The sequence below is a fragment of the Psychrosphaera sp. 1_MG-2023 genome (assembly GCF_030548245.1).
Lineage (GTDB): Bacteria > Pseudomonadota > Gammaproteobacteria > Enterobacterales > Alteromonadaceae > Psychrosphaera > Psychrosphaera algicola.
Window position 1 is genome coordinate 115,344 of sequence record NZ_JAUORW010000011.1, and the last position, 56,343, is coordinate 171,686.

Here is a 56,343-nt window from a genome sequence, read left to right on the forward strand (position 1 = left end):
TACTCATCGCCACAATGGCACTGACTAAACAGGCGGCTGCATAGAACCAATCAGGGCTTAATACTTGTAATCCAAAATAAATTAAAGTTGGCACCGTGCCGGCTGCCAACCAAGTACCAATTAAAGACCCAACAGCCAATAAGATAAAAATAGCGCCCATAGATAATGAAATACCATTAATCATGGCTTTTTCTATTTCTTTCCAGCTATAGCCATTTTTCAACCCTACTAGCCCAGCGACAAATGTAGCGATAATTAGGACAATTTGATTCGGACCATAAGAGCTATCACCACCAAATAAAACCACCGCTGACGCCAGCATCAATACCAACAAGGTAAGCGGTATCATTGCATCTAATAAACTTGCTTGTTTATGATTATGACTCATTTCTTAATACCTACTATTGGCCAATTTTGACGATGCCGATTAAATTCAAAAATACAAATAACACGGCAATTGGGGTAAACCATTTTAACGTAATAAACCAAACACTAAACAATTTGGCACTCATGTTCATTTCTTCAAAAACCGCCTCTTTTTTCATTATCCAAGCCACAAATATCGCGGTGGCTAATCCACCTAGAGGTAGCAATACGTCTGCGGTTAGATGATCAATTAGATCAAAATAGTTAGTGACATGTTTGCCAACAAAATTAAAGTCAAGTTTTGCCCACTCCGCGCCAGTAAACGAAAATACCGTTAACATACTGAAAAGCCATAGCGTTATTACAGCAAAAGCTGCAGCTTTAGCACGGGAGTACTCCATTTTTTCAACTAACCAAGCGACCGCAGATTCAACCATCGCAATTGCCGACGTAAATGCGGCAAACCCAAGCATAATGAAAAATAGTGTTCCAAAGACAGTACCGCCCCACATTTGACCAAAGGCGATTGGTAAACTTACAAATACTAAGCCAGGACCTTGGCTTGCTTCTAACCCATTACCAAACACTATTGGGTATATCGCAAGTCCGGCAATTAATGCAATAAGTGTATCTGCGATGGCGATAGCAACTACCGATTGTGCGATCGACGTTTTTTGAGGAAGATATGCGCCATAAATCATCATTGCACCAGACGCTAAACTTAACGTGAAGAATGCATGACCTAATGCGATCAAAACACCAGAATAAGTCAATTTTGAAAAATCAGGGGTAAACATAAAGTCGATAGTACGAGTAAAGTCGCCATTAAATGCTGCATATCCGGCGATAATGAGCAACAACACTAACATTGCAGGCATCGCGATAGAAACAGCCTTTTCAAGACCCATTTTTAAGCCTTTACCAACAATAATGCCAGTAAGCACTAGAACAAACGTCGTCCAGATAATTAACTTTATTGGATCCTGTAACAGGTTATTGAAAATTGACTCAATCTCCGCAGGAGACGCGTCAACAAACGCGCCAGAACCAGCTTCAAAGATATAAGAGACAGCCCATCCTGCAATGACAGAATAGAAAGATAAAATAAGGAAACCGGCAATAACGCCAAGCCAGCCAACAATACTCCAATTAATATTTGCACCGGCTTCAATTGCCAATGCTTTAACTGAATTACCTGGACTCTGACGCCCGCGTCGACCAATTAATACCTCAGCCATCATGACTGGAATACCAATGCCCAAAATACATAACAAGTAAACGAGAACAAAGGCCCCGCCCCCGTTTTCGCCCATAATATAAGGAAACTTCCAAATATTACCTAAACCTACTGCAGAACCAGTTGCCGCTAAAATAAATGCCAAGCGGCTAGACCATTGACCGTGATCAACATGTACAGATGACATGCATCCCCCTTACAGACGTAATGTTATTATTATTGTTTTATTAAAATAAAAAGCAGCACTAGGCTGCTTTCTTTTTAACTTTTATAGTTATTTTGTTACTTTAGCAAATTGGCCCGACGCTATTAGATCCGCCAATATACGTGCGGTTTCTTCTAAAAACGGGTCCAATTCATCTAATTTTTCTGGAGTGTCATCATCTAGTGATAAAACTTTATCGAACCCTAAGCGAGTTAGTCGTTCGTTAAGTCGAACTAAATCTTTAGTTTTACCTTTTTCTTTTTCCGCTAAACGAACTGCTTCATTAAGTGACACATATTTTTTAGTTTTCAGTTCTTGATATTCGGCAATATCTTTATCTAAGTAGACAAACTCAGGTTCATGAGCAATTCGATTTAAATGTCTTTGCGATAGAACTTTAACTTGATTGCTTATTTCTCTAGACGTTTTATACGTCACTGGACGAATATTATCCCATGGCAACGCATTTTCAGCTTGGCTCTCGCCCCACTCCGCGGGTTCAACTGCTGATGGGAATAATATGTCAGGAATAACACCTTTATGCTGTGTACTGCCGCCATTTATACGATAAAACTTAGCGACGGTAAATTGTACAGAGCCTAATTTTTTCTCCAATAAATCAAAACGGCGTGTCAAGCCGCGATGTTCTTGAACAGTTCCTTTACCAAAGGTTTGTTCACCAACAACTAATGCTCGTCCATAGTCTTGTAAAGCTGCAGAGAATATCTCAGAAGCTGACGCACTGTATCTATCCACTAACACCGTAAGCGGACCGTCATAATACGTTATGCCATCATAATCACCGCGTACATCTACATTACCAACACCATTACGGATCTGAACAACAGGCCCTTTATCAATAAATAGGCCGGTTAACAATGACGCTTCCGTTAATGACCCACCACCGTTTCCGCGAAGGTCAACAACGATGCCATCAACATTTTGGTCTTTGAGCTTTTTAATTTCGTTTTTAACGTCATTTGACAAGTTGTTATAAAAACTTGGAATGGTGATCACGCCAACTTTAGAGTCTAGTTCACCAATTTGAGATTCAAACACACTCGAATCAGCAGCTCGGTCTTCCAACCTCACTTTATCGCGAATGATTTTAACCTCTTTGTTATTTGAGGCCGTATTTTCGCCACGAACGATTTGAAGTCTAACCTCAGTACCCTTTTTACCCTTGATAAGTTCAACAACTTCATCTAGTCGCCAACCCACAATATCAACATAATCATCATCACCTTGAGCGACACCTACGATTTTGTCTTCCGGTTTCAGTTGCTCGGTTTTATCAGCCGGGCCTCCTGGGACTAAACTCAGAATTACGGTAAATTCATCAACTGGTTTTAGAACGGCACCTATTCCCTCTAACTCAAGATTCATTTCCATTTGGAATCGATCTGCTCGTCGAGGTGATAAATAAGAAGTATGAGCTTCAATGCTTCGAGCATATGAGTTCATAATCAATTGAAATGCGTCTTCATTTTGCGTCTGTGAAAAACGACGCATGGTATTTACGTAACGCTTTGTCAAAGTTTCTTTGATTTGCTTTTCGTCTTTACCCGCTAACTTCAAATTTAACGCATCATATTTTACTTTCTGACGCCAAAATTCGTTAAGCTCTGCTTCTGTTTTTGCCCAAGGCGTATCTTCGCGGTCATAGTAAAAGTCGTCTTTAGATGTAAAATCCATTTTATTATCGAGTAATTTAATGGCTTTTTCTAAACGACTAATTCGTCGACGAATTGACTCTTCATAAAATTCAAATGCAAATGACAAATCTGCCATTTTCATTGCATCATCGAACTTAGTTACATGAGAGGCAAACGCATCTATATCTGACTGTAGAAAAACACTTTTGTTGTAATCGACAGTTTTAACAAACATTTCCCACATTTTTGCAGAAAGTTCATCATTTAGCTCAATCTTTTTATAGTGGTAACGAGAAAAACCGTTTACCACTCGTTGTATAGATTTTTTGTGCTGAGACTCTTGCTGCAAGTCTGGCGCTTCAAACTTAGTTACGTCAGACGATGCAAAAGTAAAACAAGAGGCAACTAAAGTTGCCGCTACAGAAATAGAAAATAGACGTTGGGCTAAATGCATAAAAACTCCTATGCTTGGAAAATATTTTCCTTGTTGACTTTCATCACAATTCCCGATGCCAATTGCACCGAAACTTCATCTTTAGATGTTTCAACAATTGTCGCAGAAAGTGGTGAAGCCCCTAATTTGACCAATACGGTTTTACCATCACTAAAATCATCGTTTGCTACCAATGGTTTAGCTTCGGCCTTAGGTTTCGAGGTCGCTTGATTTGATTTTGGTTTTCTTTTTGGAGGATTACCAACAGATTTTGCAGGTTTTTTGTAAGTATTCTTGTCTTTGGGTGCCGCAGCCTTGCGTTTTTCTTTGAATTTCGCTTTGCTTTCAGCTAGTTGCGCTTTCGCGTGTTCAACGTGTTCTTCAGTCAACGCTTCAAAGTCCGCACCGTCAACATCAACACGTTGGCCACCTTTAACAACCGCTTCTAGATAACGCCAGCTATTTGTGTAACGTCTTAGGGCATGTCTGATCTGTGTTTTAGAAACAGGATCGGCTTCTTCTAAGCGTTCAGCGATGTCACTAAAAATACCAATTTTAAGAGGTTTTGCTTCCCCTTTTAAACTAAAACTATTTGGAAATTTATTCGCCAAAAATTCGATAACTTTATTTAAATCTGTTTTTTCTTGAGATTGCATCAATCGTACTCTATTTCATCTAATGTTTGGCCTACAAAATCAGCTAACCAACTTTCTAGTTCGTCAATTTCGTTTTCAATTACAAAATCTTGTCCTGCAACTGCGGCCCATAATTCGTCAAACAGCTCAGTCGCTGCTTCAAAGCTAATGTCTTCAGGCAAAAGATTATAAGCCTGAAATATTAAGGAATTTATACGTTCAGTAACTTCTTCCTCTTCACCATCCCAATCACCGACTATTTCAATACCGATTAAAAAGTCGCGAACATCTATGAGTTCTTTCATCTAGCTTACGCCCAGATTTCTTCAATAAATGTAACTAATGATTCGAGTCCAACCTGATCATCTTTATCAAACCGAGACTCAATGGGACTGTCTATATCTAAAACAGCAACTACTACATCATTAACAACAATTGGCACCACAACTTCTGAACGGCTTGCTGCATCACATGCGATATGTCCGTCAAAGTCATGCACATCTTCAACCAACATTGACTGTTGCGTTGAAACTGCCGTTCCACAAACGCCACGGCCAAACGGTATTCTTACACACGCTGCACGACCTTGAAATGGTCCTAAAACCAACTCTTGACGACTTTTGTCTACAGAATCGCCCACAACGTAGAATCCTGCCCAATTGATATCAGCTAATCGTTCAAATAGTACAGCACTTATGTTCGCTAAATTTGCAATTAAATTAGGCTCTGAGTCACACAAGGCTTTGATTTGACTATTTAACTCGCTGTAAAATTCCGCTTTGTTCAATTCACACCTATATTTTTATCGTTATCTTACTCTGTTTCAACCCGCTAAGTTACTCTGAAACGCGCAAAATTTAAAGAATAAGCTGAAAATAATGTCGCTTTAAAAGGCCAACTGAGTAAAAAAACCGCGGTTGTAACGTACAAATCAGTTCTAAGCTTGAAAAAAACACGTTAGTCGTCATTTTTGGCCAATTTAATAAAATCAGTCCGATATTCATCTATCACTTCTAGTAGTGTATCTTTTTGCCTTTTAGTCATACTTTCGAGCAAATCTAAAGACCAATCTTGATATAAGTTTTTATTATGCTCCTGAGCAATAATTAAAGCCTCTGAACGATATGACGATAGCTCGGTAAAAAGTACGGTTAGTTGACTTTCACTTACGGTCAAGTTTTGAGGTTGAACGCCCAACCGGAATAACGACAACCAGCGTTTCTGTGATTCGATTCTCATCAACAACGTATCATTTAGTTCTTTTGTTAGTTGATCACGTCGTTGTTTCTGTGCGGGTGTTAATTTACCTAAAATGTCCTCGATTGCATCAAATCGATCACTATCATTTAGCTTTTCGGTTAATGTCTTTGCGTTTTCTAAACGTTCACTATGTGTTTCTTGCTGATACGCTTCAATATTAGTTAAAAGTTGCTGTTTTTGATCAGTTGAAAGTTGGTTCAGCAATACTACTACTTTTTCGGCCGCTACGCTTTTTATCCGTTCACCACTGGCCACTATTTTGTCGACAAGGCTCAACAAATCGTCGGTGTTATTTTCGGAAATAGCGATGGTTAAATCGTCTAGTATCACTACATATTTAGGTAATTCTTGAGTTCGGTGCCATTTAAAAAGGCTGGCTAATTCAGCTTTAAAGCTTTCTTCTTGGGGATCTGTTAGCTCAACAAAATCGTCAACCTTCCAAGCGATTAACCAATCCGCATAGTTATAAATGATTGTTGTACGACAACCCGATGTGAATAAAAGAACAAGAGTGACAACTAGAATTTGTCTGATCTGGTTTGGTTTAAATAAAGTTAGCCGCATTATTGTATGACCCAATGTTTAAAAGGCGAATCACCTAGTTGTAATCTCGTAATAGAGACGATGGTCAAAGCATCGTATGGAAAGCTTTAGATCCTCAATGATTACGTTATTGATGATGAAGATTGGGATTACAGACCAACTGAATTTAAATTTACGTGATTTAATTGATAATGCAATAATTATAAAATTGCAGAATAGGCCTGATTAATACGTGGCAAACACTTGCCTGTTTATGGGCAAAATATGTTTATATTCCAATATATTACGGTTACATATTGGAAGCTTACTGCTCAATATGTAATCCATATTTAGAATATTAAGTGGTAAATAATATGTAGTGCTACGCCGACACCGTAACAAAATAGAGATAGTAAAAACATCGTGAAGTAAACCTCGATAAAATTACCAAATAATTTGACTGAGCGAGTCGGATTTATTCTGGATTTAATTTCTTCTCGGTTGTATTGGGTAAACACTGTCAGTAATTTTTTCATTATTCGAAGTGAAGTAAACACACTTGCAGCAATAAAAATACTCGTTATGGCGGGCCATTCAAGGGCATCAGCAACGAACAAACATAAAAATGTCGTCGCACTTACTGTCAAGAAAATTAACAGTTGCAGAGGTGATCCGTTTTCGTAACGCGCTTCATCAAGATTATCTAGAGACACAGCAGTAACCTATTTTAAAATTTGTTTAATTATTTAAACCCAACGAAAATAATACCCAATTGATATTATTACGTTTTTCAAATTACAGCGACAACTAATTTTCATTTCGATTTAAATAAACTGCCATGTAATTATTAAATTCAGATTTAATTTATATCTTTGTTATTCTAATTAAACAAGTTTAATGCCACTATTTCTTTAACTTTAAAATAACAGCTTAATCGTCTAATTACCTTTGGTGCATTCTACTATTTTATAAGAACAAGGTTCTAACTTTTTCTCGATAACTTCGACTTACTCTAATTTCATGCCCATTCGAAATTTGGATTACGTATTCACCACTGCTCAACGTAAGTACTTTTTTCACAGATGTGTTATTGACGAGTACCGAACGATGAACACGAACAAATAATTTCGGGTCAAGCTCTTCTTCCAGCTGTTTCATTGTTTTTCGGAGAATGTGTGTTTCCCCATCAGTACAATGAACGCACATATAGTCGCCTGCCGCATCTACCCATATGACTTCAGAGACAGGTAACCGAGTGGTTTCACCAACATCTTTTACCGAAATATAATTATTATATTCTTTAACTTCAATCTCTTCACCGTCCGCCAAATTTTTAATAATTGTTTCTGTGTCTGTACCAGTAAGTTGCGACATCATATCAATTAATTTATTTTGCTGGTGACTGAACATATCATTGTCTATTTGCGATCGGATCTTATTGATACATTCTAGAAGTCGAGCATCGTCCACAGGCTTTAACAAGTAGTCAATCGCGTGGACTTCAAATGCTTTGAGGGCAAATTGATCGTAAGCGGTAACGAACACAATCATTGGCATTACAATGTTGCGTTGTTGTAATTGATGGATAACATCAAAACCAGTTAGACCAGGCATCTGAATATCTAAAAAAACCAATTTAGGTTGTAATTCAACAATGACATCAATCGCTTCCGCACCATTGGAACATTGCGCTAAAAGCTCAATTTCTTCAAATTCTTTTAAGCGAATTGCTAACCCTTTTCTCGCCAAAGGCTCGTCATCTACAATGATTGTTTTAATTAGATTTTCCATTGATTATTTTGTCACGCTATTAAATTCTAACGGTAGCCTTATATTAACTTTTAGTCCATTTGGTTCATTATTAGAAATCGCAAATGAATAATCGTCATATAAAGTCTGAAGTCTTTCTTTAGTATTTGCCAATCCAACGCCCACACCTTTTGAACTTAATCCCGACTGTTCAGGGTTTAAACCTGGTCCATCATCGCCAACTTCAAGGAGTAAATCGTGGCCAAACGTCTTAGCAACTATTTTGATTTTACCGCCATTTGTGTTGGCAGCAATAGCATATTTTATGGCATTTTCAATTAATGGCTGCAATAACAAGCTAGGCACTAATGCTTTTTCAGCTTCTTCCGATATGACCCATTCCACTTCTAGCCGTTCTTCAAAGCGGATCCGTTCGATTTCCAAATACAAGGAAAGCGCTTTAATCTCTTGTTTAAGCTCAACTTTCTTTATTGGATCTGTGTGTAGAGAATAACGTAAAAAATCACTTAGTTTTGTTACCATGCCGTTTGCTGTTTTATTTTCTTCACACAAAACGAGCGTTGATATGGCGTTTAATGTATTGAACAAAAAGTGTGGATTAAGCTGGTAACGTAACATTTTAAGCTGCGCTTCATTGGCCATGTTTGCCGCTTTTAAAGCTTTTTGTTTTTCTTTTTGTAACATTTGATAATACTTAATACCAAAATACAAACCACTCCAGCACAGTACGATATAGAAACTGCCTAGTGTGTTGGTAAAATAGTAAATCCAATCGTCAGGTTTCCAGCCAAATTTGTAAAATTGCCAGTATGAAAAGTTTTGGAAAACGCCCCATGCAGTACCAACTAGATAAGACGCTCCTATAATCGTCATTATCAACTTCCACGGTTGCATATCCCATACTTTTTGGTAAAGGTAACGTAGTGGTAAAGTTAACATCGCTCCAACATAGGCATTTGATAATATGATAAAGACATAACTATCACGCATATCATTCATAAATGAGCCAATGTAATGGACTAAGGCAAAACCAATCCAACCACCAATATGGAGCACCCAAAAGAATTGGCGTCTGTCTTCTACTAATCGATCAAAATTCAAAATACGGCTCGCTTCGAACAAAGGTTCGACTAAAACTACTTACTTTCATTATAAATGTATTATGTAATGGCACATCACCAATCGACTCGTAAGATATGCCATTTAACGCAGTTTTAAATGTATCGTTAGTATTTAATATGAAATTTTCTAAATATGTGGCATAAAATCCAGGCTGGTCCAATTAACAAAAATTGAAGGTCTTTGAAAAACGACGGTTTCTTTCCTTCAATCTCGTGTCCAACAAACTGTAAAATCCAAGCTATCACAAATATGCCAACGGAAAGCGTAAGTATCCCCATCTCAAAGCTTTGAGTCCACCAGCGTACAAACGCAAAACAAAAGATTATAAATAAACTCATGCCAATGCCGACAGAAATAGACAATCTAAAATAGAATGCAGCCACAAAAACTGAAATTAATGTTGCTACGTTGATCCAATCCGAACCAGTGTCAAACGGCAAAGGAACCGTCCATAACATACCAATTACCGACAAAAAGATTGCTGGCACACATAAGTAATGTATTAGCTTGTTGGTTTTATTCTGGTGGCTAACTCGGTATTCTTTTAGCCAATCTCTAATTGTCTTCATGGTTTGCCCTACCCTAAAATTTTTTAGTCACTTTATCTGGATCGTCTGACCAGTTCAACTAAGGAATTCCAACTTAGTCAATTAGCGCTACTACAACTCTACGCCACCTAACACCGGAGTCGGTTTACGGTCATCATCTAAAGCGACAAATTTAAACGAACCAGATATTGCACGATGCTTTTCATCTTCATACATTTTTTCAATTAGTACGTTAACTTCTACAACTAAACTTGTGCGACCAATATTAGCGATACTCGCAACCAGTTCAACAATACTCCCAGCTGGGATAGGTTCTTTGAAATCAACTCGATCCGAAGAAATAGTTACCAGAGGTTTACGGCAAAAACGTGTGGCACAAATAAACGCAACTTCATCCATCCAAGCCAATGCTTCACCACCAAATAGCGTATTGTGATGATTTGTTCGACCAGGAAAGACCGTTTTCGTTGTGAAGGTTGTGGCGTAGTTGATTCTTGCCTGTACTTTTTCTGATACTTCCATAAATAACTCACTTGTTTGCAATAATTATCTTATTATAAACTGATCTGATGCGGAAACCTGCCATTCTTTTCCCGCCTAGTTAACTAATTTGGACGTTATTTTATGACCGCAGTACATTATCACATCGCCATCGAAGACCCGAACCAACATCTATTTGCCATTAAAATTGATATCACACCACAGAACTCTGATGATATAAAAATTTCACTACCGAATTGGATCCCGGGAAGCTACATGATCCGTGACTTTGCAAAACATATTCTTGATTTCGACGTCTCCGATGCGCATGGTAAGTTAACGCACTTAGCTGATTCGAAAAGCGGTTATGTTATTAAGCATAACAACCAGCCTTTTTCGATTAGCTATCATGTCTATGCTTTTGACTTAAGTGTGAGAAAAGCTTATTTAGATCAGGAATTTGGGTTTATAAATCCAGCGAGTTCTTTATTTCAAATTGACCAAATGGCTGACCAGCCTTGTTTGGTGACATTATTGCCACCACCAATTGAATTAACTCTTTGCAAAGACTGGTTACCAGCAACAGGTTTGACATCTACATCTAATAAATCCCCTTTTAGTTATGGTGATTTTTCGGCCGACAGTTACTTACTATTAACAGACTATCCAATCATGTATGGCGACTTGGATATCGCAGAGTTTGCCATAGACAATGTGCCTCATTATCTTGTAACCGTAGGACGTCATTTTGGCGAACTGAACCGTGTTGTTAAAGATTTAAAACCACTTTGTGAATACCACGCAGAAACCTTTGGCGGATTGCCAAAAGATTTGGATCAATATCTGTTTATGACTATGGTCACCGATACTGGTTTTGGCGGTTTAGAGCATCTTAATTCAACTGCTTTGGTTTGCAGTCGTTTCGATATTCCAAACGCAGAACAACCGATTAATGAAGATTACACAACCTTTCTGAGCCTTTGTAGCCATGAATATTTGCACACCTGGAATGTGAAAAAATTAAAGCCTAAGGAGTTTACGCCATATAAATTAAACCAAGAGGTTTATACTGAGCAACTCTGGTTTTACGAAGGCATGACAAGTTACTTTGACGATTTAAGTTTGGTGCAAACGGGAACAATTCCGCAACAACAATATCTCGATTTATTGGCAAAAACGTTTACCCGTATTGAAAAAGGCCTTGGCCAATTGCGTCAATCTGTTACAGAGAGCAGTTACCATACTTGGACAAAGTTTTACCAGCAGGATCACACGGCACCGGATCAAATTGTCAGCTATTACCAAAAAGGCGCTGCTATCGCTTGTTTAGTTGACCTTGTGCTTATCCAGCAATCTCAAGGTAAACAGTCATTACGAACGCTAATGTTAGAAGCGTGGCAGTTGTTTGGAAAAAATGGGATAGGTACAACGCAACATGATTTAGAACACCTATTTTTAACTTTCTTAGGTGAGCAACATAAAGATTGGTTAACAGAATTGTTGTATGGAAAATCCAAAGTTGAGTTAGCTCCCTTATTCCTTCGTGCAGGTATTGAAGTCAATAAATTTACGCAAACAGATACTACACAAACCCATGGCAATGCAATAACAGAACACAAGGTACAAAATTGGTTAGGCGCTGTAACCTCAGATAAATCAGGAAACCTAGTTGTTAAGCAGCTATTCGCTAATTCACCCGCAGAAAAAGCGGGGGTCGCTGTAGGTGATGAACTGTTGGCTATTGATAACATCAGGCTAACGGCAAAAAATTTGCAACTCGTGATTAACTCAGTAGTGACGCCAACCTCTACAATTCATTATTTTAGAAAGGACCAACTATTGAGCAGAGAACTGCAACTTGAGTCGTCTCCAGCATTTTTAGTACAACTTAAAGTAAAAGACCAAGCTAAACTCGACCTTTGGTTAAAACCATAGTTCATTTTAATCAGCCATAAAAAAACGTTACGGCATTAGATGCAGTAACGTTTTTTTGTGTATTCGATTGAGGCCGTTTACGCTATTTCAAAAGTAACTGTGGGTCGAGTCGCCGAGTAAACCAATTTAAACGCCAATCTAGGTGAGCACCGGTTACCCGACCCGTAGCGCCAATTTCTGCAATTTTTTCACCCTGTTCAACAACAGTTCCAACCGCAACATCAATTTTGCTTAAATGAATATACGTTGATGTAATCCCCATGCCGTGATCTATTATTAACGTCCCACCTGAATAATATAAATCAGGTTCAGCTAAAACCACTGTTCCACTCCACGGCGCGACAACAGGACTCCCTGTAGGTGCAGCGATATCAAGTCCAAAATGTGGTCGTTTTGGCACCCCATTAAAAACTCGCTGAGAACCATACACACCACTTATTCGGCCTTTAGCCGGTTGAATGACATCTTCGATAAAATCCAGTCGGTATGTCATTTTAGCGCGAGCAGCTTTAACTAATCCGGCTTCCTGACTAATACGAGATAACACTTCTTTTGGAGGGCTTACATATTTACTCGCGACGCCATTCACCTTATCTATATCGTACTCTCTGGATTCGATGGACAAATTTTGATTAAACAAAGTGCCATCAGCAAATTCCAGCGACAAAATATCAACAGGTTCAGCGTCTCGACCAAACCCAAAAACCACTAAGCGTTTATCATTGTATAAAGGCAAATCAACAGAACCAAGTTTGGCCTTCACTAATTCTTTGTCAGTGATGGCATAAACTAAGCCGCCTTGGATCAGGTTGCCAGTGAGTTTTACCTGTGGTTCAACTGCATTAACATTTAAGTTAACCAGGCAGATAAGACTAAGTATCCATACAATTACACTACGCACTTGCAATCGCTCCTTTTGCGACACCTTCATAGGCGACGACACGATATTCATTGTTTGGGTTTTCAGATTTTAACTTTTCTGCTAAATATTGGGCTATAAGCTCAACAGTACTGTCAATTGGCATCACATAAATACGATTGCTTTCCAGTGCAATTTCAAATTTGCCCTGAGAAGATTCATATTTAAAGGCTCGTTGCGATGCCGTTGCCGTGATCAATTCAAGCTCATTTGCGTTAACTTCATCTTCGGATGTGGCAACATAAATGTCTTCCCAGCGTGACGAATATAATTTCTCTAATCGTGGACTTTTCATGCCATTTTCAAAAATTTGTATTTTTGAACGGTGACCATGAGCGATACGTTGGCAGTTCCCGTCATGCTTCTTTAATCCATGGGTATAGTGATAATAAAATCCACTGATATCTTCAGGGCGCAGTGACAGTTCTACTTTTTTAACATTATCCGGCAATTGCGGTTTTATCACCGAGGCTAAATGCGTGATCACATCATCCATTGTTATATCACTGGAGTCGATAAAACAGTAAGCATCTTGGGGGCTAGAAATTGCTATACGTTGGCCAACGTCGTCGATAAATTCAACACGAATGTAATCAGTGTTTTCTACGTGTTCAATTTTTGACCCAGAAAATTCTGAAGGTATAACCAATTTATGGTCAACAGTATCGTCAATAATGCGCTTTACTTGTTTTTTTACCTTGCCAAAATCAAGCACCATATTTTGCTCGTCTAGTTCGCCATGTAGCGTAAGGTCTACTATCCAACTTTCACCTACCATGCCTCTTTTGGTACATAAGTAAGAAAAATCAATTACAGTTAGATCGTTTACAAACAGTTGCATTATTGTCTCTCGTCTTTCAAGTTGACGGTATTATACGGATTTCAGGCATTTCTCGCATTATTTGTTTTAAACCTTGGCAGATTTTTTTGTTTATTCCATAGTGTAGGTGCCATTTAAGGAAATTAATGAATGAAAAAAATATTCACTGCCAGCAATAATATTGAACTCGAGCCATATAAAGCGATGCTTTCAGAGGCTAATATAAAGTTTTTAGTTAAAAACGAATTTGCTATGGCTACCGTCGGGGAAATCCCAGTAAATGAAAGTTGGCCACAAATTTGGGCCATCGAAAATCAATTTGCTGATAATGCGCGACAATTATGTGTCGAACTAGAAAAAACAATTTTAGCCGATAAAGATGATTGGCAATGCCAGGAGTGTGGAGAAAACAATGGCGGCAATTTTGAATTTTGTTGGCAATGCGGTGACTAACATACGCCCAACCTAACGTCGATAAATTGTAAATTGGGATAAAGGGCACCGCTTCTTTTTGTTTGCTCAGTAAAGATTACCAGCTGCCTGTATTTGCCATAGAAAGCCAAGGTTCCTTTGGAGGTAAATACCCATCTTTTTGGATAAGTTCAATTGATATGCCATCGGGAGAACGAACAAATGCCATGTGTCCGCAACGTGGTGGACGGTTAATCGTGACGCCTAAATCCATTAAATGTTGACATAAAGCGTATATGTCATCGACACGAAATGCCAAATGCCCAAAGTTACGTCCACCAGTATACGCTTCTGGATCCCAATTATAGGTAAGCTCTATAGTTGGCTTTTTGGTGGCCATTGCCTCTTCGAGTTGATCCGGGGCGGCTAAAAATACAAGCGTGAAACGGCCTTTTTCATTGTCAGTTCTTGATACTTCTTTTAACCCCAGTCCGTCACAATAAAATTGCATTGATTGCTCTAAATTTTGGACTCTCACCATCGTATGTACGTATTCCATTCATTGAACCCTATTTTCAATTGTTAATTACTGCGTATAATGCGCGCCACTTTATCGAATGGCAAGTAAGGCGTTATGCGGATCATACTCGCACCTATGGAAGGTGTTATCGATCATATTATGCGGGACCTACTCACACAATTGGGTGGCATTGATTTGTGCATGACTGAATTTGTTCGCATCGTTGACCAAAAGTTGCCAGACCGCGTGTTTTACCGCCTCAGTCCAGAACTCTACGAGCAGGGTAAAACGCCAAGCGGCACGTCTGTACGTATCCAGTTATTAGGCCAGGATCCCGATTGGTTAGCTGAAAATGCCGCAGTAGCGACACGATTAGGAAGTCCGGGCATCGACCTTAATTTTGGTTGCCCTGCTAAACTTGTCAATAAAAATAAAGGCGGCGCTATTTTACTTCGAGAACCTGAAACACTTTACAAAATAATGAAGTCTGTACGCGAAGCCGTACCAGCCCATTTGCCTACTACTGCCAAAATGAGACTTGGATTTGAAGACAAAACGTTAGCCATCGAAAATGCTCAAGCATTAGCGGAAGGCGGGGCTACAGAAATTGCTGTACATGCCAGAACTAAAACAGAGGGCTATAAACCACCAGCCTATTGGCCTTGGATTGCAAAGATTAAACAATCTGTCGAATGCAATGTCATCGCTAATGGCGAGATTTGGGATCCAGTAAATGCGAAACAATGTTTAAAAGAGTCAACCTGTAACGACTTAATGTTAGGACGTGGTGCCCTTGCAACACCAAATTTGGCCAGTTGGATAAAAGGTACTCAAGAGAAAATGCCGTGGTCAGAATTAATGACCTTTCTCATTAGATACTCCAATTACCAGGTTGAAGGCGACAAAGGCTTATATTATTCAAATCGAATTAAACAATGGTTGGTTTATATTCGTCTACAATATCCTCAAGCGCAAAGCTTGTTTCAGTCGGTTCGAACCATTCGGAAAACTCCGGATATGATTAATGCGCTTAAAGCCGCGCAAATAGTCAGCCAAACGGCGAAATAACAACGGTTACAACCGGCCCTGATAAAACAACGCGCTAATGGGAAATAGGCAAGCCAGCAAACTCCCAATTAAGTAAGCCACCTTTTACATTTGCAACTTTCTCGAAACCATTTTGCTTTAACATATTTACCGCAAGCGCAGAACGCTTTCCAGACCGACATAACGCCACTACAGGGGTTGATTTATCCAATGTTTGATATTTATCCTTTAGCTCCGCTAATGGAATAACAATCGCCCCTTCAACCCTTTGCATAGTTACTTCGTCTAACTCTCTCACATCCACTAACTGTATGTTCTCCATCGAGCAAACAACCCATTGCGGCGACACTTCATAAATTCCCGCATACGTTAATGTCAAAGGCGCCCAAGTGGGCAAATTTAGATCCGTATCTGTTTTTCCACTTTTTAAATTGGCAGGTAGAGCAATATCAATATATTTAGGATGGGGCAGCGTCATATTTTGCATATAACCCACAAAGTCTGATTCACTCGCCAAACCACCGATCCGAGGGTTGTGATTTTTTTCTTCCAGAACAGAAGTCGATGTTCGACCGGAGTAATCATGTGCAGGGTATAACGTATAATCATCTGGCAAGGTAAAAATTTGTTTTTTGATCGATGCAAAGAGTCGGCTTGCACTGCCCTGTTGGAAATCACATCGACCACAACCACGAATTAACAAGGTATCGCCAGTAAAAGCTAATTTAGCACTATGGCACACATAAGTTAAGCAACCATCAGTATGCCCAGGTGTTGCCCTTACCTCCAATGTAATGTCTCCAACGGTAATGACATCACCTTGCGTAAAATGAAGATCGGTATTTTCGGCTTGAATCACCGCTGCCGAGCCAATTTGACAACCAAAACGTTGCTTTAACAGCCAACTCGCTGTGACATGGTCAGCATGACAATGGGTATCTATTGAATATTGCAGTGTTAACCCCAATTCTTCTATTAAGGCACTATCTCGATTAGTTTGTTCAAATACTGGATCAATAATAATGGCTTTTTTACTACTTAAGTCGCCTAACAAATATGTATAAGTACTTGATTGAACATCAAACAACTGTCTAAAAATCATCATATTACTCCGTTGTCATTTAGAAATAACACCTAAAATTGGCGAATCTACTCAATATTATGTCGCTATAATATACCGTAGCGTTACATAGTCCATAATGAACTAAATTATATCTTAATTGAAGTTTGTTGAATGATTGGATAACCTCAGCAACAAGTCTGAGTTAAAAACGTAATTCAGGTATAGATTAATCTCCAAAGGACACTTCCAGTATGTTTAAGTTAAAACCTTCATCGTTATTAATTTGTGGTGCTATGGCACTTTCATTAAGTGCCTGCACAGGTGCTAAAAACGATACATCAAATTCAACAGAACAAACTGTTACCGCCTCTGATGCTAAGTTGTATGTCGCAAATGCGGAAAAACGAATTAAAGAAAACAGCGAATACGTGGGTAAGGCATTATGGATTTCACAAACCTTCATTACAGAAGACAGCCAATACATTGCTTCAAAAGCAAATGAAGAATACAAATTGATGCAAATTGATTTGGCGAATGGCGCCGCAAAATTTAAAGATTTAGACTTAGATATCGATACCAAGCGCAAACTTGATTTATTGAGACTCGGTTTAACGCTCCCTGCGCCAGCCTCTAAACCTGAATTAGCCTCAGAACTTGCCGGTATCGAAAGTGAGCTTGGTGCCATGTATGGTTCGGGTCAAACACCTGACGGAGAAAAATTTAACTTGGTCGAGCTTAGTCAAATGTTAGCGACCTCTGATGATCCGCAACAAATGTTAGAAGGCTGGATTAACTGGCGCAAAGTATCTCCACAGATGAAACCAAAATATGAACGCCTCGTTGAAATCGCAAACTTAGGGGCAAAAGATTTGGGATTTGACGATGTTGGTTCTATGTGGCGCAGCAACTATGATATGTCACCAGAAGAGTTTGAGCAGGAAATGGACCGTGTTTGGTTGCAAGTAAAACCATTATACGATTCGCTGCATTGTCATGTTAGGGCAAAATTAAACGAAAAATACGGTGATGACGTCGTCCCGGCGCAGGGACCAATTCCAGCGCATATGATGGGTAATATGTGGGCGCAAACTTGGGGTAACTTATACGACGCTATAGGTCCTAAGAGCAACGCCAGCGTTGACGTGACTAAACAATTAAAAGAACATAATTACGACGCGATTAAAATGGTCGAACAAGCTGAAGGTTTTTTCACTTCTTTAGGGTTTGAGCCACTACCAGAATCATTCTGGGAAAAATCCATGTTCAACCAACCAACTGACCATGATGCCGTTTGTCATGCGAGTGCCTGGGACATAACCCCTACAGATTACCGCATAAAGATGTGTATCCAAACTACGGGTGAAGAATTTAATGTTATTCATCATGAATTGGGTCATAACTTTTATCAACGTGCCTACAACTTAAAACAACCGGTTTTATATCGAAACAGCGCTAATGACGGATTCCATGAAGCAATTGGTGATACTGTTGCTTTATCAATTACGCCAAAATATCTAAAAGAAATTGATTTAATCGACGAAGAGCCTGACGCATCTGGTGATTTACCATTTTTGATCCGTATGGCCATGGACAAAGTCGCTTTCTTACCATTTGGGTTAATGGTCGACAAATGGCGCTGGCAAGTATTTTCAGGTGAGTTATCTCCTGAGCAATACAATGATGGTTGGTGGAAACTGCGCGAACAATACCAAGGTATTGTCGCACCAGTAGCGCGCGCGGCGACCGATTTTGATCCGGGTTCTAAATACCATATTCCGGCCAATACGCCTTATTCACGCTATTTCCTAGCGCATATTTTACAATTCCAATTCCATCGTGAATTGTGTGAAATCGCAGGTGAAACAGGACCACTTCACCGTTGTTCAATTTACGGCAGCAAAGAAGCAGGTGCTAAGTTAAACGCAATGTTAGAAATGGGAACGAGTAAAACCTGGCAAGAAGCGCTAGAAGCCATGACTGGTAGCGGAAAAATGGATGCCACTGCGGTTCTTGATTACTTCAAACCCGTTCAAGAATGGTTAGATAAGCAAAACATGCACCGCCAATGTGGTTGGTAATGACAAACTAAAAGTCAATCGTTAGAACCCAAAAACGCCCCGTATGTTATCCATATACGGGGCGTTTTTATTAGTCTCTTCTGTTGCTAATGTGTCGCGACGTTAGCGTTTACTGAGCATTAACGCTTAATAAAAAACGATTACTTGACGCCAAGTTCGCGTAAGCGCTCTTGTAAATATTCTCTAGCGGTATAACGCTCAGACAAGACAACATCTGGTCTCGGGTGCAAAAATAACGGTAATGAAATCCGAGAACGAGAACGGTCTTCGCCCTCTGGATTAATCACTCGGTGGATTGTACTTGGAAAATAGCCACCAGAAGCTTCTTGTAACATATCTCCGATATTAACAATAATACAGCCAAAATCACCAGGAACGTCAAACCAACTGCCATCTTTGAGTTGTACTTGCAATCCACCTGCATTGGCCGCCGGCAAGATAGTTAATAAATTAATGTCACCGTGAGCCGCCGCACGAATCGCTCCAACCTCTTCATCACCTGTAATTGGTGGATAATGCAATACACGCAACAAGGTCTGTTCACTTTTTTCAATCATTGACGACAAAGGCGCTGAATATTTGGCAGCAACATCAGCCGGAGAATGTTCCTGCACCCAATTTAATAGGGTTTCTGCAACGTCATTTGCTTGACTAAAGTAATCTTGAGCTTGTTGCTTTAACCCTTCAGGAGCTTGGCCCCATGGATAAAAATGAAAATATTCTTTAATGTCTTTAACTTTAAAGCCTTTTGCCGTTTCAGAAACAGACGTTGGGAAAAAGCCATCTTGGGTCTCAACATTAAACTGAAACTTTATTTTTTCGTCAGAATTAAAAAAGCCAGCCCAATTATCGTATAACGATTGCAATAACTCTTTTTGGATTGGATGGTTTTTAAGAACCCCAAATCCAGTCTCGTGCAGAGATTTTACAAACGTTTCTGCGGCATCTTCCGCGTGGAAATCAACAATGGGTAACATGAGCGTTCCTATTTTTTAATTATTATAAGTTTTTAGAAATGGGTAACGGTGCAAACGATTTATTTCTTCTAAACCATTTATCACCAAATTGAAATAATCCGAGTCCAACAATAACAAACAGGCCCCCGATGACGAGACCCATTGAGAAACGTTCATCGTTGAGCCAAACACCTAATCCGGTGCTCACAACTGGCGTTACCATAACGATTAAGGCGACTGAACTCGCAAGTAAATTTTTCAATACATAAAAGTAGGCTAAAAAACCAATCAATGAGGCAAATATACCTAGATAGATGACAGCCGCAATCGCCTTAGGTTGCCATTGCTCATAATTGATCTGACCGTCCATCACATACCAAAATAAGACAAACATCGGCATACTCAAAATTAACGACCCCATCGTGGTCGATAATGGATGTAAATCAATATCAACACTTTTAACCAGTACCCCACTTAAACTGAACATGATGACGCCGACACTAATGCAAGCAAAGCCAATAAGACTGCTCTCGCCCACAGATAAGTTATCCATGCAAACTAAGGTGAGGCCGCCTAATGCAATCGTCAGTGCGATCATTTTAATTGGGGTAAACCGGGCCTCATTTAAAATTTGCTGAGCAAATAGGCCCGACAAAATAGGTGCGATACCAAATGAGAGTGACATTAAGCCACTTGAAATGTGCCTTGCTGCGAGGTAACAAAACAACATACCAATAGCAAGACTTAGGCTAGAATACAGATAAACTCTGATGGCTTTTGGTCGCCAATCGAGTTTAATACCGAGTAATTTCATTAATGGTAAGCCTAATACCACTGCAATTGCCATACGCATAAACAGAGACAAGGTTGGTGGAATGCTTTCACTGCTCCAAACGATACCAAGGGGTGTCGTTGACCAAATGATGATCACCAAAACAAAAGCGGCTGAAACCGGCATAGGACTTAATTTTCCAAAAATATTAGAGTAGAAGCTTTAATTATATCACAACACACTAAATGTCCATTATTTACGCAACAATAAATAACTTAAATAATGGACTGCAGAGTGAACATTAATTTACATATTCAATAAGTGTTTTAACCGCCAAAAACCCTGTTAACGTAATCCAATCTCAATATCGGTGATTAAAAAATTACCAATGAAAATATCATCTGGTCGGCCAATGGGGTCTATTTCAAGATATTGCCGGTCTTGATCAGGCAGCCCATGATACGCACCGATGACTTGGTAAATCCAAGCTTCGGGATCAAATTCCAAATCATTTTTTTGATAATACTCCAGCGCCGTCATATTTTGACCCGACTCGATAACATCACAAAAATAACCTTCCACGGCCATCTTAAGTTTGTCATCTGATAACGTAACTTCTGTTTCCTGCTCTATTCGCACAGCATCAGATTGTGTTTTTTCTTGGCTAAACCAATGGCGATTAATCGTCCTAATATGGCCAACAAGGCTTACCAATTCAAATTCGTGCTCGACATTATTAACATCAACTGCTGCTTGCTTGATAACCGGATTAGCCACATTAAACAACGCGGGAATATCACTTAGCGCACCGTAATTACTCGGTTGGAAGTCTGGTTGTTGCTCCATATGCAGCATAAAACCTTTTAACAATCGTGTTCGACCTTGGAATTCTCTAAAGCGGCCAAGTAATTCGATTAACTTACTTTGCACTAAACTCAACTCCTGAGTGCTCGTTACAAAGCTCGACTGTAAAGTTATGACTAATAAGTGACGTAATTCACGCTGACTGCCCGCAAGCTGGCTCAATTCGTCAAAACGAAACATACTTAATTGGTTTAGCATGTCAGTTACTTGACCTTGCGCTAACTCATTTTCGCGAATTTTTGCGTCAACAGAACCAACATAACCAAACTCATTTGAAATTCGTGACCATAATAAGCGCACGTTTGTGGATAAGGTTTCCGTCAACGTATAAACATGCTCAGTAAGATCAGCCAAATACGCTTTTGCGTCGTGATACCTTTGATTCGCAATTGACTCTTTGTAATGCTCTGCTTGAGTCGTAAGTGTTGCTAATAAATTACCAATATTTGCGTCTATTTGTCTGTTATGTTCATCCTGTAGACTCTCTTCTAACAAAGTACGTAGTGATGGTCTCAGTCTTAATTGTACTTCTGCATCTGGACGCCATAACACTTTTAAATCAATTAAGTTTTGAATAACCTTAGGTGAATATTCAGCTTCATTTACATTGCCTGTAAAATACGCCTGCATGATCAACTCTGAATGGTTGCTTAACGCATTCAATAACGTAGTGCCGGTTTTTAATAAATTAATATTCATCTGACACCACTAAATTAACTTAGTCTGTGAAATTGCATCTTCTGCACGTTCAGATAAAGACAAATTCTCGGTCTCGTCAATAAATTTTAATACGTCAAACAAGTAATCGATTTTACCTGTTGCTGTATAGATTTGTTTATCTTGATTTGGGCGAATGAGATAACCCACTTCTACCAAACGTTTAAAGATCAGCTTAAGTTGAGCGTCAAGTTCGGCAGCTTTTGAACCAAATAGCGCATAACGAGAAATTTTACCTAACTGCTCTGCATAAGCTGGGGTATCTTCAACAACTGACTGCAGTTCATTTAAACGAATAACCGTACCTTGAGTTAGTGGACGGTCTGTTCCCATTGCCTCTTGGACCATTAACAACCATTCAACAACCGGCATTAAATGACTGCTAATTTCTTGAAATTGAGACGATAAAAACTTGCGTTCATTTTCCTGCAACAGGATATATGACGCAAAAAAGACTTCGCCGTCAGCAGCGGTCGACAAGTTACGATTCAAAATCTGTAACTGTGATTCAATCGATAATCTATTGGCACTTGATTGTAAAAAACGAAACGCATCTTCATCCTTCGTCTGACAAATAAATTCGCCACTGAGCAACAGTTCTAACACTCGACCTTGTTCAGTAATCATGCGTTTTCCTCCTGCTGTTTACGAGCTTTAAGTTTTTCACTAATGGTATTAATTTGCGGCAGAACAACTTGCAGCTGTTTTTTCTGCTTATCAATGAGGTATCTATTTTTAAATAGGGTCAATACCTCTGATTCTGGGTTTGGAAACGCACCAACCACGTAAATATTGTTATTTTTACAGGCATCAAATATCTTTTTAATATTTGACTGGTGCAAGGTACCAAGTTCATCTATTGGCCAATGTATGATGGTTTGGTTTTTCCCCCTTAGCAATCGTGTAAACGCCAGTAAGAACTTACAAAGTATAAGATAAGCCATGCCATGACTTGATGATTCGTTTAACTGACGGTCTGTACGGATGATTAGGTCACTATTACCTTCGCGAATATGCAGTTCGATGTCGAGCAATTTACTGATGCCACCGGTGAGTGCGGAGCGTCCTAGAATTTCAATAACCCGTCGCATGCTAAAAGCATAGTCATCCCCTGGTAATTCGTGGGCACCTTGTTCAATCCATTCACGGTAATATTCGTTAAATTGTTGAAGCTCGGGCCAAAACTCCAATTCTGAAATTTTAGATCGAATTTTAACCGCTGAGTCGGACACGCCATCTAAAAACAGCTCTTCATCGACTTCTTTGCTAATTCGTTTACTTTGGTTACTGATCTGGCCTTCAACGTCTTTTAATATTTTGTAGTACTGAGATAAGGCTAAACCAAAAATACGCCCCTGTTCTCGTATCGCACTGACTTTTTGTGGAATTAGGACATTAATTAACTGATCTAAATGTTTAACCAGTCTGATGTGATCTAAACTACGAACACCTTGCTCATTGACAAACGAACATTCAGCACGGCTACGCTCCCAGGTATCGTAAAAACCGGTACCTGACTGCGCCGCAATTTTTTGGTCAAAATGTTCAACAAAAGCTTTAATGTCGGCTGATAGATCTTCGCGTTTAACCAATAACGTTTGCCCTTCGCTTATCCGTTGACCTATCGATCCCGTTTCTTGCACTATGGTGGCAACCGGTAAATTGAGTTTCGCCAATAATTTACTGAGTTGTTGTACGTCATACTCCTGGCGCTTGCCATCAGTTACACTTTGTTCAAAATGCAATTGTTTAGAGCGGCCGACATCCCCTTTAGATTTAAACTCTTGTAGCTGTTTATCTAATTGACGTTTTGTATCGCTAAATAAGGTTTTCGCTACGGTCAATTGTTGTTGCCAATTAACCTTGTGCCCCATGTAGTAAGTGTTATACCAATGTTTGTATTCAGCAACCAAATGACTGTTTTTTTCAGTCGCTGAAATGTCTTTTGACAATTTAGAAATATCGCGTTTTAACTGCCCTATTTCGTCAACGTCAACACCACGGTTTGCCAATTCATCTTTTAACCAAGCGTCTAAGCTTTTAATTTCAGCAGCAACAGACAATTTACACTTTGAAATATGACCGTCAATTTGCATTAACTTATGTTCGATATCGGCGATAAGCAATTGCCAATGGGATGTCAGTTCCATTTTTGCTTCACGCTGTTGGTCATTTAATTCTTCTACAACTTCGTCTTGCTGTGCTTTAATTTGTTGAAGGTTGTTTTTGAACTGCGCTAACTTGTCAATATTTGACTGTTTACGAACCTGTAGCGCCTGCTGAAATTCAGCAATCACATCTTCTTTGTCTTGTTGAGAACGTTTACGTGAATGTTCGGCATTGCTTAATTCGGTCTGAATTTTTGCAAGCGTTAACTCAGCATTACGCACTTGCTTTGACGCTTCGGTCAGTTTGTCTTCATTATCGCCTTGGACCTCAATCAATTCGCCCAATTGGTTTTGCAGTGTTTCTAATTTGGCTTTTAGTTCAATTTCTGTTCCTGCATAGGCCGGTTGTGCCACCGACTCTAATTGCAATAATACGCCAAATAACGCTGACTGCTCGTCGGTTAATGCTGGGTGCAAATCCGTACGCTGTAACATATCAGGGTGGATGAGCTTACCAATTGTTTGTTCCCATCCGTCTTTTTCCCGGCGTAAAAACTCCAATAAGGTATTTTGGCCCGGATACAACAGGGTTTCGACCTCGGAAATTTCTCGTTGTTTACTGCTGACTTGTTTGCGACTGAGTTCCAGTTTTGTATTTACTTGCTCTCGATTTTGTTTCGCTGCAAACAACTGTCCTTCTGCCTGCTTGGCCTTATCCCGAACTGCGTCTTCGATACTTGATGCTTCTTTGATCGTATGTTCTAAAATGTCAATTTGACTTTGTTCGTTTGCGGTAAAGCCAACATTGTTGATGAGTGTAGTCAATTCTGTAATTTGATTGTTCACATTATGGATGCGGACTTGAAAATCGGCATTCACATCAGCAATTTGCTGCTTAAATTTCTGTTCGTTTTGCGACAATTGCACCTGCTGCTCTGATTTTTTGGCAGACAAGTCTTCGCGCACTTCTTCTTTTTGTTCATTATAACCGGTGAGTTCAAGACCATGTCGCTCATTTATTTCGCTTTTACGACGATGATAAGTTGCTTCAATATCTTGGTGGTTTTCGGTTAATAACGTGTAACGAGCTTCGTGATTGACTAATTGGCTTTTCCATCGAGGAAGGTGGTCTAAGTTTTCTTTTAACGTTTCAATATCTTGGTCTTGCCAACGTTCAAAGTCGGATTCAATATTGTCTAAATCAGTTTCTAACTTGCCAATGTCCCCTTTAGCTTCAGAGATAACAGATTGCAATTGTTCACGTTGCTCGTTCCAGTCACGTTCTAATACTTTGAGGTCCGCAATCGCCTGTTCAAGGGAGCTTTCATCTTCAACTAGTTTTTGGCCAATTTTGCTTAAATCGTTGTTGAGTTGCTGTTTTAATTGAGACAACCTTTGTTGCACTTCAGTAAACTCAATATTGGCTTTTTCAAGTTTATTAAACTCTGGACGAATGTCTTCAAACCCTTTAACCAACTTAACTTCGCGGATCCACTCTTCGACTTTGTTATGACTTATTTTATTTTCTGCGGCCTGAACACCATCTTCTTCTAAAATAGCGGCAACCATCGCTTTGATGGTTTCCATTTTGCCTTCTTTTGAATGTACAGCTTTAGCCAATTTTTCAATATGTCTAAGATTGTCACTGCCTTGGCACAAACTAAAGAGCCTAGCAAATCCTGGTAAATCTCGATTACTGCTCAACACGGCTCGGTCGTTTTGAATAATGGCTTTAAATTCTTTGGTATTAAGAATTCGAGAACAAATAACGCCGTCACGCTTCAAGTTTCTACTTAATTCTTTAGCGGTCAAGATATGACGTTCATCAGTTAAGCTTGGTGCCGCATAATCTTCGATATCAAACGCTTTTGATACCAATCGATAATCCACACCGGAACCCGAAGAAGACAACACCATTTGGCATGTTTCATCTTCACTACGGATGTATTCATAAATTATAAAACTTTGTTCAGTAGGCAGATACCAACGCTCAAAACTATCACGAGTGGCGGGCACAACTCGACTGGGGTACTCCCCATAAAATACTGGGATCAGGCGTTGTAAGGTGGTTTTTCCCGACGCATTTGTACCACAGATATTGGTGTGGCCATTTAGCTTAAGTTCAACAATTCCCGACATATGGGTATTGATAAGAATAATTCGGTTTAATGAGGGCAAAGTATTCATTGTCATCATGACTCGTTATTTTAGTTATTCGGTACAGTACCGTTTCATACAATTAATTGGGGCAGCAATGAAAAATTCAAACAGAGCAAATAGCCCATTTAAACTTATATAATCATCGACAAAAAGCGCCTGTTAACTCATGCGTAGTTTAAAATTGGCAAATGATAGTAGTGCGACAACGGTCACAAGATCAACTGTTAATTTAAAACAAAAACGCCGCTAAAAAGCGGCGTTTGGCTTAGTTATATGGTCGCTATTTTATAACTCAAGTTCTTCATCGGTGATGACCATCATGAACAACTCATAAGCTTGTTTAACTTGTTCTTCACTAAACGGAAGGCCGTCAATTGAACTAAACTTAATATAAACACCGTTAATGCTCGTCGTCAGTTCAACTACATATTCGCCACTTGGAATATCAAGTTTATTAGCAACTTTAGAATTAAAGATAGAATCCCACGTTGATTGTTTACCTTTGTTATATTTCAATTTATAACTGTGCAACAATTTGTCTTCTTCTTCGATACTGAAACCAAGTTGTTCCAATATTTCTTCTGTCTGACTATATACGTAGGCTATTTCTTGTTGTGAACTTAATACAGGTTGATTAGACGAGTTTTTAGCGACCGCGAGCGTAACATCAAGTTCAGATTTCTCTTTCTTAAGATAAACACGATATTGGTAATCAAGTTCCAACATAAAATCATTTAAGACATGAACCGCTGCGGCTTCTTTTCTAATAGATGCTTTTGGAATGGTGTCCGAAGGCTCTGATACTAATTCATACGAAACGGCATCAATATAAACCTGTCCACTTCGTCCATGTTTTTGCATCTCGACGTTCAATTGTAAATCAAACTTTTCAATGACTTTCTTTGATTTCCAAAACCAAAATCCCGTTTCTTCATAGGTTAGATATTCAATTTGATATTGGGTTTCAGAAATTGGCGTAATGGTAAGATTTAAATGGGTTTGAAATGCTTCAATACCGCTTTCGATAAATTGAGGGAAGTCATCAACCAAATCTGGTTTTTCAATCATAATTTTAGCTTTATGATTATCATCTTCATTTACCCAGCTTTTTTCTAAGATAACTAAAACTGTGGTTGGTGAAGTAACCGTTCCAGAATCAGGCACAGTTACAATATTTTTAGGAATGACAAATTCAGTACTTTTATGAGGGCTTTTTAATCCGTCTGGTACTTTTATACCGTTGTTACGATTAACAATTTTACTTTCTTGTTCAGGCGTAAGCGGCGCTTCGTTAAACCAACCTTTGATGGTTGTACAACCGACATTGGCAACCATTGCTACAGCAACAATCGCTAATTTAAATAACTTCACGTATTTCTCCACTTTATTATTGTGCGTGTTCTAAAGCTTGTTTGATTACAATGTGATTAATAGGTTCCATTGGAAGCAAAGGTAATCTAACCATATCCGAAGAAATTAATCCTTTTTCTTTTAATGCCCACTTAGCTGGAACCGGATTTGGTTCAATAAATAGGTCACGGTGTAACAAACGAAGTTTTTCATCGAGTAACTCCGCAGTTGAATGTTCGCCTGCTAACGACATTTTTACCATTTCAGCCATTAAATGTGGTTCAACATTAGCCGTTACAGAAATAACACCATTGCCGCCCTCATTAATGTAATGATGCGTTGTTAAATCGTCGCCACTAAACAAGATAAAAGACGGATTAGCTTGTTTCATTTCTTTAACCCGCGCGATATCCGCCGTCGCATCTTTAATCCCAATGATATTTGATACAGCCATAAGCTCAATCACTGCAGATGTATCTAAATCAACGCCTGTGCGGCCTGGAACATTATAAAGGATGATCGGTTTTTTAGTTACCGCAGCGACCGCTTTAAAGTGTGCAACCATCCCTTTTTGAGTTGGTTTATTATAATAAGGCGTCACAGTCAAATAACCATCGATGGCTAAATCGTCAAGTTGCTGGGTTTTTTCAACGGTAGCAGAAGTGCTATTGGAGCCATTACCCACGATGATCGGAAGACGACCATTATTTTGTGCTATAACCGTTGTTAATACATCATATTGTTCTTTTTCAGATAACGTCGCAGTCTCTGCTGTGGTACCTAAAATAACCAAGCCATCAGTGCCTGATTCAATATGCCAGTCTACTAATTTTTTTAAACCATCAAAATCGACCTTAGTGTCGTTAAACATTGGTGTAATTAGGGCGACATAACTGCCGGAAAAATTAATACTACTAGACATTGACTATAGACTCTCCTGCTTATCTGGGCGGGCTATGTTACTTATCGTATCGACACAAAACAAGTGACTTTATGCTTCAAGATGCGTTTTTATTCGAATATGTTAAACTTCAACCCGAAATTTTAATTCATGTAGTTACACGGTATGTCATTAGCGTCAAAACAAATCGCAACACAACATTTAGTATTAACGGCAATAGGCAAGAATAAAACGGGGTTGGTTAGCGAACTCACCGGTTTAATTTCACAATGTAATTGTAATGTCCTAGATAGCAAGATGGCGATCTTTGGAAGTGAGTTTACAATGATAATGTTATTAGCGGGTGAAAACAGTGCCTTGCTTGAACTGGAAGTTAAACTGCCACAACTCGCTGTACAGTTAAATTTATTAACTATGATGAAACGCACGGCCAAACATGAAGAACTTGCAAGGCCACAATACTTAGTACAAATAGAAGGTCCTGACCAAACAGGAACGATAAAGAAACTCACATCGTATTTAGCGAAAAATCAAATTGATATTGCGAGTTTAAAATCAAATACCTTATTTAAAGATGGTCTGGAGTGGCAATCTGCGGACATCAATATTGATTTACCAGAATCGGTGTCGCCTGAAGACCTCAAATCTGGGCTCGAAACTGAATGTGCCCTTCTGAATATGAATTGCATAATAAGCCCGATTACCATAAACCAAAAGCAATAAGAGTTGATTATGAATACATTACAAGCCGGTGATAATGCACCGATGTTTACCCTTGAAGATCAAAATGGTGAAATATTTGATTTGGCTAAGGCGCTCAAAGAGCACCAAGTTTTAGTTTACTTTTATCCGAAAGCAATGACACCAGGTTGTACCGTTCAAGCTCAAAACCTACGAGATGCAAAACAACAACTTGCAGACTTAAATACCATTGCCGTTGGGATAAGCCCAGATGCCGTTAAACGTCTAACTAAGTTTACTGAACGTGACGAACTAAACTTTCCTTTATTGTCAGACGAAGATCACAAAGTTGCTGACGAGTTTGGTGTTTGGGGGCTCAAGAAATTTATGGGTCGTGAATATGACGGCATCCACAGACTAACATTTTTGATTGGTCAAGATGGCACGATTAAACACTTCTTTAATAAGTTTAAAACTAAAGATCATCATGAAGTGGTAATCGAGAAAATTAAAGAATTACAAAGTTAATTCTACGGTAATAAAAAAAGGAAGCTTAGCTTCAAGCTGATACGGATACGTGTCCCTTCCTTTGCTAAGGTCATTTAAACTCAAAAGCTCACTTTATTTTAAGTGAGCTTTTTTAGTAATTTTACAACATAAATACCAAGAACTTTCGAATATTAAATTTTTAGTATTGCTTGTATTTTATACAGTTGAGATAATCCCATTAAATAAAATAACAATTATATTCGCTTCAGGGATAGTTAAAGCAAGCGAAGGGAGATACCGCATGGCTTTAAAATTAGTATTTACTGAATATTTTGATATTACAGAAACTAAAATGGAACAGCACGGCGCATTAAATATATGCTTGAATGCTGATTTACCATTATTCATAGATCCATTTTTATTATTTGCTTCGGATAAAAAAGAATACAAAATCCAGCACGACAAAATTGTTAATCATCTGATTTCACTAAAAGAAATAGCAAAGAATGACGGTGACAATGCCAACTTATCTTTATTTAAATTTCCTGAAATTAAGCAAAACTGGCTTGGCCTTTGTAAATATGGCAATAACGGTAAGGGATTAGGTGTAAAGTTTGCTAAAGATATAATATCTGCATTTAATGGTTTTTATTCTAACTTTGGAAGTGAGACTGTATCAGATACTTCGCATATTGAAAAATTGACGTTGGTTGGTTCTGGTGTTGGCAAAGATTTTATAAGTGATTTTTCAACAAATCTAATGTTTGAGTTTTTACTTGAGTACACTGAAAGTTTTGCAAAAAAGTACCTAAAACCTCATCAGATTAAAACGTTTAGTGTTAGATGTGTTTACGATGAAGACTTAATGGTTTGGAAACCTAGAGAATTTGAACTTCCGTTTTTCTTTCTTGAAGAAAATGGTGATTTTATTTTATTAACACCGATGGATATTCTTACCAAGGACGAGGCTTTTATTTGCCACAATGATTTAGTAGGAAATTTCAGAAACGTAGCCAACTCAATTGGAAATTATTCATTAAGAGAGTCAGTAAATGCTTATTTTCAAAAAACACTTCCTGTTTTGCCGAAGAAAAAAGACATTGAACTAGCTGTATCAAAAACAATAAACCAATACCCTGAGATATTGGATTATTACATTAGAAAAAAGGAATTAGAAAAAGATAAGTCCAAAAAGATATCTAGTGAAAAATTAGACCAGTTAAAGAATGAACTAATAAAAACGTTAGGTGATTTTACAAAGATAATATTGGAAGAAAGTGAATTTTTTAACACCAGACCAACAAGCTATGATGAGTCGTTGAAGCGTGCTAATTACCTTAAGGATGTTATAGAGAATAATGACGGTTATAGGGTTTTTTATCACAAAGGAAAAGCTATAGCTTCAGAAGATACTGTTCAAAGAATTTTTAGGTTAACTTGGTATGCGACCCCTTTTGATGTCAATGCAGAAGTTAACAATGGAAGAGGACCTGCTGATTATAAGATTTCTCATGGTAGCGGAGATTCAACTATTGTTGAATTTAAGCTCGCTAAGTCCACTTCATTGAAAAAAAACTTGGAGAATCAGACAGTAATATATAAAAAAGCATCAAAATCAATTAATGATATTAAAGTTATACTTTGCTATACGAAATTTGAAATCGGTAAGGTAAACAGAATATTAAAAAAGATTGATCAAGAAGGGGCTGAAAATATAGTTATCATTGACGCATCTCCTAAGGTTTCAGCTTCCGTTGCCGGCTAGTTCAATTATTTATATTTTTCAAAATAAATAATCTTTTCAATGTCTACAGGCCCTTTTGCTAAACCCAGTCTCATAGCTGGGGTTTTCTTATGTTTTTTTGAAGCATCACAATAATTATAAAAAACACGATATATATCCGCTAACTTTTGGTACATGGCTGGATTGTATATGCTATACCCATTTCATGTTCTGCGCTTATTGGTGGCTAACTGAAAAGGTCTTTCAAAAATATTAACCCTACGTCTTAGTTTTTGAAAAAATCTGTCTATAGCGTGCAGAGAGCCTTTACGGTACAAATTTACTTGGTGTTCAATATCAAATCGGTCGATATTGGTAAATGAAGAAATGCTTTTACACGGCTCTCCCATAAATGGCGTTGGACTAGTGACCCAAGCGTCCGTAACACCTTCAGGTTGATATGGTGACTCAATGCTTTCAATTATCATGTCATTAACAACTCGGTGTCGTTGTTGATGCGTCAGAGAGTCTTAAGGAATACCACAGAATTTTTCAATATTATCTTTGGCTTTTTTGACTGCTATACGCTTTTCGTCAACGGTCATTTCTTTTTCCATATTAACTAAGAAACCGTCACACTTACCTTCTAAGATTTCTTCCTTAAATACTGCCAGAAACCACGTTTTCATCCCCATGTCTAAATCGAGGTAAAGCCTCGTCATTTTGGTATTTTGAATAAGTTTTTTAACCAAGTAAAAGTGAGCAATCATCGTGTATTCATTATGAATTTCCATACCCTTTACTGGAAGGTCGGTTTCTTTAACTAAAGTTTCAGATGATAGCAATTCATCATCATAGACCTCGTTAGCCTTGTTTTTGATGTATTCCTTTTGAGATCCAGAAAACTTTCGTCCTTGTTTAGCTCTCTCTTTTTTAGATTTTTCAAAATCGCTCTTTAACCAAAGCCTAGTGTAACGTCGATTGAACGGTAATTGCTCTTCATCACCAATATCTAAAGCTTTTTCTTGAATTTCTAAAGGGTCCATATCGGGATCATAATTAAAGTTAAAGGCAAATATATAGTCCGACGTAAGATCCGCAGTGCCTATGCCATAGAACTCGCAATTCTTTTTGTTTTTTCTATTGGTCCAATTACTTTTCGTAACTATTCTGTCGGTACAAAGATATAACCTGTCAAAATTCTTTGATTCATAAAGCTTTCGTTTTTTATCAGCAATAAATACTAAGCATTGGCGATGAATAAAGTTGATCCTTCGATAGATCGCCCCCATGCTCATATCAAGCGTAAACTCAATTATTTGTAATGGAGATTTAGCCACTAAAAGTTTGAAAAATGTTTTGTCTAATTCAGTTTTGTCATGCGGTCTATCTATAGGTCTTCCTGTAAATGTCTTGCCACAGGTTTTACATATAAATCTAGGCACGCCACTAGCTGTATTGCCTTTCTTTCTAATTTTGTAATATCCAGTTTCATGAGATGGACATTCGATTTTGTCGCATATAGAGCCGGGGATGACTAAATAGGAACTTAAACGCTGATATTCTTCATATGCAGCTAAGTTGCTCTTCAAAGAGAAATAAACCTGATTTCGTTTGTTAGGTAAATTACTGAGGATTTCACCTTGCCGACACTTAATTGAAGTGCCAGTTGCCATATAGAAGGGGTCTGATTCACGGACTTGACGATTTAATTTATTTTTATTATCTTCTTTGTACAAATCAGTCTGAAGCGCCATCTCAGGGGTCAGGCCAAAGTTCTTACATCTAGTAAACTTACAACAATTTACCTGAATTCCTTTAAACTCTGCTGGTATCCGTGGCGGTTTTACTTGGCAAGATTTTTTGCTCATAAAAAAGTGCTACACTGACTGAATGCACAGTAGTATAGCACTTGTTTGACCTTTACTAGCGTTTAGGGACACGTATCTGTATCAGCTTGGCTTAGCTTCCTTTTTTTTATATGCAACGCATGGGTTTGATTTTAACAGCAAATGATAGGTTACTGCTCCGCGCACTCTGTAGTCTCAGGCAATTTTTTAACACTCCAAGCATTAATTAGGGCCTTGACCAAAGATGCCAATGGTATTGCGAAAAACACGCCCCAAAACCCCCATAATCCGCCAAAGAACAGCACGGCTATAATGATATAAACGGGATTCAAATCTACAGCTTCTGAAAATAATAATGGTACTAATAGATTCCCATCTAATGTTTGAATAATACCGTAGGCAATCATGACGTAATAAAAGTCAGGTGTTAAACCAAACTGAAATAGCGCAACGCCGACAACTGGTATGGTTACTACAGCTGCACCAATATATGGTATGAGTACCGAGAGTCCCACCAACAAACCGAGAACCGCTGCGTACCTTAATTCCATAATCGCAAAAGCAATAAAAGTACTTCCACCGACAATAAACAATTCAATCATCTTACCTCGGATGTAATTGATTATTTGTTGATTCATTTCACTGGTGACTTGGGTAATAAGTGTCCGTTCCGCTGGGATCAAACTATCTATGCCTGCAATTAGCGATGTTTTGTCTTTAAGCATAAAAAACACCATTAATGGCACCAGAATTAAATAAATTAGAATCGCGACTATGTCATTTAAACTCGACATCGCTGTGGTCAGTGACGATTCGAGAAAACTAATAAACTTTCCGTCAACATTGGCCATGACATTATTTACTAAGTCTTTATCAAGGTTTGGGTATTGCGCTGGAAGTGAATGAATATAGCCTTTTACTTCAGACATCATCTCCGGCAATTCTTTTATTAACCCGATGCTTTGTTTCCAAATAACTGGGATTGCCATAAAAAACATCGTAGCCATAAATCCGACAAATCCGGCAATGACAATTGTCGTACTGATATTACGATTAACCCCTAACATACTGACTTTTTTAACCGGCCACTCAAGTAAAAACGCAAAAACGGCGGCGACAAGTACCGGTGTTAACAATTTGCCAAACCATGCAAATAGAAATCCGATTAAGGCGACGGCTATTGCTAATGTAACGGCATTTGGATCGGAAAAATTCTTTCTATACCACTGCTTGAAAACTTGAAACACGATATTTCCTTTTCTATTTAACATTGTTTATAAATTCACTTTAACTAAGGTGCTATTATCTTCCGAATGCAAGACAAATGTAATGTTTTGTTTTTCAAGGTAACGAATAAAATTATACAGAGTAGTCTTGTCATCTAACAAATATTCTTTTGTTTTATCGCGTAATAAACTTTGTTTTGCTTTAACAAAACCCAAGGGGCAATTTAAACCTCGGCCGTCAAATCTTAAACACATCAAAAATCCATAAAAAATAATTTCAATTCAGACTTCAATAATTTATCACAATCATTGATACTTGAGTGAATAATCCATAAAAAAACGGAATGCAATGGGCCTTTATCCACATAAATACGGTTTAGCAGATGATTGCACTATCAAAGAAGTTAATGCGTTTAAAAAACAAAGTAATTGGGGAGAAATGCCCGCTTTTTTTAGCCTAGTCTCAAATTCCATTGCTGAAGTTGAAGGATATATGTCATACGGCTTCGATAATGCCTATAAAACAATAATTGACCGTAAAAACTGGAATTACGATAAACTCGGTCGATTACCTAACGTGAACCCACATTCGTTAGAATTGCATGCGCCATTAACTAAACCTAAATTATGTATATTGCATGTATTTTCTGAAATTGGTTATGAACTTTTAGCGTTTCCATACGTCAATGGTAAGGTCGTTGACGAATATATTAGTGGTGATCCAAATATGGACTTTCACGTATGGAATCCTACAACTATGAAATATTTAGTTCGGATAAATCAATTGCACAAATTCATCGCCTTTACGATTAAAAATGGTGACGATGCGGATATGGCGTTAATAATTCATGCGCATATTGTCGTTACCCGTATAATTGAAAAGTTACATCGCGATTTTGAAATTGTTGGCGAAAAAGGCACAGACATTAAAGCCGCATTTGCCAGCCAAAACATCAACCCTAACTTGCCTCCTGAAGAAGCAATTATTGCAGCACAAATGGAAAATGAATCATCATCAAAATAACCAGCAAACCAAAGAGCGCAATTAATTTATGAGTTCTCTAAAATCCTGTTTTTACGGTATTATTTTCACCTTCGGTTTGGTTTTTACCGCCCAGTCATTTGCCACAAGCAATGAACTTCCGGATCTTGGACAATCAGCGCTTACCGTACTTAGTATTGAAAAAGAAATACGTTTGGGAGAACTCATCTACAATGAGTTACGGGGCCAGTCTGGAGTCATTAGCGATCCACTAATTAGTGAGTATATAAATTCACTTGGGAATCGACTTGTTGCACACTCACAGGACGTCAAATTTCCCTTTACTTTTTTTACAATTAACAGTTCAGATATAAATGCATTTGCATTTTATGGTGGCCATATAGGCGTACATTCGGGGCTTATTACTGCAGCCGATTCTGAAAGTGAGCTAGCCTCCGTTTTGGCGCACGAAATTGCTCACGTGACACAACGTCATTTAGCTCGTCGGCAACAAGCCGCTGCGGCTCAATCACCTCTAACATTAGCTGGTATACTCGGCTCGTTACTAATGGCAATGGTCAGCCCAGAAGCCATGATTGCTTCTATGATGGCGACCACAGCAGGTAGTCAACAATCCATGATTAATTACACGCGAGGTAATGAACAAGAAGCGGATAACATTGGAATGAATGTACTAGCCACTGCCGGTTACGACCCCTATGCTGCAAGTGATTTTTTTGCAAAACTTCAGGATAAAGTTCGCTTCAAAACCGCACTGCCTGCGTTTTTAGTGACCCATCCACTACCCGACTCTCGCGTTACCGATGCTCGCCTTCGAGCCCATCAATATGAGAAGAAGTTTTATCCCGATTCACTTGAATTTTTAATGGTAAAACATAGATTATTGGCACGTTTTAGTGGCAACAATCCCGATCTTATTGCCATACTCGAAGATAAAGTTAAAAAATCCCAAGGAAACCGCTTATTTGCAGCGAGTTATGGCTTGGCGTTAGCTTATTTAGACAACAAACAATACGCCGAAGCAGAAAAGTTACTAAATAAATTAGAGCAACAAGCTCCTGGAAACCTATATTTATTGGATAGTTTCTCAGACTTACATAATGCCAAGGGGACCTCTGAAGAATATATACCGGCACTGGCTGAGGCTTTTAAATTTCGCCCTAACAATTCGGTAGTCACACTAAATTATGCAAGTGTCCTTATCGAAAGTAAAAAGTATGATGAGGCTATTCAATTACTCGAATATTATTTGTTAGCCAAGCCAAATGACTTTCTTGCAACACAAATATTAAGAACGGCGTACAAAAAAATTAATAATATGGCAAAATACCACGCCACAAGCGCAGAATATTTTGCATTAATGTCAAATTATACGGCAGCGATACAAGCTACTGACCGAGCACTCACTTTTTTACCTGAGGTGAACCGCTCTGAAATTAGTCGACTAGAGGCATTAAAACGAAGTTATCGTGAGCGCTCTAAATACATAATGGAAATTAAAGGAAAAAAACGATGAGTTTGGTCATTTATCATAACCCTCGATGCTCAAAGAGCCGACAAACACTTGAACTTGTTCAACAAAAGTCAAACGACATCGAAGTCATCGAATACCTAAAAACACCACCTAGTGCCGAAGAGTTAACGGCAATCATTGCTATGTTGGGTATTTCAGCTCGAACGCTAATCCGCACAAAAGAAACTGAATATAAGACGTCAGGGCTTGAAGACAAATCACTCACTGACCAACAAGTTATTGAACTTATGGTAAACAATCCAAAAGTCATCGAACGACCTATCGTTGTTGCCAACGGCAAAGCAGCAATAGGCAGACCTCCTGAAAACGTTTTGGATATTTTATAATAGTGACAACCCCCTACCTGCTCGTCTTATATTATTCCAGACACGGTTCTGTATTGAATATGGCAAAAGCAATTGCCAAGGGTTCTGAATCTATGGGATTAGAAGCTCGAATACGTACTGTAAATGACAGTAATGAACAGCCATCTGTTTTTCCCGATGTGACATTAGATGACTTAAAACATTGCTCTGCGTTAGCCTTAGGCAGCCCCTGTCGATTTGGTCAGATGGCTGTGCCATTACAAGCATTTCTTCAGCAAACGTCAACACAATGGCTCTCTGGTGATTTAATCGATAAACCAGCAAGCGTGTTTACGAGTAGCTCTAGTATGCACGGCGGTAACGAGTCAACTCTATTATCAATGTCTTTACCTTTATTGCATCATGGTATGTTATTGCTCGGAGTTCCGTATTCTGAGCCCGCATTACATAACACTGACGCAGGGGGCAGTCCATATGGTCCAAGTCATGTTTCAGGGCTAAAATCTGATACCACATTAACAGCAGACGAAAAGGCCATTTGTTTTACATTAGGAAAACGATTAGCCACCACAGCATTAAAACTCAACTCATAAGAATCTGATATGCAAAAATTTGACAATAGTGAACACGCGTTCAAAACAGCGCCTATGGCGAGTTTTGTGCGAAAACTAAAATTAATGGGAGTTACGGGATACCTAGGCTTAGTCGCCTATTACCCTATGTTATTTTTTGTGCTCGACCCGAACGCCAACAATTTGGCCTATATCACCCTCGTTTTATTTTGGTTACCTATGTTAACGGCTATTCCAGGTTTACTTAAAGGCAACCCATATACCTATGCCTGGAGCAACTTTGTCATCATGTGGTGTTATATCCATGGTTTGACGGCAATATGGACATTTGAAGGGCCAAAGATTTTTATAGCGATTGAATTATTGCTTTTGACTCTCGGATTTATAGGTAATACATATTTTGCACGTTACCGAGGTAGAGAACTTGGAATGGCATTGCCTAAAATCAAAGAGCTTAAAGAAGCTGAAAAACAGGCTTTTGAAAAGAAAATATAATGATTTGATATTTAAACATTTAAATATCAATAAAAAAATGCGCTATACCTTGAGGTTTAGCGCATTTTTTATAAAACAGTATTCTTAGTTTAATGCAGATAAAAGATTTGAATCTAATCCATTTTCAACGATACCAATAACCGCTTTACAATGTTCAACTGAAAACTCACCTTCCGCAATTTGTGCATTAAGCTTTGCACGACTGCGCTCAATTGTATTTGAAATAGCGTCTTTGTCGCTTTTATCAATCTTCAAGCTACTAATTTTTTTATCCAGTTTTTCATAATGAGGATATAATTTGCTTTCTGATTGGTACGCAGCTGCGCGAACTGACGGGTGGTAATCTTCACAACCATTTAAGTTAACTAAAAAGAAGTTTAAGTAACTTGAAACTGAAATCAATTTCAAACTTTGACTATCAGCAGCTTGTGCGCCAAACGCTAAACTCGCAGCCAAAAGACAAGCAGTCAATTTTTTCATAATTATTCTCTACGCTATTATTATTATATCTATGCACAGACTTTAATCACAAACGTATTGTAATTCAATGAACATTCGATATATTTTCGTAAATAATTGAAAAAAAAAGCCGGAACCTAAGTTCCAGCTTTTCTAAATCGAATATTTTGTTAATTCAAAGAACTAAGCAATTAAATCCATTGCAGAATTAAACGTCGCACTAGGACGCATTGCCGCAAAGCCTTTTTCATCAGACGGCTTATAATAACCACCGATGTCCATGCTTGAACCTTGTACTTTATTCAACTCATCAACAATTTTAGCTTCATTATCAGTCAAGAATTTTGCCACTGCACTAAACTTACTTTGCAACTCTGCATCAGCTGTTTGTGCTGCAAGTTCTTGAGCCCAGTATGTCGCTAGATAAAAATGTGAACCACGGTTATCAAGCTCATTCACTTTACGTGAAGGCGACTTGTTATTATCTAAAAACGTCGCAGTTGCTTTATCTAATGTATCCGCTAAAACTTGCGCTTTAGGATTATCATTAGTATTTGCTAAATGCTCATACGATGCAGCCAGTGCTAAAAACTCACCAAGAGAATCCCAACGTAAGTGGTTTTCTTTTTCGAACTGCTGAACGTGTTTTGGTGCAGAACCACCAGCGCCTGTTTCAAACAAACCACCGCCATTCATTAGTGGAACAATTGAAAGCATTTTAGCAGACGTACCTAATTCTAAGATTGGGAATAAATCGGTTAGGTAGTCACGCAAAACGTTACCAGTTACAGAAATAGTATCTTCACCTTTCTTCACACGGTCTAATGTAAAACGAGTCGCGTCTTCTGGAGATAAAATACGTAAATCTAAGCCGTCAGTATCGTGATCTTTTAAGTACAAATTAACTTTATTAATGATTTGCGCGTCATGTGCACGAGCTTCGTTTAACCAAAATACGGCTGGCATTCCAGATAAACGAGAGCGGTTAACCGCTAATTTTACCCAGTCTTGGATAGGTGCGTCTTTAACTTGACACATGCGGTAAATATCACCCGCTTCAACATTGTGTTCAAATACAAGATTACCGTCTTGGTCAGTTACTTTAACTGTACCCGTTGAACCAACTTCAAACGTTTTATCGTGAGAACCGTATTCTTCAGCTTTTTGAGCCATAAGACCAACGTTAGGAACAGTACCCATAGTTGATGGATCAAAAGCACCATTTTCAATACAGAATGAAATCGTTTCTTGGTAAACACCCGCATAACAACGGTCAGGAATTACCGCTTTCATGTCTTGTAATTTACCTTCTGCATTCCACATTTGACCTGAAGAACGAATTGCAGCAGGCATAGAAGCGTCAATGATAACGTCTGAAGGTACGTGTAAGTTAGTGATACCTTTATCTGAATCAACCATTGCGATTGCTGGGTTATTTTCATAAACCGCAGCAATGTCCGCTTTGATTTGAGCTTGAGTTGCCTCGTCCAATGACGCAAGTTTTGCTTCAACATCACCAAAACCGTTATTTACGTCAACGCCTAATTTTGCAAATGTTTCACCGTGTTTCGCAAAAACGTCTTTATAAAATGCTTTAACGATATGACCAAAAATAATTGGATCAGACACTTTCATCATTGTCGCTTTTAGATGAGCGGAGAACAAAACACCAGACGCTTTAGCATCTGCAATTTCTGCAGTTAAAAATTCTTGCAGTTTTTTAACACTTAAAAACGTGCCGTCGACAATCTCTTTCGCTAATACAGGAATAGACTCTTTTAAAACAGTGACGGAACCGTCTGTTGCGACAAGCTCGACTTTCAATGAACCGTCATTAGCAATTGTTGCTGATTTTTCATTTTCGAAAAAATCGCCATCTTTCATATGTGCAACATGTGATTTTGAATCTTTCGACCAAGCCCCCATCGAGTGTGGGTTTTTCTTAGCATATTGCTTAACAGCGCCTGGTGCTCTGCGGTCCGAGTTACCTTCACGTAAAACAGGATTTACCGCTGAACCTAATACTTTAGAATAGCGAGCACGGACATCTTGCTCTTGCTCTGTTTTTGGCTCTTCTGGAAATTCAGGTAATTTATAACCTTTCGCTTGAAGTTCTTTAATTACCGCTTTCAACTGAGGAATAGATGCTGAAATATTTGGCAATTTGATAATGTTTGCTTCAGGCGTTTTTGCAACTTGACCTAAATAGGCAAGTTCGTCTTCAATTCGTTGGTCTTCTGGCAAATATTCTGCAAAATTAGCGATGATACGGCCCGCAAGTGAAATGTCGCGAGTTTCTACGTCTATACCAGCAGTCGCACTAAATGCTTCTACAACTGGTAAGAAAGAATAAGTCGCCAAAGCCGGCGCTTCATCTGTTTTTGTATAGATGATTTTAGATGTCATTGATTTTCCCTACATTTTTTGCAGTCGAGTGTCGGTCGCAAAATTTCGGACGACTAATCCGTTTTGTTGTGTTTAAACTACAAAACAACTGAGACCGACAAGTTTAACAGTATGAAAATCGTTCAATATTTGTTCAATACTCAACGAAATCAATTTTAGTCTGAAATTTGGGTGTGAATACTATAAAATACTGGCCATTAATGAAAGAGTTTTATCAGATTAGGTGTTATGTATTTTTCTAATAAGTCCGACACAAGAAATATAAAGAAACCTGCCAAGGGTGTTATCCGTAAAGCATCTTCGGGAAATAAAAGTAAAAAACCAAACCAATTTGGTGCAACTATGGCTCGGCGGAAAACAACCAAACCTAGTAATGCATCAACCAAGGTTGAGCCGACAACAACTAAAATAATATTGTTTAACAAACCTTTTAATGTGCTGACCCAATTTACCGATGCTGATGGCCGTGAAACCCTAAAAAATTATATCGATATACCCGCGGTATATCCGGCGGGAAGATTAGATAGAGACAGTGAAGGCTTGCTTGTTTTAACCAATAACGGAAAATTGCAAAATAAAATCTCCAGTCCTAAATTTAAAACAACCAAATGCTATTGGGTACAGGTCGAAAACATTCCAAATGATGAAAAATTACAACAATTGCGTGATGGCGTAGAGCTTAAAGATGGCTTAACTAAACCCGCCGAAATTAGGATAATTGCGCAACCTGAACTAGTAGGGCCAAGAAATCCACCAATCAGAGAGCGGCAATCAATACCAACATGTTGGTTAGAAATCACCATTAGTGAAGGTAGAAATCGTCAAGTCAGGCGAATGACCGCTCATATTGGACACCCTACGCTAAGGTTAATTCGATATCGTGTTGGAAACTGGACGTTGGACGGTATTGAAACAGGTACATTCAATGTTATTGAACAAAAGTAATACCGTTTTCGGTTTGGTATTCCACTTTATTTTATGCGGTTTTAAAAATATGTTGTAAATACGATCAACGGCTCCAAAAAAGAGAACGTACAAAAATATTGAGACTAGAAATATTGAGGCTAAATAAAACTGATTAAAAGCATGATTAGCAACGACATTTAGAATGTCCATGCCCAAGGCACTCTCATCCAAATAATATGATGCCTCCGCTCTTCAAATATCGTTAACTAAATCAGGTACAGCACCAACACAAGTCCCACCTTCGTAAAAAAATTTAGGTTGGTAATTGCGGCAATGCGCTGTAAATTCGGCAACAACAGCAAGATTGTTGGGTAAAAGTGCAATTACAAAAGCCAATCAGTGGCCAATTTGTCATTCTTACTGTATTGATAACGTGTTGGATACGTTCCAATGCAAATCATTTTTTCAGAACTAAACACGGAATTAATATGCGATTTTTTAAGGCTACTTGTTTATTCATTTTGAGCTTAACTAACATTTTTGCGGTTCATGCGAATGAAGAATCGGTACATTATGAAGTTTTCTTTTCGAAACAATTAAACGAAGAGCGCAGAATACTAGTTAAGTTACCCAAAGACTATTTTTCAAATACTGAAAAAACATACCCAGTTATTTATCTGCCGGGGTCAAAAGATGACTTGTCATTGTTGACAGGTTTGCTAAGCAGGCTTGTCGAACAAAAAGCGGCGCCTGAAGTCATAATTGCCGTCATTGAAAACACAGACAGGACTAGAGACTTAACACCAACGGTAAACCAAGATCCTAGAGGCCCTGTCGGACAAGGGGGTGGTGGCGACAAATACCTCAATTTTGTTGAAATGGAATTGATCCCGCGCATGGATAAAACTTACCGAACACATGATTATCGAATTTTCTCTGGTTCGTCTATTGGTGGGCTTTTGGTCATACACGCTTTGCACAGCAGACCTCACCTATTCCAAGCGCATTTAGCGTTTAGCCCAGCGGTTTGGTGGGGCGCGAGAACAACCGTACAAGAGGCTAAAAAATTCATATCCAAAACAAAACACTTTGATAACTATTTATATATGAACATCGGCGAAGAAGGTGGGGAAATGCGCGAAGTTTACGATGACTTTCATTCATTTTTGCAAAATAACAAACCCTCTGATTTAAAATTGGTTACCGATGTTTTTCCAAATGTGGCACATGCTTTAACCACCCCAGCAGGGTTATTTAATGCTTATCACAGCTTGTTTTTACCTATGCAGATGCCAATGAGCGCATATATCGGAAATCCAACTTCTATTGACCTATATTACAAGCGCCTATCGTCACAGTGGGGCATCGTCACGATACCACCAGAGGCAAATGTCAGGCAAATTGGCTATAACCTCATTAACCAGCAAAAATTTGAATCCGCTATTGAAGTATTTAAACACAATATTAAACTTCACCCTGATTCCGCAGATGCACAATACGGGTTAGCCTATGGTTATGAAATGAATGGCAACCTACAAGCAGCCCTGAAACAAGCCAATATCGCTTTAGAGGTGGTTGATAAAGAACATCCATATTTCAGTTTTTTTGTAAATGCGCAAGCAAGACTCAGCTCAGAAGTTGCTAAACCTAAATAGATAACACAATAAAAGTACAGTAAACTTAACTACCTTGGTTGAATTTGTTCTACAAATGCGTGTTTTTTGAAAAACGCCATAGAAGCTTTAAACACAGCTTTTGCTTGTTTGGGACGAGAATGACTTAAGCTATGTTCACCCCCCTCGACTTCGATGTATTCAAATTCATGACCGCTGTTTTTTAATTCAAGTGCAAAATCTCGTGTCATTTGTACAGGTACAACATTGTCTGCCGTACCATGGACGAGGAAAAAAGGTGGGTCTAGTTTATCTAGATACGTTATTGGTGAAATGGCTGCGAGTGCAACCTGTTTATCTATTTGTTCGCTGTTGGCAAAGCGCTCAACTAATACAAAATCTTGGTACTCCTTGCGCCTAAAGTCGGCAAGACTTCCTGAATACGCAATAACAGCTCGTACCGACGCATCATAGTTTGGGTAAATGCCATGATCATCAAATCCTTCTGCATTCCCTGTTACCCCAACCATAGTTGCTAAATAGCCACCCGCTGATATTCCGCTGACAATGATCCGGTTTGGATCTAGGTTGAACGCTTCTGAATGTGCCTTTAAAAAACGAATTGCAGACTTTACATCTTCAATAGCCGCAGGAAAACGATACTCAGGTGCAAGTCGATACATTACGCTTGCTGCAACAACGCCACGTTTTGCCATCTTTTCTAGGTGTTTGTTAAATTTACTTTTATCCCCCTTGATTAACCCGCCGCCATGAATAAACACCATTACTGGAGATAGCGTCTTATTTTGCCGCGCTGGCAAAGCAATATTTATACGCAGTATTAGGCCATCGACCTTGCCGATGGGGATATCCGTTGTAAGGCCCGCAGACAAATTTTCAAGTGGAAGACTAAATGAACTTGAACTTATAAAAATCAATGAAATCATGAATAAACGCATGGGACTCCTACAAATTTAACGGGTTTAAATTTTTAGCTGAAAACAGAACACCTGCGAGTCAATCTACCTTAAGGGTGATTTAAGTTAAAACCTAGTTAAAAGAGAGATTAGCACTTAATACCGCACGATTTTATCTTTACAAAGTTAAATATTTTGTTGATTTAGATCAATAAACAATTTAAAGTTTCAGAAATTACTGAACACTCAAAAACTACAAAACAAAAATAGGCACATTGACATGAGAATGACATCTAAAATCGAAGCATTTGTAATGCATTGTGGTGAAATGGGCAGTCGTTGGGGCTTTAATCGTACTATTGGTCAAATGGTCGGGTTGCTTGTCATAAACGAATCACCACTCACAGCAAATGACATTTCCGAAACCCTGAACATTTCTCGAGGCAATGTCTCTATGGGGATAAAAGAGTTGCAGTCGTGGCGATTAATTAAAACCCATCATATTCCCGGTGATCGAAAAGACTATTATGCTCCGGACGGATCTATTTGGGACCTTGCTACTCGCGTATTTGAAGAGAGACGAAAACGTGAAATGGACCCGACATTATCGTTACTAAGAACCGTAATGTTAGAAGAACCAGCCAACCAGCAAGAACAATTCGCACAGGAAAAGATGTTTGAAATCCACGAATTGCTGGAAACCGTGACTGTTTGGGCAAACGAACTTCAAACAATGAAACCGGATAATCTAAAAACGTTAATGAAACTCGGAGCCGGAGTCGGCAAAGTTTTAGATATGAAAGACAAAATTCTTAATAACAAAGTCGCAAAATAACTAAACAAGTCAATTCTTCTACCTAGGAGTATACGCCATGATTGATGTCGAGATTTTGTCGCGCATTCAATTTGCAATAAACATTAGTTTTCATATTTTATTTCCAACGATCACTATTGCGATGTGTTGGTTTTTAGTGTTTTTTAAAATACGATTTGATCAAACCGGCGATCCAGTCTGGATGAGAGCTTACCGATTTTGGGTCAAAATATTTGCCTTAACGTTTGCATTAGGTGTGGTTAGTGGCATTACCATGTCGTTTCAGTTTGGAACCAATTGGCCCGGATTTATGGAGCGGGTTGGTAATGTTGCCGGACCTTTATTAGGTTATGAAGTATTAACGGCATTTTTCCTCGAAGCGACGTTTTTAGGCATTATGTTATTTGGCATAAAGCGGGTGTCTGCTCGTGTACATACGCTCGCCACCTGTATTGTTGCCTTTGGCACCACAATGTCAGCATTTTGGATCTTGTCGCTTAATTCTTGGATGCAGACTCCTCAAGGACACAAAATTGTCGATGGTATTGTCTATCCAGTTAATTGGATGGAAATCATCTTTAACCCTTCATTTCCATTTCGATTTTTTCATGTGTTATTGGCTTCCGCTATCACAGCGTCATTTTTAATTGCAGGGATCAGCGCCTATAGGATCAAACGCGGTGATACCAAAAGAGCGCCGTTACTCACGTTTAAAATAGCGGTTATTGCAGCGATGTTACTAACACCCATTCAAGCATTTGTTGGGGATTTACATGGCTTAAATACGTTGGAGAATCAGCCACAAAAAGTAGCTGCAATGGAAGGCGTTTGGGAAACGACAGAAGGGGCTCCTCTTTTGTTGTTTGCTATACCTGACGAAAAAAACAGAACAAATAAATTTGAAATAGGGATCCCAAACTTAGCCAGTCTTATCTTAACCCACGATAAAAATGGCGAAATAAAGGGTCTTAACGAATTTGGAGAAAACCACCCTCCTGTTTTACCTGTATTTTTCAGTTTTCGTGTCATGGTTGGCATGGGTCTACTCATGATATTGGTTTCTTGGTTAGCCGGAAGTTATATCCTTCGCAAAAAAGCAGTCCCCAACTGGTTAACAACGACCTTTGTATGTATGAGTTTTAGCGGTTGGATAGCGACACTTGCTGGCTGGTATGTGACTGAAATAGGCCGTCAACCTTATATCGTTTCAGGCATTCTAAAAGTAAGTGAAGCTGTGACTGACTTGCCTACTGCACATGTTACAACAAGTTTGACTTTATATATTTTAACTTATGTGGGACTACTCGCGGCTTATCTACATACCATTTTTGTTATGGCTCGACGTGCGGTCGAAATAGAAGAAATAGACATAAGTGAGACTATTGTTTTAAAACAGCCGGCGTCAAATACATTGGAGAATCAGCATGTTTGATCAACATACCCTTGCCATAATTTACGTATGCTTAATGGGCCTCTCCGTAATCTTGTATGCAATTTTGGATGGTTACGACTTAGGAGTTGGCATGTTATTACCGTTAGATAACCAGTCAGAATCTGACATTATGGTCGCGAGTATTGGCCCATTTTGGGATGCTAACGAAACCTGGTTAGTTTTAGCGATTGGCTTACTATTAATCGCCTTTCCACAGGCACATAGCTTGATATTAAAGGAATTGTATATACCCGCTTCTGTTATGTTAATTGGGCTCATACTCAGAGGCGTGGCATTCGATTTTAGAGCTAAGGCTTCGTTTGGCCACAAACCTTCATGGGACAAAGCGTTCAAATTTGGTTCTTTTATCGCCGCGCTGTCACAGGGATTTATGTTAGGACTATTTGTTACGGGTTTCGACAAAAGTTTAGTCGGATACAGTTTTGCTATATTAAGTGCTTTAGGGGTTTGTGCGGCCTATTGCTTTATCGGTGCTATGTGGCTAACCATGAAGGCTGAAGGCGAGCTACAAATACGATCCATTAAAAACGGCAAAAAGATGCTTATCGTAACCTTTATCGGTGTAATTGCAGTATCGTTAACCAACTTAGCTTTAAATCCACAAATCTATTTAAAGTGGTTTACTTGGCCAAACTCAATATTTTTGGTCCCTATCCCGGTAATTTGTACCATTTTATTTGTTTTAACTTATATGTATCTGAAACACCTACAAAAATTTAAAGACCAGTTCCCAGGTCTGCCGTTTATCATGACAGCGCTCATATTTGTATTTAGCTTTGCGGGTTTAGGTTACAGTTTTTTCCCGTATATCGTACCTCAACACCTCACTATATGGGAAACAGTGGCGGCGCCAGAATCTTTGAACTTCTTATTATATGGTGCAATCGTTGTTGTACCAACGATATTAGCGTACACAGCTTATTCTTATCGAGTATTTTGGGGGAAAGTGCAAGAACTTAGGTATTATTAAGCTATAACGTAAATTCCCCTTAATATCAGGCTGGCTGAGTTCTCTCCAGCCTTTTATGATCGCTTTTCCACTAAATAAATATTGCTAATCAATAACAAAATTAACACCCCAAGCGATACATTTTTAATGTCAGCTGTGGTAAAATCCGCGCCAATTTTAAGCGTATAGGTTTTTTGTCCCAATTCATGTCTGAAAGTTTCTCTGAGAATTCGACTAAAAAAGTCATCGTAGGTATGTCTGGCGGCGTAGATTCGTCGGTTTCTGCGTATTTATTGCAAAAGCAAGGTTATCAAGTTGAAGGCCTTTTCATGAAAAATTGGGAAGAAGACGACGACTCAGAATATTGTTCTGCTGCTGAAGATCTTAAAGATGCGCAGGCAGTATGCGACAAACTTGGCATTGAACTGCATACCGTTAACTTTGCGTCAGAATACTGGGATAATGTTTTTGAGCATTTCTTAGAAGAATACAAGTCGGGTCGAACACCAAACCCTGACATTATGTGCAATAAAGAAATTAAGTTTAAAGCGTTTTTGCAATTTTCCGCAGAAATTTTATCTGCTGACTATATTGCAACTGGCCATTACGTCAGACGGACAGCGGATGACAACAATGCCCAAATGTTACGTGGACTTGATTCTAACAAAGATCAAAGTTACTTCTTATACGCCGTAAATCAGGCACAAATAGGACAAACCTTATTCCCTGTTGGCGAGCTAGAAAAACCAGAAGTTAGACGTATTGCTGAAGAACAAGGTTTAATAACAGCAGATAAGAAAGACTCGACTGGCATTTGTTTTATCGGTGAACGCAAGTTTAAAGACTTCTTACAACAATACTTACCAGCGCAACCAGGTGACATTGAAACACCTGAGGGCGAAGTCATCGGTCAACACGAAGGGTTAATGTATCATACGTTAGGTCAACGAAAAGGCCTGCTAATTGGCGGTTTGAAGGAATTTAAAGATCAACCTTGGTTTGTTGTCGATAAAGACGTCGAGAGAAACGTGCTTATCGTTGGTCAAGGTAAAAACCACCCTTTGCTGTTTTCTAATGGACTACACGCATCACAATTAAATTGGGTCGATAGCAAAGGTCCACAGGTCGAATCTAGGTTAACCGTTAAAACAAGATACCGCCAAGATGATATCGAATGTACCGTTTTCCCTGATTTGGAAAATGGCACGATTAAAGTGATATTTGATTCACCTCAACGAGCGGTAACGCCGGGGCAATCAGCAGTATTTTACGATGGTGAAGTGTGTTTAGGTGGCGGGATCATTGAGAGTTATATTCGATAAATGATGGAACAATCGCAGCGCGCCCAAACAATCGCATTATCGGCCGTTTGCCTGTCGGCTCAGTTAATTCAACTATTGGCCAAAGGCAAACCTTACGATAAAACTAACTTTAATGCGCTTTTAAGCGGCATTATGATCACCTCACCTAAGACTGTATTTGATGTATATCCGTCTATTGTTGAGCTAAGTGATGGTTGCGACCTGCTCGTCCATCAATTGTCAGGACAAACAACAACACGCGACGTAGAAGTTACGCGCTATGTTGCAGGTATAATGTCTTTGGCAAAAAAATTATTAAAATCAAATTCAGCACTAAATCAATTGACAACATCACTTGAAAACGTTGAACGCCGTTTAGAACATTTTGAATTAACCTCGCCTTCTGTTGTGCAAAACTTTGCAGACAGTTATCGCGAAATTATCAGTCCAATCGGGCAAAAAATTCAAATCATTGGCAATCCAGACATATTAAAACAACCGGACATTCAAAATAAAGTCCGAGCCTTGTTATTAGCAGGCGTACGCGCCGCTGTTTTATGGCGTCAACTAGGCGGCCAAAGAAGACACTTTTTATTGAATCGCAAACGCATATTGCAAGACGCACTATCGTTTAAAAATGAATTAACATCCATTAGTTAGGAATAGAGGAAAGCAACGTCATGCAACTATCTGCACTTACTGCAATCTCACCAGTTGACGGCCGTTACGGCAATAAAACTGAAGAATTACGTCCAATTTTCAGTGAATTTGGTCTGGTAAAATACCGTGTTATCGTTGAAGTACGTTGGTTACAAAAATTAGCGAAAACGGCTGCAATCCAGGAAGTACCTGAATTTTCTGCAGAAGCTAATGCTCTTTTAGATGCAATCGTTGATAACTTTTCAGAGGCCGATGCGCAGCGTGTTAAAGATATTGAAGCTACAACAAATCACGATGTAAAAGCCGTTGAATACTTTTTAAAAGAAAAGGTTGCTGACAATGCAGAATTAACTGCAGTTAACGAGTTTATTCATTTTGCTTGTACCTCTGAAGACATAAACAACCTTTCACATGGTTTAATGTTATCTGCTGCTCGCAAAGACGTTGTTTTGCCATACTGTGACAAAATTTTGTCTGAGTTAAAACGCTTAGCAAACGAATACAAATCTATGCCGATGATGTGTCGTACACATGGTCAACCGGCAACACCATCTACTATGGGTAAAGAGATGGCAAACGTTTATGTTCGACTACAACGTCAACGTGAACAAATTGCTAACGTTGAGATGTTAGGAAAAATTAATGGTGCTGTTGGTAACTACAATGCGCACATTTCTGCTTACCCAGAACATGACTGGCATCAACACGCTGAAGAGTTTGTAACCTCACTTGGTTTAACCTTTAATGCGTTTACTACCCAAATTGAACCACATGACTACATCGCTGAAATCTTTGACGCAATGGCGCGCTTTAACACGATATTAATCGATTTTGATCGTGATATCTGGGGTTACATTGCAATGGGTCACTTTAAGCAAAAAACCATAGCAGGCGAAATCGGCTCTTCAACAATGCCTCACAAAGTTAACCCAATAGACTTTGAAAACTCTGAAGGTAACTTAGGAATTGCTAATGCTATTTACGGTCACCTAGCAACAAAATTGCCAATCTCGCGCTGGCAACGTGATTTGACTGACTCTACAGTACTACGTACTTTAGGTGTTGGTGTTGCACATTCAATTATTGCTTATCAAGCCACGTTAAAAGGCATTAGCAAATTAGAAGTTAATGCTCAAAGTTTGCTTGATGAATTAGACAATAACTGGGAATTGTTAGCAGAGCCAATTCAAACCGTTATGCGTCGTTACGGTATTGAAAAACCTTACGAAAAATTAAAAGACCTAACTCGTGGTAAAAAAGTTAACCAACAAGTTATGGCTGAATTTATCGATGGTTTAGACCTTTCAGATAGTGTTAAAGCTGAACTTAAGTTATTAACACCGGCAAACTACATCGGCCGTGCTGTCGCATTTATCGACGAATTAAACTAAGTTTATATTCGTAAAAAGAGCCAGTCTATTGACTGGCTTTTTTATTGCCCATCATCCTACAAATTAAGAAGTCACTTTATGAATATCAATTGGCAAACTATTTCAAAAGAAACATTTTTGAAAGACTATTGGCAAAAAAAACCAATATTACTAAAAAATGCATTACCAAATTTTCCATCACCAATTGCACCCGATGAAGTGGCTGGCTTAGCGATGGAATCCTTTATTGACTCTAGAGTAATAACCAACTCAGATAACAACTGGAAAGTTGCACAGGGGCCTTTTGAGGACTTTAGTCAATTTGGTGAACGTTGCTGGAGCTTGTTGGTACAAGGCGTCGACAATTGGTTTGACTCTGTTGATGAACTTAAATCTATGGTTAATTTCATTCCAAAATGGCGAATTGACGATGTTATGATCTCGTTCTCTACACCAGGCGGAGGGGTTGGTCCCCACTTTGATCAATATGATGTTTTTATCGTTCAGGGTATAGGGAAACGACAATGGCAAGTTGGAGCGGTAAATAAAGAAATAGAACACATTGAAGCGGCAACCGACCTGCTCCACGTACCGGCTTTTGAACCGATAATTGACGCAACCGTTACCAATGGTGACATTTTATATATTCCCCCTTTCTCACCTCATCAAGGCGAAACAATAGAAAGCGCTCTTGCTTACAGCATTGGATTTAGAGCGCCTTCGAGTCAAGAATTGCTAAGTGGTATTGCCGATCATATCATTGATCAAAACCTTGGATTAGACCGCTTCACTGACACGGTTATTAACAACGACACCTCTGGTTTTGGATTATCTCCTGCAAACATTACCCAATTGCAAAAACAGGTACTAGACCTAGTCGGTGACAAGGCTCAATTTGAACATTATTTATTAACTCGACTTACCGCAGCGACGCGAGAGTTGAATGTAGAACCCCTCGCGGAACGAATCCCAGCAGATTATGGTAACGAATTATTTAATAGCGAAATTGAAATTCAAAAAGTGCTTGGTGTTAAACTCGCAATTTCCAGCGACGAGGAAAATTTGACTTTATTCTGTGATGGTGAAAATTACCCGCTGAGTTCTCAACAAGTTGAATTTGCGAATAAATTAATTTCCTGCTCATCAAGCGAGACATTAATATTAAAAAAACATGATTTTTGTATAGAAAATAGCCAACTTATTACTACACTTATTAATTACGGCTATTTTTTTATATTGGATGAACATGAGTTACAAGGTTAATAACGTTAATTGGCGTAGAGAAACCGATTATATCGAGGAGATAAAAGAAGTACGAAATAAGGTTTTTATTTGCGAACACAGAATTCCTGAAACGGAAGAGTTTGATAACAACGACATAAATTGTGAACACGTATTAGTTAGAAACGAAGACGATAAAGCGGTAGCAACTGGACGTATTTGTGAAAATGGGAAAATTAGTCGTATTGCTGTTTTGATGAAATATAGGAACACCAACGCTGCACAAAAGGTAATCCAACAATTGTTGTCTATTGCGCATAGGAAAGGGATCAATCAAGTTACCATAGATGCAGAACTTGATAACGTAAGTTATTTTACTAATCAAGGATTCAAACCTGTTGGAGGTGTTTATATGGAAACAGGGCTACCCAAGCAAACGTTAAGCTGTTCGGTAAATAGCTTTGTTTGCCCTCATGGAATATTGCACTAAAAACCTAAGGCTTCTAGTGCAAAAATGGCCTAACCCCAAAAGCTTTCTATTTCAAAAATTTGATAAAGTCTATCTGCACAAAAGTTAGTATCTGCAGCTTCCTGTTTTAGCTGTTCGATTACCGCTTCATCAGTTTCAACCTGTTGTTTTGTCACGAGTTGTTCGACTTCAATTTGCCAACGTAATGCAAAAGACCGCGCAGCTTCACGTGCCGAATTTGCCGCAGACACAGGGAGAAAGTCATGTTTAATTTCTCCACATACAACCCAAAATTGGTTGCCGTCAGTTGATTTTAGTTTCCAGAATGCAATGACAGGCGGTAAATAACGACTGTCTTTAGTATCAACAGACTCGGTAATGATCCCGTTTTGCGCTAATATTTTAGTCGCTTCTTGATATGATGCTTTGCACCACTGATTAATTTCTTCTTCAGTTAAGGTATTTGTTTTATTTTCAGACATTTTATTTATTCGCTATTTTTTCAAGACTGTACTAATTAATTAGTTAGGCTACAAGCGCTAATTTATTTACACTTCAAACTGGTCGCACCAGAAGTGGCTTTTTCTAAATACTGGTAGAGAAAAAGCAGCTTTGGTAGAGTCCTGCTGATCATATCTATATTACTGGAGCAGTTGTGTCTGTATTTTCTCAAGTCGAATTTGACAACCATGAACAGGTTGTTTTCTGTTCAGATCAGGAAACGGGATTAAAAGCAATTATCGCCGTTCATAATACTAATTGTGGGCCGGCTGTTGGTGGCTGTCGTTTTTGGAATTACGCCTCAGATGAAGACGCGTTAATTGACGTACTTCGTTTATCAAAAGGCATGACGTACAAAAATGCGTTAGCTGGATTAAACTTTGGTGGCGGTAAAGCTGTTATTATAGGTGATCCTAAAAAGTTAAAGTCTGAAGCCTTATTTAAAGCCTTTGGCCATAAACTTAATAACATGAATGGTACCTACTATTCTGCTGAAGACGTAAATATTACAACAGCCGATATTATGCAAGCCCATAGTGTGACAGATTATGTTGTTGGATTAGAGGGCCAAAGTGGAAACCCTGCGCCGTTTACAGCGCTTGGAACCTATCTCGGCATCAAAGCCGCTGCAAAACATAAGTTTGGTTCTGATAACCTTGAAGGATTAACGCTATCAGTTCAGGGTTTAGGTTCAGTAGGTATGTATTTATGTGAACGTTTACACAATGATGGTGCCAAGCTTATTGTAACTGACATAAACAATGACTCAATTGATTACGCTGTTACGCATTACGCTGCAACAGCGGTTGGTTTAAATGACATTTATGCTGTGGATGCAGACATCTATGTTCCGTGTGCACTCGGTGCGACCGTTAACGACGACACGATACCGCAATTTAAAGTAAAAATTATTGCTGGTTGTGCAAACAATCAGTTAGCAAAACCACATCATGGCGATGCGCTGAAAGATAAGGGAATTTTATATGCCCCTGATTATGCAATTAATGCTGGCGGCATAATTAATATCTTTTTTGAGCAAGATGAAGATGGTTATAGTGCAGAAAAAGCGACAGCCAAGGTTCACGAAATTTACGATACCTTGTTAGAAATTTTTCAACGTGCTGACAATGAAAACCGCCCTACACATGAAATAGCAGATATTATGGCGCAGGAAATTATCGCCAAAGGCGGAAAGTACAAATAATATTTGTTTAAACGCCTCAATTTAAAAGCCGCTTTTTAGCGGCTTTTTACTCTCTCCTATACTTATCCCACAACAGTCAGTTTGGCTAACATCTATTTATACTTAAAAGGAAAAAGTTCAGCACCGGCCTACTAATAAACGTATCTAATATTAGAATTTTATAACAAGTTAAACAGACATGGAACTAACCAAACGGCCTGCAATCCCCTTATTAACAGACCATTACAATTCCATTACAAAATCATAGCCGCTTCTTTATTGAGTAAACCTTGCAAAGTGACAAGCTAATGTTTCCACAAATAATGAGAAGTAAAATGAATAGATACGTATCAACATCAAATATTTTAATGTTATTTCTACTGATATATCTACTTTCTGGTTGTAGTAGCGACAGTTCAACAAAACCCATTGATACTGTAGAGGCAACAATTCAATGTTCGGGAGTTACAATTCCTGAGAATATGGATTGTATTACTCTGGAGAGCCGTGACATTACTGTATATGCACCGGATTTACCAATTAAAGGTATTGCAATATTATTACATGGCGCTCCGGGAAGCCCAAAAAAAGTGAACACGATTTTTAATTCAAAGTTACTTGGTGACACTCAAAATTTACTTGTAGCAACACCACAAGGGATCAATAGATTCTGGGGGTGGGACAGTGTAAACGACACAGAAAATAAATTAGGTGATGTTAACTTTTTAAGTAGTGTCATAGACCAATTGAAAATCGAATATAACATCACGAGCGACATTGTGTATTTTTTAGGGTATTCCGCTGGCGGTTTTATGACTTATAAACTTGCCTGTACTATCCCTGAAAAAATCACTGGAATCGTGGCACTAGCAGGTCAGTTTCGTGGAGAGTTTGAAAAATGCTCTACTGCAACACCCGTTGCCATACACCATATCCATAGTTATATAGATAGTGAAGTTCCAATAATAGGTCGAGAATTAGGACGGATAAGATCTGTCGACGAAACCATAGCGCACTGGCAGTTAAAGAACGGTTGCAGTAATACTTTTGAAACAATTCAACAGGCTAAAGTAACTGCAGTTAGCAATGGAACAACAACTCAAGTATGGCAAGATTGTTCTAAACCTGTAACCTTTTCAGAAATTGACAATGTTCCTCATACCTCAAATTATGACTCGGTTGCCCTACTTGAAATCTATGGCTGGATATTTAATTAAACTCAAAATTCTAGCAATGGAGTCGCAATCTCCCTAGTGCCAAATACAGAGGAGGTTCATAGATCGCTTTAAATTGGCTCATGATTTCAGGACATAAAACGTCCTCTGCATATTGAAGGAGATCTCAAATATCGCTTCGCGATTTTGAGATGACGAGTTTTTCTGGCAGTAA

At 38.7% G+C, this 56,343-nt stretch carries 55 protein-coding genes (1 of these 55 cut by a window edge); 24 read left to right on the plus strand and 31 right to left on the minus strand.

What is annotated here, in order from left to right:
- The 12 genes from nhaC to Q4575_RS12010 form a co-directional block, all read right to left on the minus strand.
- Positions 1-388: the start of a Na+/H+ antiporter NhaC gene (nhaC, locus tag Q4575_RS11955; protein WP_303523066.1), read on the minus strand. The gene continues 1,055 nt to the left of window position 1, outside the view; only the first 388 of its 1,443 coding nucleotides appear in the window; its start codon is at positions 386-388; its stop codon lies off the left edge, out of view.
- A gap of 13 nt (positions 389-401) precedes the next feature.
- Positions 402-1,790, minus strand: coding sequence for a sodium-dependent transporter (locus Q4575_RS11960; RefSeq protein WP_303523067.1), 1,389 nt, complete (start codon positions 1,788-1,790; stop codon positions 402-404).
- 87 nt (positions 1,791-1,877) lie between these two features.
- Positions 1,878-3,917 (minus strand): carboxy terminal-processing peptidase, encoded by a 2,040-nt coding sequence (gene prc / locus Q4575_RS11965; RefSeq protein WP_303523068.1) that lies wholly within the window; start codon positions 3,915-3,917, stop codon positions 1,878-1,880.
- Positions 3,918-3,925: 8 nt separating this feature from the next.
- Positions 3,926-4,552, minus strand: coding sequence for an RNA chaperone ProQ (gene proQ, locus Q4575_RS11970; protein WP_215962343.1), 627 nt, complete (start codon positions 4,550-4,552; stop codon positions 3,926-3,928).
- On the minus strand, positions 4,552-4,836 hold the full coding sequence (locus Q4575_RS11975) for a hypothetical protein (protein ID WP_215962342.1): 285 nt from the start codon (positions 4,834-4,836) through the stop codon (positions 4,552-4,554). Before Q4575_RS11975 ends, proQ begins: the two co-directional genes overlap by 1 nt.
- A gap of 5 nt (positions 4,837-4,841) precedes the next feature.
- A complete protein-coding gene (locus Q4575_RS11980; RefSeq protein WP_303523069.1) occupies positions 4,842-5,318 on the minus strand; it encodes a GAF domain-containing protein in 477 nt (158 codons plus the stop codon).
- 170 nt (positions 5,319-5,488) lie between these two features.
- Positions 5,489-6,355 (minus strand): DUF6279 family lipoprotein, encoded by an 867-nt coding sequence (locus Q4575_RS11985; protein ID WP_303523070.1) that lies wholly within the window; start codon positions 6,353-6,355, stop codon positions 5,489-5,491.
- Positions 6,356-6,663: 308 nt separating this feature from the next.
- Complete coding sequence (locus tag Q4575_RS11990) at positions 6,664-7,026, minus strand: hypothetical protein (protein WP_215962339.1); 363 nt, start codon at positions 7,024-7,026, stop codon at positions 6,664-6,666.
- Positions 7,027-7,279: 253 nt separating this feature from the next.
- The gene (locus Q4575_RS11995; protein ID WP_303523071.1) at positions 7,280-8,104 is read right to left on the minus strand and encodes a LytTR family DNA-binding domain-containing protein; all 825 of its coding nucleotides are present in this window, start codon (positions 8,102-8,104) and stop codon (positions 7,280-7,282) included.
- Between the two features lie 3 nt (positions 8,105-8,107).
- Positions 8,108-9,184: a sensor histidine kinase gene (locus Q4575_RS12000; protein WP_215962337.1), complete on the minus strand. Its 1,077-nt coding sequence runs from the start codon at positions 9,182-9,184 to the stop codon at positions 8,108-8,110.
- A gap of 125 nt (positions 9,185-9,309) precedes the next feature.
- Positions 9,310-9,774 (minus strand): DUF962 domain-containing protein, encoded by a 465-nt coding sequence (locus Q4575_RS12005; protein ID WP_215962336.1) that lies wholly within the window; start codon positions 9,772-9,774, stop codon positions 9,310-9,312.
- Between the two features lie 90 nt (positions 9,775-9,864).
- Positions 9,865-10,275 (minus strand): acyl-CoA thioesterase, encoded by a 411-nt coding sequence (locus tag Q4575_RS12010; RefSeq protein ID WP_215962335.1) that lies wholly within the window; start codon positions 10,273-10,275, stop codon positions 9,865-9,867.
- A gap of 102 nt (positions 10,276-10,377) precedes the next feature.
- On the opposite strand from Q4575_RS12010, the gene Q4575_RS12015 reads away from it, so the two are divergent.
- Positions 10,378-12,168, plus strand: coding sequence for a M61 family metallopeptidase (locus Q4575_RS12015; protein ID WP_303523072.1), 1,791 nt, complete (start codon positions 10,378-10,380; stop codon positions 12,166-12,168).
- Positions 12,169-12,250: 82 nt separating this feature from the next.
- On the opposite strand, the gene Q4575_RS12020 is transcribed toward Q4575_RS12015, so the two are convergent.
- The gene (locus tag Q4575_RS12020; protein WP_303523073.1) at positions 12,251-13,069 is read right to left on the minus strand and encodes a M23 family metallopeptidase; all 819 of its coding nucleotides are present in this window, start codon (positions 13,067-13,069) and stop codon (positions 12,251-12,253) included.
- Positions 13,062-13,928 (minus strand): 6-carboxytetrahydropterin synthase, encoded by an 867-nt coding sequence (locus Q4575_RS12025; protein ID WP_215962333.1) that lies wholly within the window; start codon positions 13,926-13,928, stop codon positions 13,062-13,064. Before Q4575_RS12025 ends, Q4575_RS12020 begins: the two co-directional genes overlap by 8 nt.
- A gap of 129 nt (positions 13,929-14,057) precedes the next feature.
- On the opposite strand from Q4575_RS12025, the gene Q4575_RS12030 reads away from it, so the two are divergent.
- Complete coding sequence (locus tag Q4575_RS12030; protein WP_303523074.1) at positions 14,058-14,360, plus strand: DUF2007 domain-containing protein; 303 nt, start codon at positions 14,058-14,060, stop codon at positions 14,358-14,360.
- Positions 14,361-14,436: 76 nt separating this feature from the next.
- Here the strand turns inward: Q4575_RS12030 and Q4575_RS12035 are convergent, their stop codons facing one another.
- Positions 14,437-14,877 (minus strand): VOC family protein, encoded by a 441-nt coding sequence (locus Q4575_RS12035; RefSeq protein ID WP_303523075.1) that lies wholly within the window; start codon positions 14,875-14,877, stop codon positions 14,437-14,439.
- Between the two features lie 75 nt (positions 14,878-14,952).
- Here Q4575_RS12035 and Q4575_RS12040 point away from each other — a divergent pair, with 75 nt between their 5' ends.
- Positions 14,953-15,906, plus strand: coding sequence for a tRNA-dihydrouridine synthase (locus tag Q4575_RS12040; protein WP_303523076.1), 954 nt, complete (start codon positions 14,953-14,955; stop codon positions 15,904-15,906).
- Positions 15,907-15,940: 34 nt separating this feature from the next.
- Here Q4575_RS12040 and Q4575_RS12045 read toward each other — a convergent pair whose 3' ends face one another.
- The gene (locus tag Q4575_RS12045) at positions 15,941-16,990 is read right to left on the minus strand and encodes an MBL fold metallo-hydrolase (RefSeq protein WP_215962329.1); all 1,050 of its coding nucleotides are present in this window, start codon (positions 16,988-16,990) and stop codon (positions 15,941-15,943) included.
- A 209-nt stretch (positions 16,991-17,199) separates the two neighbouring features.
- Between Q4575_RS12045 and Q4575_RS12050 the strand changes: the two genes are divergently transcribed.
- Entirely contained in the window at positions 17,200-19,026 is a 1,827-nt protein-coding gene (locus Q4575_RS12050; protein ID WP_303523077.1) for a M2 family metallopeptidase, read from the plus strand.
- Between the two features lie 140 nt (positions 19,027-19,166).
- On the opposite strand, the gene Q4575_RS12055 is transcribed toward Q4575_RS12050, so the two are convergent.
- The 7 genes from Q4575_RS12055 to dapA form a co-directional block, all read right to left on the minus strand.
- Positions 19,167-20,003 carry an isopenicillin N synthase family oxygenase gene (locus tag Q4575_RS12055; RefSeq protein ID WP_303523078.1) on the minus strand — a complete coding sequence of 279 codons (837 nt, stop codon included), beginning with the start codon at positions 20,001-20,003 and terminating at the stop codon, positions 19,167-19,169.
- Positions 20,004-20,025: 22 nt separating this feature from the next.
- Positions 20,026-20,940 (minus strand): DMT family transporter, encoded by a 915-nt coding sequence (locus Q4575_RS12060; RefSeq protein ID WP_215962326.1) that lies wholly within the window; start codon positions 20,938-20,940, stop codon positions 20,026-20,028.
- A 159-nt stretch (positions 20,941-21,099) separates the two neighbouring features.
- Entirely contained in the window at positions 21,100-22,317 is a 1,218-nt protein-coding gene (locus tag Q4575_RS12065; RefSeq protein ID WP_272179826.1) for a phosphoenolpyruvate carboxylase, read from the minus strand.
- A gap of 9 nt (positions 22,318-22,326) precedes the next feature.
- Positions 22,327-22,962 (minus strand): hypothetical protein, encoded by a 636-nt coding sequence (locus Q4575_RS12070; protein WP_215962324.1) that lies wholly within the window; start codon positions 22,960-22,962, stop codon positions 22,327-22,329.
- Entirely contained in the window at positions 22,959-26,636 is a 3,678-nt protein-coding gene (locus Q4575_RS12075) for an ATP-binding protein (RefSeq protein WP_303523079.1), read from the minus strand. Before Q4575_RS12075 ends, Q4575_RS12070 begins: the two co-directional genes overlap by 4 nt.
- Before the next feature lie 252 nt (positions 26,637-26,888).
- The gene (bamC, locus tag Q4575_RS12080) at positions 26,889-27,974 is read right to left on the minus strand and encodes an outer membrane protein assembly factor BamC (RefSeq protein WP_215962323.1); all 1,086 of its coding nucleotides are present in this window, start codon (positions 27,972-27,974) and stop codon (positions 26,889-26,891) included.
- Positions 27,975-27,990: 16 nt separating this feature from the next.
- Complete coding sequence (dapA, locus tag Q4575_RS12085; protein ID WP_215962322.1) at positions 27,991-28,875, minus strand: 4-hydroxy-tetrahydrodipicolinate synthase; 885 nt, start codon at positions 28,873-28,875, stop codon at positions 27,991-27,993.
- Between the two features lie 144 nt (positions 28,876-29,019).
- On the opposite strand from dapA, the gene Q4575_RS12090 reads away from it, so the two are divergent.
- The 3 genes from Q4575_RS12090 to Q4575_RS12100 all read left to right on the plus strand — a co-directional run bounded on the left by Q4575_RS12090 (position 29,020) and on the right by Q4575_RS12100 (position 31,789).
- Complete coding sequence (locus Q4575_RS12090; RefSeq protein ID WP_215962321.1) at positions 29,020-29,577, plus strand: glycine cleavage system protein R; 558 nt, start codon at positions 29,020-29,022, stop codon at positions 29,575-29,577.
- A 9-nt stretch (positions 29,578-29,586) separates the two neighbouring features.
- Positions 29,587-30,063, plus strand: coding sequence for a thioredoxin-dependent thiol peroxidase (gene bcp / locus Q4575_RS12095; protein WP_215962320.1), 477 nt, complete (start codon positions 29,587-29,589; stop codon positions 30,061-30,063).
- 262 nt (positions 30,064-30,325) lie between these two features.
- Positions 30,326-31,789, plus strand: a complete 1,464-nt coding sequence (locus Q4575_RS12100) for a hypothetical protein (RefSeq protein WP_303523080.1) — start codon at positions 30,326-30,328, stop codon at positions 31,787-31,789.
- A gap of 182 nt (positions 31,790-31,971) precedes the next feature.
- Here Q4575_RS12100 and Q4575_RS12105 read toward each other — a convergent pair whose 3' ends face one another.
- The 3 genes from Q4575_RS12105 to Q4575_RS12115 form a co-directional block, all read right to left on the minus strand.
- A complete protein-coding gene (locus Q4575_RS12105; protein ID WP_303523081.1) occupies positions 31,972-32,235 on the minus strand; it encodes a hypothetical protein in 264 nt (87 codons plus the stop codon).
- Between the two features lie 42 nt (positions 32,236-32,277).
- Positions 32,278-33,618, minus strand: a complete 1,341-nt coding sequence (locus tag Q4575_RS12110) for a hypothetical protein (protein WP_303523082.1) — start codon at positions 33,616-33,618, stop codon at positions 32,278-32,280.
- 149 nt (positions 33,619-33,767) lie between these two features.
- A complete protein-coding gene (locus Q4575_RS12115; protein WP_215962319.1) occupies positions 33,768-34,844 on the minus strand; it encodes an AI-2E family transporter in 1,077 nt (358 codons plus the stop codon).
- 328 nt (positions 34,845-35,172) lie between these two features.
- On the opposite strand from Q4575_RS12115, the gene Q4575_RS12120 reads away from it, so the two are divergent.
- From Q4575_RS12120 to Q4575_RS12140, 5 genes are read left to right on the plus strand one after another with little or no spacing between them, the layout of a single operon-like run.
- The gene (locus tag Q4575_RS12120) at positions 35,173-35,847 is read left to right on the plus strand and encodes a hypothetical protein (protein WP_215962318.1); all 675 of its coding nucleotides are present in this window, start codon (positions 35,173-35,175) and stop codon (positions 35,845-35,847) included.
- Positions 35,848-35,875: 28 nt separating this feature from the next.
- A complete protein-coding gene (locus tag Q4575_RS12125) occupies positions 35,876-37,342 on the plus strand; it encodes a M48 family metalloprotease (RefSeq protein ID WP_303523083.1) in 1,467 nt (488 codons plus the stop codon).
- The gene (arsC, locus tag Q4575_RS12130; protein ID WP_215962316.1) at positions 37,339-37,686 is read left to right on the plus strand and encodes an arsenate reductase (glutaredoxin); all 348 of its coding nucleotides are present in this window, start codon (positions 37,339-37,341) and stop codon (positions 37,684-37,686) included. The genes Q4575_RS12125 and arsC overlap by 4 nt, the downstream gene beginning before the upstream one ends.
- 2 nt (positions 37,687-37,688) lie before the next feature.
- Positions 37,689-38,258, plus strand: a complete 570-nt coding sequence (locus Q4575_RS12135; RefSeq protein WP_368393188.1) for a hypothetical protein — start codon at positions 37,689-37,691, stop codon at positions 38,256-38,258.
- A gap of 9 nt (positions 38,259-38,267) precedes the next feature.
- A complete protein-coding gene (locus tag Q4575_RS12140) occupies positions 38,268-38,732 on the plus strand; it encodes a DUF2069 domain-containing protein (RefSeq protein ID WP_215962315.1) in 465 nt (154 codons plus the stop codon).
- 84 nt (positions 38,733-38,816) lie between these two features.
- Here Q4575_RS12140 and Q4575_RS12145 read toward each other — a convergent pair whose 3' ends face one another.
- Both Q4575_RS12145 and Q4575_RS12150 read right to left on the minus strand, forming a co-directional pair.
- On the minus strand, positions 38,817-39,212 hold the full coding sequence (locus tag Q4575_RS12145; protein WP_215962314.1) for a hypothetical protein: 396 nt from the start codon (positions 39,210-39,212) through the stop codon (positions 38,817-38,819).
- 162 nt (positions 39,213-39,374) lie between these two features.
- A complete protein-coding gene (locus Q4575_RS12150; RefSeq protein WP_303523084.1) occupies positions 39,375-41,597 on the minus strand; it encodes an NADP-dependent isocitrate dehydrogenase in 2,223 nt (740 codons plus the stop codon).
- Between the two features lie 342 nt (positions 41,598-41,939).
- On the opposite strand from Q4575_RS12150, the gene Q4575_RS12155 reads away from it, so the two are divergent.
- Complete coding sequence (locus Q4575_RS12155; RefSeq protein ID WP_272182511.1) at positions 41,940-42,542, plus strand: pseudouridine synthase; 603 nt, start codon at positions 41,940-41,942, stop codon at positions 42,540-42,542.
- Between the two features lie 213 nt (positions 42,543-42,755).
- Here the strand turns inward: Q4575_RS12155 and Q4575_RS12160 are convergent, their stop codons facing one another.
- Entirely contained in the window at positions 42,756-42,899 is a 144-nt protein-coding gene (locus Q4575_RS12160; RefSeq protein ID WP_303523085.1) for a hypothetical protein, read from the minus strand.
- A gap of 92 nt (positions 42,900-42,991) precedes the next feature.
- Between Q4575_RS12160 and Q4575_RS12165 the strand changes: the two genes are divergently transcribed.
- Positions 42,992-44,158, plus strand: a complete 1,167-nt coding sequence (locus tag Q4575_RS12165) for an alpha/beta hydrolase-fold protein (protein ID WP_215962311.1) — start codon at positions 42,992-42,994, stop codon at positions 44,156-44,158.
- A gap of 29 nt (positions 44,159-44,187) precedes the next feature.
- On the opposite strand, the gene Q4575_RS12170 is transcribed toward Q4575_RS12165, so the two are convergent.
- Positions 44,188-45,075 (minus strand): alpha/beta hydrolase, encoded by an 888-nt coding sequence (locus Q4575_RS12170; protein ID WP_303523086.1) that lies wholly within the window; start codon positions 45,073-45,075, stop codon positions 44,188-44,190.
- A gap of 238 nt (positions 45,076-45,313) precedes the next feature.
- Between Q4575_RS12170 and Q4575_RS12175 the strand changes: the two genes are divergently transcribed.
- The 8 genes from Q4575_RS12175 to Q4575_RS12210 all read left to right on the plus strand — a co-directional run bounded on the left by Q4575_RS12175 (position 45,314) and on the right by Q4575_RS12210 (position 53,291).
- A complete protein-coding gene (locus Q4575_RS12175) occupies positions 45,314-45,868 on the plus strand; it encodes a GbsR/MarR family transcriptional regulator (RefSeq protein ID WP_215962309.1) in 555 nt (184 codons plus the stop codon).
- A gap of 37 nt (positions 45,869-45,905) precedes the next feature.
- A complete protein-coding gene (locus Q4575_RS12180; RefSeq protein ID WP_215962308.1) occupies positions 45,906-47,279 on the plus strand; it encodes a cytochrome ubiquinol oxidase subunit I in 1,374 nt (457 codons plus the stop codon).
- Positions 47,272-48,270, plus strand: coding sequence for a cytochrome d ubiquinol oxidase subunit II (cydB, locus tag Q4575_RS12185; RefSeq protein ID WP_215962307.1), 999 nt, complete (start codon positions 47,272-47,274; stop codon positions 48,268-48,270). Before Q4575_RS12180 ends, cydB begins: the two co-directional genes overlap by 8 nt.
- A 185-nt stretch (positions 48,271-48,455) precedes the next feature.
- Complete coding sequence (gene mnmA / locus Q4575_RS12190) at positions 48,456-49,571, plus strand: tRNA 2-thiouridine(34) synthase MnmA (RefSeq protein ID WP_215962306.1); 1,116 nt, start codon at positions 48,456-48,458, stop codon at positions 49,569-49,571.
- A complete protein-coding gene (hflD, locus tag Q4575_RS12195; RefSeq protein WP_215962305.1) occupies positions 49,572-50,210 on the plus strand; it encodes a high frequency lysogenization protein HflD in 639 nt (212 codons plus the stop codon).
- A gap of 20 nt (positions 50,211-50,230) precedes the next feature.
- Positions 50,231-51,601 carry an adenylosuccinate lyase gene (gene purB / locus Q4575_RS12200; protein WP_215962304.1) on the plus strand — a complete coding sequence of 457 codons (1,371 nt, stop codon included), beginning with the start codon at positions 50,231-50,233 and terminating at the stop codon, positions 51,599-51,601.
- Positions 51,602-51,679: 78 nt separating this feature from the next.
- Positions 51,680-52,843: a cupin domain-containing protein gene (locus Q4575_RS12205; RefSeq protein WP_215962303.1), complete on the plus strand. Its 1,164-nt coding sequence runs from the start codon at positions 51,680-51,682 to the stop codon at positions 52,841-52,843.
- A complete protein-coding gene (locus Q4575_RS12210; protein WP_272179840.1) occupies positions 52,827-53,291 on the plus strand; it encodes a GNAT family N-acetyltransferase in 465 nt (154 codons plus the stop codon). The genes Q4575_RS12205 and Q4575_RS12210 overlap by 17 nt, the downstream gene beginning before the upstream one ends.
- Before the next feature lie 29 nt (positions 53,292-53,320).
- Here the strand turns inward: Q4575_RS12210 and Q4575_RS12215 are convergent, their stop codons facing one another.
- Entirely contained in the window at positions 53,321-53,752 is a 432-nt protein-coding gene (locus Q4575_RS12215) for a DUF4826 family protein (protein ID WP_272179841.1), read from the minus strand.
- Positions 53,753-53,925: 173 nt separating this feature from the next.
- On the opposite strand from Q4575_RS12215, the gene Q4575_RS12220 reads away from it, so the two are divergent.
- Both Q4575_RS12220 and Q4575_RS12225 read left to right on the plus strand, forming a co-directional pair.
- Positions 53,926-54,975 carry an amino acid dehydrogenase gene (locus Q4575_RS12220; protein WP_215962300.1) on the plus strand — a complete coding sequence of 350 codons (1,050 nt, stop codon included), beginning with the start codon at positions 53,926-53,928 and terminating at the stop codon, positions 54,973-54,975.
- A 314-nt stretch (positions 54,976-55,289) separates the two neighbouring features.
- Positions 55,290-56,171 (plus strand): PHB depolymerase family esterase, encoded by an 882-nt coding sequence (locus Q4575_RS12225; RefSeq protein WP_303523087.1) that lies wholly within the window; start codon positions 55,290-55,292, stop codon positions 56,169-56,171.
- Positions 56,172-56,343: the final 172 nt, after the last annotated feature.

Bases quoted from the DNA above. Each gene is read 5' to 3' on its own strand.
- Q4575_RS11960 (WP_303523067.1), bottom strand. From the start codon at position 1,790: ATGTCATCTGTACATGTTGATCACGGTCAATGGTCTAGCCGCTTGGCA.
- prc (WP_303523068.1), bottom strand. From the start codon at position 3,917: ATGCATTTAGCCCAACGTCTATTTTCTATTTCTGTAGCGGCAACTTTA.
- proQ (WP_215962343.1), bottom strand. From the start codon at position 4,552: ATGCAATCTCAAGAAAAAACAGATTTAAATAAAGTTATCGAATTTTTG.
- Q4575_RS11975 (WP_215962342.1), bottom strand. From the start codon at position 4,836: ATGAAAGAACTCATAGATGTTCGCGACTTTTTAATCGGTATTGAAATA.
- Q4575_RS11985 (WP_303523070.1), bottom strand. From the start codon at position 6,355: ATGCGGCTAACTTTATTTAAACCAAACCAGATCAGACAAATTCTAGTT.
- Q4575_RS11995 (WP_303523071.1), bottom strand. From the start codon at position 8,104: ATGGAAAATCTAATTAAAACAATCATTGTAGATGACGAGCCTTTGGCG.
- Q4575_RS12005 (WP_215962336.1), bottom strand. From the start codon at position 9,774: ATGAAGACAATTAGAGATTGGCTAAAAGAATACCGAGTTAGCCACCAG.
- Q4575_RS12010 (WP_215962335.1), bottom strand. From the start codon at position 10,275: ATGGAAGTATCAGAAAAAGTACAGGCAAGAATCAACTACGCCACAACC.
- Q4575_RS12015 (WP_303523072.1), top strand. From the start codon at position 10,378: ATGACCGCAGTACATTATCACATCGCCATCGAAGACCCGAACCAACAT.
- Q4575_RS12025 (WP_215962333.1), bottom strand. From the start codon at position 13,928: ATGCAACTGTTTGTAAACGATCTAACTGTAATTGATTTTTCTTACTTA.
- Q4575_RS12030 (WP_303523074.1), top strand. From the start codon at position 14,058: ATGAAAAAAATATTCACTGCCAGCAATAATATTGAACTCGAGCCATAT.
- Q4575_RS12035 (WP_303523075.1), bottom strand. From the start codon at position 14,877: ATGGAATACGTACATACGATGGTGAGAGTCCAAAATTTAGAGCAATCA.
- Q4575_RS12040 (WP_303523076.1), top strand. From the start codon at position 14,953: ATGCGGATCATACTCGCACCTATGGAAGGTGTTATCGATCATATTATG.
- Q4575_RS12045 (WP_215962329.1), bottom strand. From the start codon at position 16,990: ATGATGATTTTTAGACAGTTGTTTGATGTTCAATCAAGTACTTATACA.
- Q4575_RS12050 (WP_303523077.1), top strand. From the start codon at position 17,200: ATGTTTAAGTTAAAACCTTCATCGTTATTAATTTGTGGTGCTATGGCA.
- Q4575_RS12055 (WP_303523078.1), bottom strand. From the start codon at position 20,003: ATGTTACCCATTGTTGATTTCCACGCGGAAGATGCCGCAGAAACGTTT.
- Q4575_RS12060 (WP_215962326.1), bottom strand. From the start codon at position 20,940: ATGCCGGTTTCAGCCGCTTTTGTTTTGGTGATCATCATTTGGTCAACG.
- Q4575_RS12065 (WP_272179826.1), bottom strand. From the start codon at position 22,317: ATGAATATTAATTTATTAAAAACCGGCACTACGTTATTGAATGCGTTA.
- Q4575_RS12070 (WP_215962324.1), bottom strand. From the start codon at position 22,962: ATGATTACTGAACAAGGTCGAGTGTTAGAACTGTTGCTCAGTGGCGAA.
- Q4575_RS12075 (WP_303523079.1), bottom strand. From the start codon at position 26,636: ATGACAATGAATACTTTGCCCTCATTAAACCGAATTATTCTTATCAAT.
- dapA (WP_215962322.1), bottom strand. From the start codon at position 28,875: ATGTCTAGTAGTATTAATTTTTCCGGCAGTTATGTCGCCCTAATTACA.
- Q4575_RS12090 (WP_215962321.1), top strand. From the start codon at position 29,020: ATGTCATTAGCGTCAAAACAAATCGCAACACAACATTTAGTATTAACG.
- bcp (WP_215962320.1), top strand. From the start codon at position 29,587: ATGAATACATTACAAGCCGGTGATAATGCACCGATGTTTACCCTTGAA.
- Q4575_RS12100 (WP_303523080.1), top strand. From the start codon at position 30,326: ATGGCTTTAAAATTAGTATTTACTGAATATTTTGATATTACAGAAACT.
- Q4575_RS12105 (WP_303523081.1), bottom strand. From the start codon at position 32,235: ATGATAATTGAAAGCATTGAGTCACCATATCAACCTGAAGGTGTTACG.
- Q4575_RS12110 (WP_303523082.1), bottom strand. From the start codon at position 33,618: ATGAGCAAAAAATCTTGCCAAGTAAAACCGCCACGGATACCAGCAGAG.
- Q4575_RS12120 (WP_215962318.1), top strand. From the start codon at position 35,173: ATGGGCCTTTATCCACATAAATACGGTTTAGCAGATGATTGCACTATC.
- Q4575_RS12125 (WP_303523083.1), top strand. From the start codon at position 35,876: ATGAGTTCTCTAAAATCCTGTTTTTACGGTATTATTTTCACCTTCGGT.
- arsC (WP_215962316.1), top strand. From the start codon at position 37,339: ATGAGTTTGGTCATTTATCATAACCCTCGATGCTCAAAGAGCCGACAA.
- Q4575_RS12140 (WP_215962315.1), top strand. From the start codon at position 38,268: ATGCAAAAATTTGACAATAGTGAACACGCGTTCAAAACAGCGCCTATG.
- Q4575_RS12145 (WP_215962314.1), bottom strand. From the start codon at position 39,212: ATGAAAAAATTGACTGCTTGTCTTTTGGCTGCGAGTTTAGCGTTTGGC.
- Q4575_RS12150 (WP_303523084.1), bottom strand. From the start codon at position 41,597: ATGACATCTAAAATCATCTATACAAAAACAGATGAAGCGCCGGCTTTG.
- Q4575_RS12155 (WP_272182511.1), top strand. From the start codon at position 41,940: ATGGCTCGGCGGAAAACAACCAAACCTAGTAATGCATCAACCAAGGTT.
- Q4575_RS12165 (WP_215962311.1), top strand. From the start codon at position 42,992: ATGCGATTTTTTAAGGCTACTTGTTTATTCATTTTGAGCTTAACTAAC.
- Q4575_RS12170 (WP_303523086.1), bottom strand. From the start codon at position 45,075: ATGCGTTTATTCATGATTTCATTGATTTTTATAAGTTCAAGTTCATTT.
- Q4575_RS12175 (WP_215962309.1), top strand. From the start codon at position 45,314: ATGAGAATGACATCTAAAATCGAAGCATTTGTAATGCATTGTGGTGAA.
- Q4575_RS12180 (WP_215962308.1), top strand. From the start codon at position 45,906: ATGATTGATGTCGAGATTTTGTCGCGCATTCAATTTGCAATAAACATT.
- cydB (WP_215962307.1), top strand. From the start codon at position 47,272: ATGTTTGATCAACATACCCTTGCCATAATTTACGTATGCTTAATGGGC.
- mnmA (WP_215962306.1), top strand. From the start codon at position 48,456: ATGTCTGAAAGTTTCTCTGAGAATTCGACTAAAAAAGTCATCGTAGGT.
- hflD (WP_215962305.1), top strand. From the start codon at position 49,572: ATGATGGAACAATCGCAGCGCGCCCAAACAATCGCATTATCGGCCGTT.
- purB (WP_215962304.1), top strand. From the start codon at position 50,231: ATGCAACTATCTGCACTTACTGCAATCTCACCAGTTGACGGCCGTTAC.
- Q4575_RS12205 (WP_215962303.1), top strand. From the start codon at position 51,680: ATGAATATCAATTGGCAAACTATTTCAAAAGAAACATTTTTGAAAGAC.
- Q4575_RS12210 (WP_272179840.1), top strand. From the start codon at position 52,827: ATGAGTTACAAGGTTAATAACGTTAATTGGCGTAGAGAAACCGATTAT.
- Q4575_RS12215 (WP_272179841.1), bottom strand. From the start codon at position 53,752: ATGTCTGAAAATAAAACAAATACCTTAACTGAAGAAGAAATTAATCAG.
- Q4575_RS12225 (WP_303523087.1), top strand. From the start codon at position 55,290: ATGAATAGATACGTATCAACATCAAATATTTTAATGTTATTTCTACTG.